Here is a 57,671-nt window from a genome sequence, read left to right on the forward strand (position 1 = left end):
AGGTGGGTCGGCGGGAGGCGGCGGTGCCGGTCTCCGAAGAAGCCGTCCGCTACTACGAAGAACTCGCCGACGGCAACCGGGACGCCTACCTTCCCACCCTCGCGATGTCGTTGCACAACTACGCAGGCCTCCTGTCGGAGGTGGGTCGGCGGGAGGCGGCGGTGCCGGTCTCCGAAGAAGCCGTCCGCCTGCGCCGCGAACTCGCCGACGGCAACCGGGACGCCTACCTTCCCACCCTCGCGATGTCGTTGAACAACCACGCAGCCCTCCTGGCGTCGGTGGGTCGGCGGGAGGCGGCGGTGCCGGTCTCCGAAGAAGCCGTCCGCTACTACGAAGAACTCGCCGACGGCAACCGGGACGCCTACCTTCCCACCCTCGCGACGTCGTTGAACAACCACGCACTCCGGTTGGCGGAGGTGGGTCGGCGGGAGGCGGCGGTGCCGGTCTCCGAAGAAGCCGTCCGCCTGCGCCGCGAACTCGCCGACGGCAACCGGGACGCCTACCTTCCCACCCTCGCGATGTCGTTGAACAACCACGCAGCCCTCCTGGCGTCGGTGGGTCGGCGGGAGGCGGCGGTGCCGGTCTCCGAAGAAGCCGTCCGCTACTACCAAGAACTCGCCGACGGCAACCGGGACGCCTACCTTCCCACCCTCGCGACGTCGTTGAACAACCACGCAGCCCTCCTGGCGTCGGTGGGTCGCCGGGAGGCGGCGATGCCGGTCTCCGAAGAAGCCGTCCGCCTCCGCCGCGAACTCGCCGACGGCAACCGGGACGCCTACCTTCCCGACCTTGCGATGTCGTTGAACAACCACGCGGTCCGGTTGGCGGAGGTGGGTCGGCGGGAGGCGGCGATGCCGGTCTCCGAAGAAGCCGTCCGCCTGCGCCGCGAACTCGCCGACGGCAACCGGGACGCCTACCTTCCCGACCTCGCAGGGGCGCTAAACAACTACGCAGGCCTCCTGTCGGAGGTGGGTCGGCGGGAGGCGGCGATGCCGGTCTCCGAAGAAGCCGTCCGCTACTACCAAGAACTCGCCGACGGCAACCGGGACGCCTACCTACCCGACCTTGCGATGTCGTTGAACAACCACGCAGCCCTCCTGGCGGAGGTGGGTCGGCGGGAGGCGGCGATGGCGGTCTCCGAAGAAGCCGTCCGCTACTACCAAGAACTCGCCGAAGACAACCGCGATGCCCACCTCCCCAACCTCGTTCGCAGCCTTACTACCTGCGGCCAGGTACAGCTTGCGCGGTCTGGATTCCGTGAGAGTGTCGCGCCGCTAGTCGAGGCGTTGGTGCTAATTCGTGACCTCCCTGTGTACGTACAGGAGATCGGCGAAACGATCATTCTTTACTTGCGCGTCGCCTATGCCGGGGATCCTTCGGGTGTAGCCAAGGAGTTGCGGGCTGTCACGGGGCACGATGTACCGCCGTGGATGCGGGAAGCTCCGCCGGAGCCCGGTGGATCATGAGTCCAGGCCCATCTGTGACCTGCCGTCCAGGCGCGGCGTTGGTGGCTGTAGTAGGGCAGATGACACGCTGCCTGCCACGGTGTTCATCATGAGCTGGAGCTGGGAACTGCACGGATGGTCTTGCGTAGTGCGATCCGGAGCGATTCGACGGTCTGTTGTGTCTCTGCAAGGTTGCGGGAGAGCTCCGCGGCCCGGCTGTTCGACTCGGCGAGATCCGCGGTCAGCGTTGCGTTCTGTTGCTCCAGGCCTTGGATCCGCGTGAGCAGCTCGGCCTGGGGCACGTTGTCGATCTGGGTGCCGAGGGCCAGCTGGATGCGGTGTTTGAGTGTGTTGCGTTCCTGCTTCAGGTCGTTGATCTCTTCACGGGCGAGGGCCAGGTCGGTGCGCAGGCTGGCGGGGGTGGCGCGTTCGCTGTGGGGCACTGCCGCGGCGGTGGTGCCGTGCTCTGCCTGGGTGTTCATGGCGTTCTGGATTGCAGCCTTGACCGTGGGGCTGTTGTAGACGAACCACGTCGAGACGTTCGCTTCCCGGGCGATGCGGGCGAAGGTGATGCGCTGTCCTGCGGTGAGGAGGTCACGGGCGGCTGCGGTGGCGCGGGCCGTCTTGGCTGCGCTGTCCAGCTGGCGGGCCCGGCGCAGCTGCGCCACGCGCGCGTCGCGGGATGCCGTGGTGCCGTTCATGGCCGCCTCCGTCGGCCTAGGGTGTCCAGGGGAATGAAGGCGGCGGAACGGGCCTTGCGCAGTTCCCGGGAGGCCTCTTCCACGGCGGCCTGCTGCGTCGGGTCCATGGCGTCCAGGGTGCGGCGCATCTGGTCGAGCGATGTGGTGTAGCCGTGGAGTTGGTCGTCGAAGTTGCGGATGATCCAGTCGGCGGCCCCCATGACCAGTGCTGCTTCCTTGTCGGCTCGCAGTTCGGCGACCTGCTGCTCCATGGCCGGCAGGTAGGAGGGATCGGGACGGTAGAAGTCGCAGCCGGCGCACTGGAAGCGGATGCGGCAGTGTTGTCCGCCGGCTTTGACGTTGCTCGGTTCGCTGCAGCCGCCGTAGGGGACGGCGACGGTCTGGCCCTCGTAGGCCAGGGCGGTGTTGAGGCCGCGGGGCTGGCCGTGGCGGTCGACGGTCAGCCGGGCGACCGTCTCGACGGCCTTGCGTTTGCGCTCCAGAGATACCGTGTAGTAGCCCATGGTGGTATCGAGGTCCATCAGCTCGCGCAGGTAGTCGACGGCGACTCCGGCATCGGCGTGGCGCTGGGCGTAGGCGTGCCGAAGTCCGTACACGGTGATGTCTGCGCGGTCGTGCGGAAGGGGGTTGCCGTCGTTGTCGAGGCGTTCGCTGACCAGGTCGGGGATGCGGTCGACCCAGGTCCGGAAGATGTTGGAAGAGTAGTGGTGGGCCGCCATGTGCCCGCGCCGGGTGCGGTTCTGCCCCGGAGCGGGGAAGAGCCATTCTCGGCCGAGCGCGCGCACGGGCAGGTCGGACAGTTTGCTTTCCCAGGCTTCGATGTCGCGTGCGGTGTCTTGGGTGATGGGTAGGCGGCGGCCGTAGCGGCGGCGTTTGAGGTTGTCGTAGACGAGGGTGGGGGTGCCGTCGATCCACTCAACGCATCCGCGCTTCAGGCGTGCGGCTTCTTCCGGGCGGCGGCCAGTGTCGCGCACGAGGCGGTAGTACGCGGCGTACATCTGTGCGTAGTCCGCGGTGGTCCAGCCTCCGCGTTCGTAGCCGGTGCCGATCAACTGCAGATGGTGGTCGAGCTGGGCGATGATGTGTTCGGGGACGGCGCGGCCGAGGTTGTCTTCGGCGTCTTCCTCGGCGGCCTTCATCTGGTGGAAGGCGGCGGAGAGGGCGAAGGTGCCGGGCACGTGGTCCATGAGGCCGAGGAGGCGGGACTGGTCGAGGAACCGGCGCCAGTGTCCGAGCAGTCCCTTGCGGTGGTCGTTGCTGTAGGGCTTGCCCGTCTTCGGATGGTGCAGGGTGCGAAAGGCATCGACAACGGCGCTCATGTCCGCCAGCTGCAGACGCTCAGGGCTCTCGCGGTGGGGTCGCGCGGCGAGTGCAATGGAGGCGATGGCCGCCGACTGCACGATGGCCCGCAGTTCGAGCACCGTGGGGCGTGCCTGCCGGCCGTACTCCTTGGCGATCTCCCGTAGCCACGTCTGGCGGATCTGCGTGAAGTCGATGTTGCCGGTCGTGGCGCGGTACTCGCGGCGTTGACCGGCGATCAGGCCGACCAGATGGCAGTCCCACACGTCATCCGCTGTCGGGTCGGCGCCCTCGTATTGGGTGCGGGCCCGGGCCAGCTGGTCCAGCAGACCGCGCAGGGTGGCCTGGCGGAGCTTGTCCAGGGACTGCTCGAAGCCGCGGTCGAGGTCCAGCAGCGTGCCCAGATCAGCCGGGAAGTGGGGGATGAGGCAACGGATTCGGCCGGGCACCAGGATGACGTCCAGCTGGTCCCGCTGCTGCAGCGCGTAGAGGATCTCTGTCCGCACGCCCGCCGAGACCGACTCGAGGGTGAACTGGGTCTTGCCGATCCCGTGATTGACCCCGCTGTGCTGGTTGCCCCGGCGGGCGCCGGGCACATGGGTGTCCGCGAAGTCCGCCGGGTATTCCTTCGCGCGGCGGTCATGAGTGCAACCGGAACAGAAGCTGTTGAACGACTCCACCACCGCCGGGCACCGGACCACCCGGCAGGGGTGGGCCGCCGTCAGGGGGTTGTCCACCGACCCTGTGAAGATGTTCCCTTCCGGATCCCACTCGTTGCAGCGCCAGTTGGGATCGATCCGGGCCAGCAGCCAGCTAGCCCAGTCCACACTGGCGGCATGCGGCGGATGAGGCGGTGGGTGGGCCGCCGCGAGCGACGCGTTCACGGCGCCGCTGCGAATCCAGGCGGTCGCGGCGGTGTGGCGCATCATGTGCGGACGTGCCCGGAACCCGCAGCGGGCGCCGATGCGCTCGATGATCTGCTTGGCGTTGGAGTAAGTCATCGGTCGCCCCGCATACGGACCGGCCAGGTTCACGAACACATAGTCCGATCCGGTCGCTTGGGAAACCCCGTCGCGCTCGGCGAGATGGTCGCGGTAACGGTAGACCGCCACCTGTGTCAGCGGGACGACGCGGGAGCGGCCGCTTTTCGCCCGGGCCCCGTTGCTGTTGTCTTGCCGGGGCTGCACATGCAGGTGGGCACCACGGTGCACGCAGCCCAGGTAACCGGAGTCAGGCAGCAGGTGCATGTCCTCCCGGCGCAGCCCCAGGGCCTCCCCGATCCGTAGTCCGCCACCGAGGAGAACGGCGATCAGGAAGCGGTCACGTGCCGTGCGGGCGGCGGTGGTGATCCGCTGCGACTGCTCTGCGGTGAATGTGGCGGGAGGCCTTTCGATCTCCGGGGACTTCAGGTTCCGGGCTTTCACCCTTTCGTGCTCACCGTTTTCGCCGCGCTGGTAGCCGGCTGGGGCGTAGCGCAGGAATCTCGGCTCGCTCAGCCGTGTTGCGATCTTCGGAGCGATCCGTCCCTCGGCTGCGCAGAAGCGCAGGAACTCGCTGACCGCGGTCAGGTGGGCGTTGACCGTCTTACCCGTGAGTGGGCGCCCGGTCCGCAGGTTCGGGGTCTGCTCAAGGTGGAACTTGTACCGGGCCAGCTCCCCCAGTGGCACCGACTTCCAGTCGGTACCCCGTCCGGCGCACCAGTTCAGGAACCGGCCGATGCGCGGCAGGTAGTTCCGCTGCGTGTGGGGCGACCGCCCCCGGCCTTGCAGATGCAGCGAGTAGTCGCGGGCCTCCTCCTGAATGGCGAAGGTCTGGTCGTCGACCAGCAACACGGTTGCCGTCCCCGTACTCGGGGAGATAGCTCTTTCTACGTGCAGCATCAGCGCTACCACTCCTTCGTTGCTCTTGTGCCTCATCCAATGGCTGATATCTGTGAGGCACGGCAGGGTACGCAACAGATGACACACGTGGCTCAGACCGTTAAAGGCAGTGCAGATAACACGGGCCGAAGTCCTCAAAGCCGAGGCGCTCACCGCCCCCGACCAGGGCCCCAAGTGCAAGCTGACCGGCGGCCGCTGGTACTCCGCCTACGACGACCAGTACATCGAAGGACCCTCCGGTCTCGACATCGACCACCGCATCCCCCTCGCGGAGGCCTGGGACAGCGGCGCCAAGGGTTGGAGCGCGACCGAGCGCCAGGCCTACGCCAACGACCTCGGCGACGAGCGAGCATTGATGGCTGTCACAGCGAAGTCCAACCGCAGCAAGTCCGATCAGGACCCCTCCACCTGGATGCCCCCGGCCGAGGGCAACCGATGCGACTACGTGAGCCAGTGGGTCGCCATCAAAACCCGCTGGAAGCTCACCATCGACCCCAGCGAAGAGGCCGCCCTCGCCGAGAACACCACCCGTTGCCCCAACACCCCGATCAAGGTCCAACTCGCGCGATAGCAGATCCTCGCCTCACCTGACGAGCCCTGGTTGAGCCCCTGAGGCCTAACCGGCCCAACCAGGCGACTCCTCTTCAGCACAGGATGTGCCGCCGGGCCCTCGCCAGCAGCGAGTCCAGCGGGCGGTGGCACACCTCGCACCGCAGGCCGCCCGCCGGCAACCGGCGGCAGACCCACGGGAGCTGGTGCCCGGGCCACCCGTTCGCGGGACTCACGCACGGCACGGGCATAGCGGGCCTCGCTGCCCTTGCGCCGCTTCGCCTTCCTCCCCCGCCTCCCGCTGGGATTCGAGCAACCGCTTCTGCGGGTCCTCCGGCAGCACCGCGCCGCCCGCCCCCAGGGCCAGGGAGCCGAGCGGCAGCGTCACCCGCTCCAACTCATCCAGCGCGCACGGCGGATGGTGCAGCCCGAACACCGACAGATCCGGCACCATGCCGCCGGAGCCCTCCGCGCGGGCGAAGGTGACGGCGCCCCGGTGAATTGTGCGTGGTCGAAGTCGAAGTCGACTGTCTCGCCGGTGAAAGGGAGTGGGCACGGGGGGCTGCAGGTAGTTCAACGGCCATCTGCCATCAACTGCCGTGTTCAGGCGACCCGTTGAGACTGTTCAAGGCCGAACGTGTTCACTTTGTGACCGGTTACGCCAAGGGGGGCGGGAGAGAACCGCAATCGTCCCATTAACGGTCTGTAGTGATGGAGTCTCGGCTGCGTGAGCGGGTACGTTCGGCGGGCACGAGGCGACCCCGGCCCTGACTCCTACATCTGAACCGGGGCTGCCTCGCATCCGATTGAGACCCAGCCACCAGGAGGGCGCATGCCTCCCGATCGCTTGTCCGCCCAGCCGCTCTGCGACTCGCCGACACGGCCCGAAGCTAGCATCCCTCGCCAGCCGTGGGCTAAACCACAGCGATGGCGTGACATCGCCGTCAACATGCAGCTCGGGCCGTTCGTGGTCGTGCTTTTTGAGGGCGTCATGCTCATCTTCGCTCCGGGCGAGGCTGAACTGGCCCTGTTCCTTGTTCCTTTGCTGCTGCCCGCGCTGAGGCGTTCGTTCCTGCGTTACCGGCACATTCGTATCGTCTAGGGCCCACTGCGGGACGGGCCGGCCGTAGTCCGGCCCGTCCCGCGGCCGCCGTGTCGGTTCCCGTACTCGCCCCGCTGGCGCTCGAGACACTGACCCGCTGCGGAAGTCGGTTTGCGGAACCCCCCAATTCCACCCCGCTTGCGGGGGATGCCTCCCCGAAAGGGACCAAGCAACATGACCGCATCGGACCAAAGGCCCGTTGCATGCGCCAATCCTGACTGTTCCAACACTGTCGAGCAAGCGGCCCAGCGCCCCGGAAGGCGGCGCAGGTACTGCTCTGACCGCTGTGGACGTTCGTTCCGCAAGCGCCAGCTCGCCGCGCCGGACCTGATCAGCTCCAAGGAGTACGCGACGCAGGTGGCCGAGGACTGCACCCAGGCCTTGGAGAACGTGTATCTCCTGGCGGCGAACGGCCAGCCGCTGGCCGCGCTCCGCGCGCTCACCGGTTACCAGCAAGTCGACCTCAAGGACCTCTTTTCCGCTCTAGTGCAGCAGGCACGCAGCGACAAGAAGAAGTCCGCGGAGATCGCGGGCGCGATGAACACCACGGCCGACAAGGTCAGCCGGCAGTGGAAAGCCGAGGAAAACGCGCGCCGTCGCCAGGCCCGCCTGGCACGGCTGCAAGCACCGCGCGCCCCATTACCGACCCGCTCTACGGCCCTCCCCCGGCAACGCACGGCGCACGCCGCGCCGCCGCCTACAGCCCAGGAGAGCGGCGGGGGCGATACGGTCGCCGACCCTGCAACCGCCCTGGGCCGCGCGCTGTCTCACCTGCAGCGGACCAAAAAGAAGTCAATGCGCATGCTGGGCGAGGAAGCCGGGGTGTCGGCCTCCTATATCTCGCGCATCCTCAGCGGTGAACGACTGCCGAGCTGGCGGATCACCTGTCGCCTGGCGACGGCGCTGAGCGCCGCGCCTGACGAGCTGCGGCCCCTGTGGGACGAAGCTCACGGCCGCCGGCCACCCAACCCCGAGTCGCTGGCAGCCACGCTACGCGGACTCGTGCTGGCCAACGCCCGCCCCAGCATCGGGCAGTTGAGCGCCCGCACCAACTACAGCCTCTCCCCCACTGAGATCTCCGCCGTCCTCAAGGGCGAACAGGTTCCCGAATGGGAGAAGGTCACCGACCTCGTGACCGCTCTGCACGGCCACCCCGAGACCGTTCGACCGCTGTGGAGCGCAGCCACGGCCCTTCCCGACCAAACGCCACACTCCAGGACCATGCCGTCGAGTCTTTCCGCCGGAGCTTTTGGATGACCCCAGCCCTGCTGCCCCTGGCCGGCCAGGCAGCCGCCGTGCCCCGTGAGCACCGACCCGCCCACGCCCCGGGCAGCAGGGGGCAGGTGCCGCTGGCGGCGGACGGCCACGAGGCACCGATAGCGCCTGCCCTGCCGACCGCGTTCGAGGGATTCCGCACCCTGTACGAGCCCTGTTATCTCGGCTACGCCCAGCTCCACCTGCCCGCGCAGGATGCCTGCGCTGCCGTCGCCCACACCTGGGGCCACCTTCTGACCCACTGGCCCCGGGTGGTCAGCAGCCCCAGCCCGACGGCCTACGCGTGGCAGCAACTGGCCAGCTTCACCGCCAGCCGGATCTCCCCGCTGTCCCTGGCCGCAGACTCGCCCGACCAGTACGACGCGGTCCTGCTGCACCATGCGCTCGGCTATCCCCTCAAGATTGTGGCCGCCGCCACTGGCCTGCATCCGGCCACCGTCGCCTACCTCACCGCCAGCTGGCAGCCGGACAGACCCTTGTAGGCCGCCGCGGGCGCAGTGGCCGCACGGACACCGCCTGGGGCACGTCACAGGCGCCCCAGCGACGCCCCCAAAGAAGTCATGGAGGACGTCAGTCTGGTCTTGCCCGCGGCCGCCGCGGCCGGGCATCGTCATGTACAAACGGTGGGAAAAGATCAGCCCCCGGCCACCCGGCGAAGACTATGAGGTCGAGGGCCCGCAGTAGCGTGCTTCGGCTTCCGGCCATCCATCAGTCGCAACTGCGCACTGCTCAGGCCGTAGCGGCCGCGTCGGTGCAAGGACAGCGCCGTCACACAACGGGAGGTCGAAGGGCCTGGTGCTCCGGAGGCGGGCCGGAGGGCGCATGTCCGTTGGCGGCCGACAGTTTGGTGGCGATGGTCCGCAGCTGCCCGGCCAGATTCGGCTGGTCGTAGCGGGTGACGATCTGCGCGAGAGCCTCGACGAGGTTCACACGCTGGGCTTCGTTCAGCTGTTCCACGAAGGTCTGGAGCAAGTGGGCGACATTGACCCAGGCGTTGTCCGGCGCATAGGAGGCGATCTTGCGAACCAGTTGCTCGAGGGCGTTGATGGTGTCGCGGTCGCTTGATTCGGGGTGGTGGGTGAGCCAGTAGGCCAGCGCCAGGGTCGGCGTGGCGGAGAGCGCTTGGTGAAGTTCTTCGACTCGCTGTTGCTGTTGGCGGTGTGCTTGGTCGTTCATCGCCTGGTCGTGCATGCGTCGTTGGAGTGCAGCGGCAGCGGCGTGGTCCTGGTCGGTAACGGTCAGCTGCACCTTGGCCCAGAGGAGGCGGACCGCAGCATCCTGGAGGTCGGCTCCCACGCCCAGGCGGGTGTTGATGTGGGCTTGGGCGGCCTGGGATTCGGTCAGCGGGTACAGGCGTGCCACGGTGCGTGCCGCCGTGAGGGCGTGGTGTGTGGCCGCCGCTCGGGGATCATGGTGCGGGCGGGCGCTGGGGGTCTCTTCCCAGCGCCCGGTGAGTTCTGCGCTAAAGCTGTAGCCGGTGGCGCTGCTGGGTAGCAGGCATCCGGTCTCGGTGAGCTGGCCGGTGCGGGGTGAGGGCCAGCCGGGGCGGTCACGGTTGCGGCGCATCGGTGGCGGGGGGTGCGGCGGGGTCGGCTGCTCTGAGTCCGGTCAGCAGATGGTCGCGCAAGTGCACGGCGTCGCCGGGCTGTTGTGAGGGCGGGGCGGGGGCCCAGGAGAAGAGCAGGCTCTGCATGGCTACCAGGCGGCTGGCGCTGTAGTGCGGGTCGGTGTCGCGGTGGACGGCGTTGCGGAAGATCTGCTCGATGGTCGCTTGCAGTTCGGGGTGATCCAGGGCGCACTGCATCCAATAGGCGAAGGTGTGGGCCACCGTGGTCGACCAGCCGGTGGTGGGCAGGGCGTTGCGCCACATGTCGGTGAGCCAGTCGGTGTCGCTTTGCGGGGTGGTGAGGAGGGCGGGCCCGTTGGGGGTGCGGCGTGCGGCGAGGTGGGCGAACGTGCTCTGGGCTGCTGCCTGGTGCGGCCGGTGGGCGTCGCGGGTCCACTGGGTGAGTTGCCGGTGGATTGCCGATCGTTGGTCGTTTTGGTCCCACAGGGCGTTCAGGGCCTGGCTGATGGCTGTGGCGACGTCCTCGCCGTGGGCGCCGTGGTGGGTGGGTGCGGCGAGTTCGGCGAGCCGGCTGAGCATGCTGGTGGGGTAGACCTCGGCGAGTCGCTGGCAGGCGCGGATGAGGACGATGGTGAAGTCGGCGGTGAGGGTGCCGGCTTCTTGGCGGGTCCACCTGCGGTAGGCGCTGCGTGCCAGGTCTCCGGCGCGCTCGTTGACGGCGGCCAGGACGAGCAGCTCGCATGCGGCTTCGGCGTGGTCGGCAGACCATTGTTCGGCCAGGGAGCGCAGCAGCCGGGTCCTGCGGTGGCGTGCGGTGTAGTGCACGACCCAGTGGCTCACGCGCTGGGCCAACGGTGTGGCCAGCTCTTCCTCGAGGCCGGTGACCTGTTTGGCGGTCCAGGCGGTGAACTTTTTGAGGAGGTGGGGGCGGTCGTCGAGGAAGTAGTCGACGACCGCTTCGGCGTAGTTGTGGTAGCGGAAGCGAATGGTTCCGTCGGGCTGGAGGTCGGCGTTGGCCGTGTGCGTCAGGGCGACGACACCCAGTCCTTGCTGCCCGGGCCGTTCCTGGGGAGTCTCCTCGAGTGCCTTGGCCAGGGTGGTGGAGGCCGCGTAGATCTTCTCCGAGCTCGCGCCTTCCAGCACGGCGGCAGCAAGGAGGTAGTTGCGGTAGGCGCTGTCGCTGTGCCTGGTGTGCCAGTCGAGGAGGTCGCTGCGCCAGTCTTCGGCCGCGTTGACGACGCTGCGGACCAGGCCGGCGAAGTAGGCGTCATCCTTCAGGAGGGCGGGCGTCAGGCGCCCCTCGGCCCGTTCGACCTCCTCGGTGGTGACGATGGCATCCGCCCATGCTGCGACCTGGGCCGGGAGCAAGGCGGCGACGGCCTGCTGGATGGGATCTGCCGCTGCCCATCTGTCGCTGCCGATGGTGAGGGACGCCTGGGCGAGCTGTTTCTTGAGGATGTCCGTGCGGGGAGGTCCTGTCAGGGCATGGCCGAGGTGTTCTGCTCCGGTGCGGCAGGTGGCCCATTCGGCAGGGCCCATCAGGACGACGAGGCATGATCCCTGGGGCAACTGGGTCGCGTCCTCGGCCAGTTCGCGTCCGAATCCGCCCGGGGCACTCTCGGCTCGCAGGTCCAAGATCCATCCGGTGTCGGTTTCGTGCAGGCCCGCCGTGTCGAAAGGGGTATCCGGTTCCCTGCGGACTTGGCGGATGGTGTCGCCCACCTGGCGCCGTAAGACATCCAGCGCGGTGCTGAAGCGGCCGCTGCCGTCTGCTCCGGTCAGGACTACGACCGGCCATTGGTCCAGGATCTTGCTGATGGCCAGGTCATCGTCCTCGTGACGGACGTAGGTTCGCAGATAAGCGGTGACGTCGTCGTGGGGCAGCGTGGTACCCCGCAGCCGCCGGATGTTCTGCTCGATGAGCATGCCGATGACGACACCGTGGTTGGTGCCGAAGCGCTGGTTGATACGTCCATTCCAGTACCTGTCAGCGCCTGCTCCCTCTGTGTCCTGCTCCTGGGGCGGCAAGACATCGTCGGCGAGGGCGCGGGCTGATGCGGCGGGGGCCGGTGATGGGGCGCCCTGGCCGGACTCCGGCGCGGGGAAGCGCGTCTGGGGCTCAGGCTGGGGCGCGGGGTGAGAGCCCAGAGCCGGAGGGGGCGGATCGTCGGGTGGCTGGGGAGGCGGAGCACTGGAGGTCACAGGACGAAAGCCCTTCTCGAGGCCGGTCGGGGGCAGGTGAGAGAGCGTTGGCTACCGCGAGGGGCCAGGGGGGCCTTTCAGGTCACGGGCGCGTATGCCGGTGACCTTGCCGCCTTTCTCGATGGTGGTGATGTCCTGGTCCGACTCCACCTGGCCGCTGATGGTCTCGGCGTCGATAGCGGTGGCCTCACCGTGCACCGTGCCGATCTTCTGCCGTGCGTAGGGCCCCGACGGCTGACGGTCCTCCTCCCCCACGAACGTCAGGCGCTGTCCGTAGATTTCCTCGAGTGTGCCGCGCAGCCGTCCCAGCATCCGCAGCAGCGCCAGGTCCCCGGCGTCGATGCGCGCGGGGTCGTGCTGGTAGGAGTCCAGCCCGTCGCGCAGCATCTCCAGGTCCGCCTGGCGGGCAGCGAGTTCCTGTTCGCCGGCGGTGAGCGGAAGGGCGAGGTCGCCGCGCAAGGGCGTCGACGTCGCCAGCTCCTTCTCGGGTGCGCCGCGCCGGTCCAGCAGGTTCTCCACGCGCTGGTAGAGGAACGTGAACGTGGCGGGCAGCCCCGCGCCGAGGACGGCGGATAACGCGCTGAGGTCAGACATGAACTCCCCCTGGACTGGTTCGTCTTGAAGTAACTCGAAGGATTTTCACTCGCCCACCAGAGTGAAAATCGCGTGTTTAAAAACATGACCGAAAGAGCCCATTTCTCTTTCGTCACACAGGTTTCACGCGTACCTGTCTTCACATTGTTCGCTCGCCTGTTTTCCCGAACTCGAGAGTCATACGCCCGAATCCGTGTTCGGCTTTCCTGTGGCTGGACCTGCGTCTCGTTCCCGCTCAAGACCGGGAGGCGGAAGGTGGCCGTGCTGGCGGTAGACCAGCTCATCGGGGTGCCTGGCCAGGCGTTCGCGTCGCCAGGCGGCATCAAAAGAGAGCTGCCCCGCGCTGCGGGCCACTGCCCGCGAGGCCCGCCAACTCGTCAGCGGTGACAGCAGGGCTCGGGTGAGAGTCAGACGCATACCACCCAGCGTGATTGCTGAGATTCCAGCCGAGGGCGCTTCTTTGTTGCCGGTGAAGAAGATCCCCCTCCTGCACCATGAACAAGACATTCGCACAGTGGCTCGCAAACGCCTTTTCTGCTGCGCGCTGCTGCTTCCCGCTGCGCCGGGATGACAAGGCGCACTGCGGGAAGACACGGCTACGCCAAGAGTGCGGACAGATTGTTCGTGCAGACGCAAGCACTCGTTTCAGTCTGGTGAGGCAGCCTTTCCCCTTTCCCAGCAAGCTTCCTGAGAGTTCCTGTCTCCCATCCCGGCTGAGCGCCAGGCCAAGCTGCCACCGTGCGCCCTCCGGTCAGGGCGACGTCGCGCGAGGCTTGCGGGCAGTGACTGTGTCGGCTTCAGCACGACGGGGTCAGTGGCCGTGTGACAACAAGGGGTACGTCAACGGTCACATCGGCACCAGCGACGTGACCCACCGGTCGAGCCGTTCGATGGCCAAGAGCCATCAGGAATCGAGCACTGCGCAAGCCGGCAGGCCAGCAGAATGATTGTTGATCCAGGCCAGTCCTCCGATGTCGAGTCGGGTACGCGTGCGGGTTACAGCGACATAGGCGAGGCGCGCTTCGGCTTCGTCGACCGGACCGGGCACAGGCTGGCCTGCCGCGTCTAGCTCGTCGCGGTCTTTGGGCGGGGTGAAGTCATCGGCGATCCTCACCCGTGGCCACTCGCATCCCTTGGCCTTGTGGGCGGTAGAGACGGTCACCTCGGCCGCCGTTTCGGGGGCTAGTTGGGCCACAGCGGTCAGGATGGTGTCGGTGCCGTGGGTGTCGACCAGGTCGACCAGGGGCTGTAGGTCGCGTCCTGCGGGGTCGTGGGCGGCATAGTCCTGCAGGTCTCCCCAAGTGGGGAAGAGTACGAGTTCGGGGTGGCGGGTACGTCGGCCTTCCTTGAGGTCGCCAGCGGCCTGTGCCAGGGCGCGCAGGCTGGCTCCTCCCCCGGCCAGAGCGACTTTGAGTCCGGTGGCCAGCAGGTGCATGACCTGGGTCATGGCGCCGACGTTGGTGCGGCACAGGACTGCGTCGGGCCGTTCCACGGGGCCGAGTTCAGTGGACACCTGCGGGGTGCCGCTCAGGCGGAGGGGGGCATCGGCCAGGGCCAGCCACCGGTTGGCCTCTGCGGCAAGGTGCGGGCCGAAGCGGAAGGACTGGGACAGGGCGAGCTGGGTGCCGTCGAAGGTGGTCATGACGTCTTTGGCGCCGCGCCATTGGTAGATGGCCTGGGCAGAGTCGCCCACCATCACCAGCTGGGCGTGGTCACGCTGGCTGTTGAAGACGTGCTCCACGACGGGGTTGGTGTCCTGGGCCTCGTCCAGGAGCAGGAAGTCGGCGTGGATTTTCGGGGAGGTCAGGGACCAGATCTTGAGGTAGTGGTCGTGGTCGAAGCGGACGGCGCCGTCGTCGGGGTGCTGCAGGTCAGCCCAGGCCTTTCGGGCGAACGGGAGGATGTGCGCCGCGAGTTCGCGGTGATAGCCGGCGTCTTCCAGGCCGCGCAGGCGGGGCACGTGATGTCGGGTGAGAGTGGGGTCGGCGGAGTGGCAGAAGTGGGTGACGGCGCGCAGGGTGGCGTAGGAGAGGGCGGTGGGGGTCAGGTCGCGTTGGCCGATGCGGACGGTTTTGGTGATGCCCAGGGCTTGTCCGGTCTGCCAGCCGGGGCGGCGGGGTGCGTTCAGGCGGTGGTGGTAGCGGTGGCCGATGGCGGCGTAGGCCAGCGAGTGAGCGGTCTTGCAGGTGACGGTGGCCGGGAAGCGGGTGGCGGCGTCCTGGGCGATGGCGCGGTTGTAGGCGAGGTAGCGGCCGCGGCGCGGGGTGGACTTGGCGAGCAGGGCCAGGGTGGTGGTTTTGCCGGTGCCGGCGCCGGCCTGGAGGACGAGATGGTTGCCGGCGTGGAAGGCGTCGGCTGCGGCGGCCTGTTCGTCAGTGGGGTTCAGCACGACGGTCCTCCGGCGGTGGTGAGGGCGCGCCCGAGGGCCGCCAGGAGCTGTGGCGCGGACGTGCGGGCCAGCAGGGCGTGCAGCGCGAGGTCGAGGTAGTCGGCTTCGTGGCGGGTCTGGCGGGCCATGGCCTGGCTCAGCGTCTGCTCGACGAAGACAGGCGGGGATTGCCCATGGGCCGTGGCCGCCCGGCGGATGGTGTCGAGCGCTGCGGGCGGGAGGGTGATGTTGAGCAGGATGTGGTTCTCGGCATCGGGGTAATGGGTGCTGATCACGTCGATGGGCAGCAGGGGGTCGAGTCGTCGGCGCAGGCGGCGCAAAGCCCGGTGCGGGCTCTTGGCGGGGACGAGGGTCATCAGGTGGGTGGCGTCGTGGTTGGCGGCCAGCGGGGTTGTACGGGCGGCCTGGTGGTGTTCGGCCGGGGTCAGGGGCCGGGTCAGGGTGATTTCCAGCGCGTGGTGCATCACGGCTTGGCCCCGCGGCAGCTGTTGGGGTCGGTGTGGGGCAGGTGGGGGCGGATGTGGGAGTGGTGGATCAGGGGGTCGAAGACCTGCCACTGGGTCAGGGCGAGATCGGCGGCGCCGGGGGCGCCGGCGTGGGCGGTGCAGCGCTGGGCGCGCCAGCGCAACTGCTCGGCGTAGGGCAGGTGGGCGAGGTCGTAGACGGCCATGAGCCCAGCGGGAAGGGCCTGTTGTCCGGTTCTGGAGCTGGCGGGCAGGAGCGTCCAGGTGCCGGTTGGGGCGGCGGTGTCCAGGACGGGGCGTGGGCAGCGGTGGCGGGCGCGGGTCTGGGCCACGCACTGGATCGCTCTGAGGGGGTGCGCGGCGAGGTAGCGGGTGTAGAGGAACTGCACGACGGGCCGGATGGTGGGACACGCTGTGGACGCCTCAGGTCGCGTCCGCGGGGGCGTCGGCGCGGGCGGCGTGAAGAGACCGGTGTCGATCAGGGTGCGGGTGCGCACGGCGAGTTGGCGGCGAGCCTCGGCCATGCAGGGGGTGAGGCGGGCGGTGAGGGTGCGGCGAGGGCACAGGACGGCGTGCGGGATGCGGCACCAGGCGCTGCCGTCGCCGTGTCGGTGGGCGATGCCGCAGCTCAGGTGCCAGCGGCAGGAGGCGGGCACGTCGGTGGCGGCGAACTCGGTCGGGTGCAGGCTGATGGGGCGGTGATTGTCGCGCTGGTACCACTCGATGCGGTTGCCGCACATGCGGCAGCCGTTGGTCTGTCCGGTGCGCAGCAGGCGGCTGGGGCTGGTGGCTGATACGCGCAGGGAACGGTGGCGGCGCTGATCGAGTGGGCTGCCGTCCCAGCGTCGGGCTGTGGGTGGCGGGTGGGGGCACATGGGAGGCAACGTGTCAGGTGGCATGCCGCGGACGCGGTGCTGGTGGCGGGCGTGTCCCGCCAATGGCCCAGCGGATGGGGGCATCTGTACGAAGCGGGGAGTGTTCGTTCTATTTTGGCGACCCGTTCGGGTGGTGCGCTCGCGCCGTCAGCGGGGTGGCCGCCACGGGCCGGAAGTCTCAAGCCTCAGGCGGGTTGTGGCCCTGGCAGAGGGTGCCCAACAGCTGATCGACGGGGACAGCGAAGGCATGGGCGAGGGCGTGCCAGGTCTTCAGGCTGCCGATGGTGCGCCCCTGTTCGACCTCGATGAGGGTGCGCCGGGCCAGGCCGCTGCGGTCCGCCAGTTCGTCATACGTCCATCCCCGCTCGGCCCTCAGGCGCGCCAGCTCCAGGCGCAGCGCGGTGAGGTTCGGGTCGGGCGGGAAGATCGTCACCCCACCATCCGATGGTGCAGCACCCTGCCCTGTCAGTGCAGACCTCTGCCCTATTTCTGCAGGTCGCCGACTCCACTACAGGGCAGGAGTCTGCACTAGCGTGTGCGGTCGTCATCCGACGTCGGCACGGATCAGGCGGGAGGAACGCACCCGATGAGGCTCTGCACAACGCACGTGGGGGTGCGGCGGATCTGGACCGTGGAGCTACGGCCCCAGCAGGGCGGCCCGGTACTGGTGTGCCCGCACTGCCTTCCCCCTCCGCACCCCCTGACCGCGGGCTCGGCGCGTTCGGCGGTTCTGGCCCATCTGGCGCAGCACGCCCGGCGCGACGCCCTGCCATCGCATCTGCGGACCTGCCAGTGCCACGAACGGGGCTGCCGGTGGCATCCGCGCCATCGCGGCTGCTCCGGCTCCGTACTCCTGGTGCTCACGCGCGCTCAAGGCGGCCGCCTGTGGCGTCTGGCCGATGCCTGCACAGCCTGTGCGGCCGTCACCGCGCAGGCAGCCGTGGTGCCCGACGCTCTGCTTCCCGCCGCGGTCTCACCGCGTAAGACACCCCGTCAGCCGCACAGCCCGACGGGCAGCCGGCGGCCGGGGGGCGATGAGCGGGTGCGCGTGAAAGAGATGCTCACCTACCTGGCCGCGGCACTGCCCCGCTTCTGTTCCCCCAGCGCCCGTCTGCTGGCTTTGCAGTGCGCACTGCGCGCCGACGTCCAGGGGCACATCCGCCTGCCCTACGGATTCCTGCGGGGCATGCGCCTGGCCTCACACGCAGCCCCCTGGAACGAGCTCAAACACGCCGGATGGCTGCACTGCACCGGCCGCCAACACGGCTGCATGCAAGCACAGCTGCTGGACGCCGCGGTCCTGACCCAGGCGCCCGGCCGCGAGCAGCGGGCGCGCGCAGCCCACTGGGCCCTGCACCCCATCCCGCTGACGACCCCACGCGAGACTCTCCCCTCCGTGCAGTTGGCCGCCCTGGCCGTCGCTGTCCACACCGAGGCCGACAGCGGCCGCGTCGGCGTCGAAGACCTCGCGCGTCTCTGCGCAACCGCACCCCCACCCTTGGAGGACCTCCTCGACCAGCTCACCCTCACCCGGACACTGGCCTTTTGGCGACAGGACCTTGAGGCGGGCGAAATCCGCTGGCAACTCCCCGAACATCCCTGACCCAGCGTCACGTGCACCCTTGAGCCCGCCATCATGGGGTGGCAGACCCCACGGTGAAGCTGATGATCAGACACCACTCAGTGACCCCTGGGGCCTGGGTTCGCCAGGTACGCGCCGGAGGCACCGCCTGCCGATATACCAAGAAGCAGCTGACCGGTGAACCGGAGGGTGGACCTTCTCCGGTGGGCACCCACCAACAGCTCCGAGTGGGGCTGGTTGAGCCGGACAGCGCTGGCCAAGGCAGCCGTCGACGGTATCCAAAAACGCGACCGGGCGGTGACACCCTCTGCGTTCATGCGTGCGGGCCGCGCTCGTGGCACCGGCATACGTGCCACCCCCTGTCAGCTCCCCAACCGGCACGCTCGATCGACTTCCACCGGTCGTCAGTCTCTGCGTGCACCGACTCCTCACTCCCGAGAGCCACGGGAAACCGCCGATGAACCCCCAGACCTCCGTGGCCATCGACGGCTACGTCGACACCATTCACGGCCCGTCCCCGGCGGTACCGTCGTATTCGACCTGCTCCGCTCCCCAGTCACCGCCGCCCAGGCCACCGCCAGCAACAGGCCCTCGGGAATCATCACTGAGAGCGGACAACCTCCGGCCGGATGATCAACCGCACTCGGGTGTGGACGTCCGGTGGCAGCTGTCCGCCGAGCTCACGGCCGTACCGGGCGGCCAGTCGCTGGAAGAAGACCCCCTCGGCATCCGGCACGATCCGGTGCACTCGGCCTCGGATCTCCAGGAATCGGTAGGGCTGTTCCGGATCGTTGATCGACACGGAAACCCGGCCGTCTCGTTGAACATTGGAGTATTTGACCCGGGTGGTCGACGTGGTGAATGACAGCTCACCGTGCTCCCACAGCATCCACATGGGGTTGACCTGCGGAGAGCCGTCCGCCCGTAGGGTGCCGAGGTGACAGAAGAGCGGTCGTGCCAGTAGATCTGCGTGGCTGCTGGGCACCACCTCCCGCGACATCAGGCACCACTGCCAACAAGAGCCGGTACGCGGTCCAGGTCCTCAGCCGCGCGCAGTGCGAGCGTTCGCGCCTCAGGACGGGCCCGCTGTGCCAGCTTCGTCAAAGGGCCTGCGGGTGCCAGTTCTATGTGCAGTGCCTCTGCTGAGGAGTGCTGGACAATCGACTCTGCACACAGGTCCCATCGGACTGCCGAGATGAGCTGGGTGACCAGGCGTTGCCTGAGGTCGCCCGGTCCAGCCACGAGTGCGCCGTCCCTATTGCCCAGCATCGCCGAGTCGGGTGTCTGAAACGGCGCCTCGGCCACAGCACGAGCAAATGACTCCCGAGCCGGGGCCATAGCACTGCTGTGAAAGGCTCCTGCCACCTCCAATCGGACCACCCTCATCCCCGGAGGCGGGTCCGCGGTGAAAGCCTCGACAGCGGCCAGCGGCCCGGCAGCCACAAACTGGTGGCTGCCGTTCCAGTTGGCCACGCTCAGTCCTCCGGCATGGATAGCGTCGGTGATGGACTCATCCGGTGCGCCGTTCCGCTTGGACGGCATGAACGCCGCCATGCCTGTGGGGGCCATCGCGCAGGCATCAGACATGGCTTCCCCTCGTGCCCTGGCCAGGGCAATCGCGGTCGCCGGGGTGAGATAGCCGGCGCCTGCGGCTGCAGCCAGCTCACCGACGGAGTGACCGGCGTACAACACTCGGCTGTGGGGAGGGTCCAGCCGTGTGCGCAACCGCTCCAGCGACAGCAATGCCGCTGCAGTGATCAAGGGTTGAGCAACGGCGGTGTCGCTCAACGCGACCGTGTCCCGGCTGGCGGCTAGCAGGTCGAATTCGGTGATCTCGGACCAGTCGTCAAGCAGTTCCTGGGCACTTGGTGCTTCCGTCAACCAGGAATCGAGCATCCCGGGCCGGTGCGCCCCCTGGCCAGGCACTGTGATCACGTAGTCGTACATGGTCTCGCTTTCGTCGAAAGGCAGGTCAGTCACCGCTGCCTGCCGCGGTAAGAGAGCCCGAGGGCCGGCTCAGTGTGATCGCGCGCTCCACGGTGAGCACCGTCCGACCGTCGCCAGTTCGGGAAACGCCGGAGAACACCGTGGTGTCCTCGTGCGTGTCGAGCAGTTCCACCGAGTGCACAAGGAGTTCGCCTGCCCGCACTGAGCCCTCGAAGTGCAGGTTGCGTGCCGACCCGAACACGAGTAGCTGGTTGTGCGGATTGGTCCCGGCATCGAGGGCGATCAGCAGCCCGCACGCCTGGAGGAAGGACTCCAGCACGAGTGTTGAGGGGAAACGGGCGGGGCGCCTCGACCCGAGGTGACCGCCGAGCTCGTGCTGGGAAACAGCCTTCACGGCGGTCAGCGCGCCGGGCAGGTGGGCCAGGATCCGGTCGACCTGGAGCGCCGGGTGGCCGTAGGGCAGCAGATCGGCCGGGTCCGGGTACCCGGTCATGACGTGCACCTCCAGGTCGCGGCGATCCGGGCGCATCGCTGGCCGTTGACGGTGCAGGTTGTCGAGGTCGACACCAGTGGGCGCGCCCCGGTGACCCGCGTGTCGAACACCACCTCGTGCTTGGCCAGTACCGGCAGGCTGAAGCGAGCCGACTCGACGGAGACCAGTTCGATTCCGCCGAGCGCACCATCGAGATGGAGTTCGAGCATCTGCTGCACCCCCTCGATCATGAATACCCCGGGGTAGACCGTCAGCGACGGGAAGTGACCGCTCAGGTAGGGGTCGTCGGCGCGCACTTCTTTACGCCCGATGAACCCGCTGTCCGTCGCCTGCACTGTGTCCACCGCGGTCAGGGGCAACTGCCTGCCGGCGGTCACCGTTTGCTGTCCTGGCGACGGAGCAGCACCAGCACGGAGACCACCGATACTGCGGCTAGGACCACCGAGATCCACATCACCTGGTGGAACGCCGCTGCGTGAGCCCGCGCCAGGGCGGGGACCTGGTCCGGGAACTGCGCGGAGAGCTGCTTGACGTCGCCCGCAGCCAACTCGTCCGCAGCGGTGGCCGCGTTCAGGTCCGAGGGCAAAGACGCGTCTGCGAGCCGCGTGTGGACGAACGATGCAACCAGCGCGACGACGACCACTGAGGCGAGGGACTCCGCGGCGAGCCGGATGGTGTTGAACATCCCTGCAGCCATCCCCGCTGAGGCCTTCGGCACGGAGGTGACCGCGGCGCCGTCCATCACACCGTTGAGCACTCCGACACCGGCCCCGGTTCCGATCAGCGGGATCGCCAGCACCCACAGGGCGCTGTCGGCCTCGACGAAGGTCAGGCCGAACGCGCCGACGCCGATGAGCGTCAGGACGCCTGCCAAGATCAGCCGCAGCGGCACACCTGCGGCACTCAACCGGCCGGACACCATCGGCACTAGGGGGTGTTTCGAAAGTGCTGGTCACAGCCATTCGTTGATGGCTGCGACCAGGACGGTCGCCTCGTAGCGGACGGCGAGTTTGTCGTATCTCGTGGCGACCGCGCGGTGGCGCTTGAGGCGATTGATGCCGCACTCCACCGCGTGGCGCTCTTTGTAGTCGGCCTTGTCGAACTTCGGCGGCCGGCCACCGTGGGAGCCACGCTTCTTGCGGTTGGCGATCTGGTCGCGCTTCTCCGGGATCGTGCAGCGGATACCGCGCTTGCGCAGGGTAGGCGCGGTTCGCCCCGGAGCCGTACGCCTTGGCCGCGCGTACCTTGTCGGGCCGGGTGCGCGGGCGTCCCGGACCGATCCGGGGCACACGGATGCGGCCGAGGACGACCTGGAACTGCGGGGAGTCACCGCGCTGCCCGGCCGTGATCACCAGCGACAACGGCTTCTGGGCCTGCTGGACCGCCCGGTGGAGCTTGGTGGTCAGCCCGCCGCGGGAACGTCCGAGGCCGTGGTCGGCGGGCCCGGTGAAGACGCCGCCGGGCGGTTCGACCTGCAGTTCCCCTTTTTGCGGGCACCGGCCGCGTGCTGGTGGGCGCGAGCAATCGTCGAGTCCACGGAGACATCCCAGGTGATCAGGCCCTTCGTATCGGCCTGGGCCTGGAGTTGCTCGAAGATGCGGTGCCAGGTGCCGTCCCGCTGCCAGCGGCGGAACAGTCCCTACACCGTCTCCCAAGAGCCGTAGCGCTCGGGCAGGTCCCGCCACGGTATGCCGGTCCGCGTCCGAAACCGTATGCCGTTGATCAGCTGCCGCTTCGCGTGCACCGGAGGGCGGCCGGACTTGATGCCCCGCGGCATCAACGGCTCCAGCACCGCCCACTGAGTATCTGTCAGATCTCCCCGAGCCATGAAACGTGATCATCGCACAGCCTTGATCCACTTCTGAAACACGCCCTAGGGCACCGCGCGCAACGGATTGCACAGCAAACGCCCCGGGCCCGCATATGATCCTGGGCCCGGGGCGCAAAAGAACGAGGTAGGCGGTGCTGCCTCTCCGATCCTCTTGTTCTATTCAGGGTCGGCAAGCCCAGTGGCCACTAGCACGCCCAAGAGAATCATGAAGCATCCAATGATCAGCGGGCCCGATCGGGCCACCCCTTCTCCAGCGGCAGCATTCGCACGCCCGAAGAAATTTCGCTGATTGACCGCTTTCTGTCCGAACTTATTTCTCGTTGCTATCAGCGTAATTCCTACGATGAAAGCAAAGGCTGCAAGGAACACCCGCACGAGGTCTCCTCTCGATATGGATCGGTCTGCACACGGCTTCGGGATTAGAACTGCACTTGGAGCCCGCCACTACAGGTCGGCGTTGAGGCGTACGTGCCAAGTCCACCGCTACCGGCAACCGAAGGCTTGCCTCTATCGCCACGACCGATCTGTCCGCCAGCCGATGCATATCCAGCCGCGCAGTTGCCGCAAGCCGATGGGCCAGCGTCGGTGCCTCCCGTCGATCCCTCAACACCGCCGCCTACGCCTGGTAGACCTACACCGACCTTGACGAACCCTCCGCTGTTGCCCAAGTCATCCTTTGAGTATCCGCCTCCGAGGCAAGACACCTACCTCACCTCCGATACTCCAGCTGGCCAGGCCGGTGGGGTCGATGCGGTTGACGGGGTCGCCTTCGGCGTAGAGGTAGGGGTTCTTCTCTTGGCCGGAGGGGTCGGGTTGGGTGAAGCGGCCGATGTTGGGGTCGTAGTAGCGGGCCGCGCAGTGGTACATGCCGGTCGGGTCCTGATAGCCCCCGGCGAACCGGTAGGGCTGAGGGGACTGTTCGCTGCTCGCGGCGCGGGGTGCCAGAGAGGGAACCAAGACTCTATTTTCTTGAAGTTTGACGATTTACCAACATGACACCGAGCCACAGACTGAACCCTATGGCTGCTACACCTGCCGCCAGCAGCCAATAGTTGCCATCACTGGCACCCAGAAAACAGCAGAGAATCCCAAACAGGACTCCCAGAATGGTAAATACCGTGAGTTTCAATTCTGGACGCACGAGAGCCCCTCTACTCATGCCCTCAGGGGTGCCCGCTCACCCCGTGAGCGGCCACCCCGTCAAGGCTGCGAACAGCCCTGACGGGTCGATGCGGTTGACGGGGTCGCCTTCGGCGTAGAGGTAGGGGTTCTGTTCCTGGCCGGAGGGGTCAGGGCTGTTGAAGCGGCCGATGTTGGGGTCGTAGTAGCGGGCGGCATAGTGGTACATGCCGGTCGGGTCCTGATAGCCGCCAGCGAACCGATGCGGCTGGCTGACCTTCTCGCTGCTCGCGGAGCGGGTGACGCCGCGAGGGCTGTAGAAATACGAGTTGGCCTTTGTTACGAACCACGGAATCGCACCCCGCTGTAGAGCCCTCGCTTATCCCATCGCGCCTCGGAGATAAGCGAGGGCTCGGATCAGCTACTCGCATCCGGCCCCTTCGATGCAGCGCAGCCGGCTGGCGGCGCGCCTGGTTGAAGGGTGGGCCGGGTTGGAACTCACTTCTTCGGTAGGTACCGTCGCAGCAGGTGCTCGATGCCGAGTGCTAGGAGACCGCAAGCCAGGCCCCAGGCAATGATGAGCGCTAATCCCGACAGGCTGTCGAAAGTCACTGTCTCTGGGGCGAACGGGAGAGTCACCACAAGAACCACAACTGCGATCAGTACGGGTCGCATTGATACACCTTCTCTGCTTACAGGGATGACTCTCACCCGCGTGCTTCCCTGTAGACGCCCACGCCCAAGCCCCCCAAAGCTCCGCCGGCTCCGCCGACAACTCCGCCGGCCAGGCATCCCTCCGCTGCGGTGGTGACACAGCCGGCGATACCACCGCCTATGGCGTAGTCGATAGAGGTCTCCGCAATGCGCTTGATCGGGTCAAGCCATCCGAGTCCGCTGGGGTCGATGCGGTTGACCGGGTCTCCTGCGGCGTAGAGGTAGGGGTTTTGTTCCTGGCCGGAGGGGTCAGGGCTGTTGAAGCGGCCGATGTTGGGGTCGTAGTAGCGGGCGGCATAGTGGTACATGCCGGTCGGGTCCTGATAGCCGCCAGCGAACCGATGCGGCTGGCTGACCTTCTCGCTGCTCGCGGAGCGGGTGACGCCGCGGGGGCTGTAGGAGTAGGAGTTGACCTTCGCGCCGGTTTCGTCGGCGGTCGCCACTACGGAGCCGAGGGCGTCGGTGAGGTAGTAGTACGCCTTTCCGTCACGGGTCATGGAGTTGAGTGTGCCCCCGGGTTCACGACTGAAGCCGGTGTCCACCCCGGAAGTTGACGTCGCCGACAAGCCGATCGGCCCGTTGTGGAAATAGGTGTCGCCGAGCTTGATGCGCTCGCTCTGGTCGGTGGAGCCGTACTGGCCCTCATAGGTCTTGCCGCCGACGGTCAGCGAGGTGAGCTGACTGTGATCCGACCACTTCTCGCCCGTCCGGGTTCCTTCAGGCGTCGGGGCCGCGGCGGTCTCGTGGCCTTCCTTGTCGTACGACCAGTTCGTCGAGGAGCCGTTCTTCGCGGTGATCTGCTGGGCGTCGTTGATCGTGTAGGTGGTGCCGCGCGGGCAGCCCTTCTCGGTCCCCTGGCTGGTGAGGTTGCCGGCCAGGTCATAGCAGTACTGCCAGGACTCATTCAGCGTCGAGCCCTTGTTCTCCGCCGCGTAGGAGAAGCGGCCGGCACCGTCGTAGCTGTAGGCGGTCTTGGTGCCTGCCAGATTGTCGGTGCTGGTGCGGATCTTGTCGCCGTCGGTCTTGGCGTCGGTGCCATACCCGTAGGTGTAGGCGAGGTCGACCAGGGTGCCCTTGCTGCTGGTCGTCTTCACTGCCTGGGGGCGCATGGAGTTGTCCAGCGTGAACGTCTGGACGATGGTGCCCGGGTACGTGGTGGTAGTGCGGGCGTCGTTGTTGTTGTACTTGTACGTCGTCACCCGGCCCTGCGGGTCTTTCAGTTCCTTGAGCTTGTTGACCTCGTTCCAGGTGTAGTCGACCTTCCCGGCCGGGTCCTGGTAGAAGTCGACGTTGCCGGCCGGGGTGTAGGCGAGCAGGGTCTGGGAGCCGTCCTGCAGGGTACGTATCGTTTCGCGCTGCAGCGGGTCGAACTGGTACTTGATGGTGCCGGTGTTGTCGTCGCGCTGGGTGAGGTTGCCGTCGTCGTCGTAGAAGTAGCGGACCGTGTCGTTGGTGGTCGAGACGGTCTTGATCCGGTCGAGGTGGTCGTAGGCGAAGACCTTCTTGATGCCGCGGCCGTCGGTGAGGGTTTCGGTGCGGCCCAGACTGTCGTAGGTGTAGGTGCTCTCCCCCAGCGGGGCGGGCGGAGTGGCCTTGGTCAGGTTGCCCTTGGCGTCGTAGGTGAAGGACGTCTTGACCGTCTTGGACGTCGACATTTTCGTCTCTGCCGCACACCGCTGGCCCTCAAAGCCACCGCAGTTGGGGGTGGCCGGGTTGTAGGTGTAGGAGACGCTGCCGCCGCCGGTGCCCTCCTGGGCCACCGATTTGGTGTTGCCTGCGGTGTCGTAGCCGTAGGTGGTCTTCTCACCGTCGGCGTTGGTGGAGTCCTTGGGCACGTCCCCGCCGGCGATCGTCTGCCAGCTCGTCACCGACTTCCCGCCCGTCGGCGATTTGATGCTCTCCAGGTTGTTGCGGGTGTTGAACCCGTAGTCGGACACGTTGCCGGGTGTGCTTCCCGAGCCCATCGCGTCGGTGGCGGTGTCGAGGTTGTGGTTCGCGTCGTATTTCGTGGAGCGGCTGTGCTGGAGGGCGTCGGTCACATCGGTGACCTGGCCGTCGCCATCGTGCTTGTAGCTGGTGGCGTACGTCTCGGGGTTAGTGACCTTGGTGGTTCCGGCCGCGGTCGGTGACGTGGCGTCGTAGTCGTAGGTCCAGGTGGGGCCGGTGTGGCCGGAGCCGTTGAATTCGGTGGCCCGCAGCATCGAGGTGACGCGGTTGGCCGCGTCGTAGGTGAAGACGGTGACCCGGCCCTCCGCTGTGGTGATCTTCGTCAGGCGGCGGGAGGAGTCGTAGTCGAAGGTGGTGGTCTTGCCCTCGGCGTTCGTGGTTTTGTGCAGGTTGCCCGACGGGTCGAGGTCGAAGACGGCGGTGCGGCCGGAGTTGTTCTTGGCCTGCCACTGCGAGGCATCGGTCTTGACCAGGTCGATCCACCGGTCCGAGCGGGTCTCGGTCAGCTTGAAGCCCTTGTTCTCCCCGCCCTCGTCATGCTGGGCGACGGTGATGGTGCCCTTGTTCTTGTCGGTGACCTTGGTCAGCGTGCCGTCGGCGTTGTAGGTGTCCTTGGACGAGGACTTCCAGTTCATGACCGTGTAGGTGCCGTCCGCGTTCTTCTTCAACTCCTTCGAGTAGCCTTTGGGCGTGGTGAACGTACCGTCCGCGTTCTTGGTGAACCGCAGGCTCTCCCCGCTGCTGTCGTAGAGGACCACTTCGCCATCGGTGACCTGGAGGTAGCGCTCGTACTGCTGCCACCACCTTTGGGAGACCTTGCCCCACGGTGCGTCGAGGGAGTTGTAGGTGCGCGCCAGGCTCAGGTTCTGGCCCACCCCGGCGATCTCGAAATCGGTCGCTGTCAGCATCAGGTTGCCGGTCGAGTAGTCGACCCGGGCCGTCAGAGCGTCTGTGATCGCGAAGTTGCTGATCTTGTGCCAGGGCACATCTCCCTGCCCCTCAGGCACATACTCCAGCGGCGCCGCCACGTTGCGGGCCGTGGCCGACGTGCTGCCCTGGGCGCGCTTCTTCTGATACGCCCGCCAGGCCGCCACCTCATCCGAGGGTGTTCGCTCCGCCCGCGGTGTGGCCGGCTTGTTCGCCCCGACCTTCACCGGCGGCATCGTGAACGAGGGAGCGTCCTTGCCCCACGCCGATCCCGGCTCCTCCGCGGCGGCCGCGACACTCGCAGCTGGCAGCATGGACAAGGTCAGAGCACCGGAGGCAAGAACTGCCGCCGAGGCCAGACTGGATCTCTTGCGGGCACGCGAAAGACGCGCACCCCAGGTGCGATGCATCAAGGCTTCCCCCCACAGGAAGACACATCCCGCAGACCCCAGCGGTCACGAGAGGCCCAACAACCTGTCACACAATCCCCACAGCCCACCCGCCACTTTCCCGAACACCCGTGCCACACAGGCCGGAACCAGCCCTTCCCTTCAACGGGAACAATCACATACAGACCACCCTGTAACGCCCCTGTATCGCACCCCCGTTGCACCCCGCGAAACCGATGCCGAACGGAAAGTGACCGGAAACATTCAGGTCTCCCTCAACAGCGCGCGGGCTTGCCGAAGTCCGCCCTGCGCTCGGTCCGCGCCACCAAGTCGGGCAACTCGCCCGAGTCAGGTACGCAAGGGGGAGAGCCAGGCATAGGCCGGTCGAAAGTGGTAGGCGCTACCACCGCAGGTCAGAGGCCGAGCCGACGGGCGATTACCCAAAGTGGGTAAATGCCCCCATAGTTACCCAGAGCCGGTGCGGAAACGTGACAGCCAGCCGCCCTCAGCCCTCGGGTCGGGCACGGTCCTGGTCCTGGTGCTCCGACGCGTCCTGCCAGGCTCGGCGTTCGTCGGTGATGGCCCTCTGCGCGCAGTCGTCGCACAGGTGCGCGTGGCTGTCCCCGAGAGCACCCCACCCGGCTGTCTCGGTCTCCTCCCACCGGTCGTCGGTGAACTTCGTGCCGCAGTCGGCGCACACCGGGCGGCGCGCTTCCCGCTCGGCCTTCTGCTGTTCGTCCGCGCGGCGCAGCTGCTCCTGGTGCTCGCGGGCCGCGTACTCGGCCCGCCTGCGTGTGTCGGCCGCTTCGCGGCGGGGGTTGCCGATCGCTTCCCGCCGGGGCTGCCAGTGGTCGCGACCGAAGCGTTGGAACACCTCTCCGGCCGGGCCGTGTTCGCGCAGGTTGCGCAGGCCGGTCGCGATGATGGGGATCTTGCCGTCGTAGAGGTGGTATCCCTCGTACCGCTCCCCCTGCCACAGAGGGCGAGTGAGTTCGGCCAGGCGCGGGATGGTGCGGTTGGGGTCGCGGGCGCCGATGTGGTTGAACACCAGCAGCACCGGCGGGTGCGGCGCATCGGTAGGTGTGGCCCTCGGGGGCTGTCCAGCGGGTGCGCCACATCGGGCGCTGGGTGCCGTCGGTGTCCTTCACCTTCCGCCGAAAGAAGCGGGCGTACTTCTGCAGCTTGTCCGCGATCTCTTCAGCGGTCTCGTGGCAGTTGTCGACCTCGATGAACAGCAGCGGCACCCCGTCCTGCGGAGCGGTGAGGACGATGTCGGCCTGGGCGCCGCCCTTGCCGGGCGCGTTCCAGGTGCCGGTGGCGGGCAGCGGGACCTCCGTCCAGTACGAGGCGATCGTGCCGATCCCATCGGGTGCATCGACGGCGGCCTGGGCGGCGGCCTGTACGTCGGGCGGATTCTTCGTCAGCTTGGCGAGGTCCGGCTTCGGGCGCAGCATCGCGATGACGGTCTCGTTGACGGCCATGGGATGCGAGGCGCCGCTGGAGCCCGCGCCGCGGGCGGTGGAGCCCATCTCCGTCAGCGGGCGGCGGTACCTACGCTGGCACTCACGCCGGAACCCACGCTGGTACCGGCAGCTTCAGCCCAACACCCGTCCCCACCATGAGGGGTGAGGTCGGGGAGTTGGTGGGGCCTGATGGTCGACTCCCACCACCACACCGGGACCGAGCGCGGTAGCCCCGACCACTACAGGTCAGAGACACCGCGCTTCCCAAAGACACAGGAGCACCGCTGCGTACGTCCCCTCTCCGTGGCCGGTGCGCAGCGCGTGCGCACGGCCGGGAGTGGTGTGCAGTGAGCCTCCGCCAACCTGAAGCGGCAGGTCAAAGGGCTGGTGTGACCGGTGCTCTGGGTACTCGAGCTGGTCGTGGGCGACAGTCTGCGGAGAAGATCATTAGTCAGCGGTTGACTTCGAGGTTTGTCAGGACGAGCAGGGCGCGCAGGAGCTGGTGACAGCGGGGGCGGTGCGGAGTTGAACTGGACCGTCAGCTCTTGTCCGGTGTGGCTGGAAGCTTCATCCGTCGGCGGTCGTGATCAGTGAGACGAAAGGTAGTGACGGTGGCCGTGGGAAAGTCCAGGTGTGCGGCCAGCCGAGTCCAGGCTGATGGCCACCGGAATTCCAGGTGGATGGCCGTCTGACCAGTGGTGTTCCTGATCGCTTCCTTATGTGGAGGAGACCCCTCCGCCCGTTTGCTGGTGTTTGCATGCATCAGCTATCGGGCGGAGAGGTCCTGTGACGAAGTCTGACACGGAGATCATGGAAATCCTTGAGGCGTATGACCTGACCGGGACGGTCTGGTCGGCGGCGACCTTGACGGGGCACGACCCGAAGACGGTCAAGAGGTATGTCGAGGCCCGCGCCAGCGGGCGAAATCCTTATGAGCGAGAGCCGCGGCCGAAGATGATCGACGCGTTCCTGGAGAAGGTCGAGGAGTGGGTCGAGCAGTCGAAGGCGACGATCCGCGCCGATGTGGTCCACGAGAAACTGCTGAAAATGGGCTACCGGGGCAGCGAACGCTCGACGAGACGGGCGGTGAATGCGGCGAAGGCGGCGTGGAAGGCGGGCAAACGTCGAACGTATCGGCCGTGGGTCCCCGAGCCGGGCCGGTGGTTGCAATTCGACTGGGGCGAGGGCCCGCGCATCGGCGGGCGTCGAACGTGGTTGTTCTGCGCGTGGCTGTCCTGGTCGCGGTTCCGGGTGGTGATCCCGGTCTGGGACTGCACGTTGGGCACGCTGGTGGCCTGCTTGGACACCACGCTCAGGCGGATCGGCGGGGCACCGACCTACGTGCTGACCGACAACGCGAAGACGGTGACCGTCGAGCACATTGCCGGGATCCCGGTCAGGCATCCGCAGATGGTCGCCGCGGGCCGGCACTACGGCTGCCAGGTGGTCAGTTGCGTGCCTTACGACCCTGAATCGAAGGGTGGCGCGGAAGCAACAGTCAAGATCGCAAAGGCCGACCTGGTACCCACCAGCGCGAATCTGCTGCCCGCCTACGACTCCTTCGCCGAGCTCGCGGATGCCTGCCTGACCTGGTGCGATGCGGTGAACTTCCGCCGTCACCGGGCGACTGGGCAGATACCCGCGAACCGTCTGGACGTCGAACGGACCACCCTGCACGTTCTGCCGGTCGAGCCCCTCGCGCTCGCACTCGGCGAGGAACGCCTCGTCGGATCGGACCGCACTATCAGTTTCAACTCGGTGCGTTACTCGACCCCGCCGGGCTATACCGGCGCGAGGGTGTGGTGCCGGGTGGTCGGCGAGGAACTGTCCGTCACTGCCCGCACCAACTCCGGTGACCTGATGGAGATTTGGCGCCACCAGCTGTCCACCCCGGGCCTTCCGCAGATCATCGACGCGCACTACCCCGACCATCCCGACGGCCGCAGCATCCACCAGCCCCGCCTGCAGCCGCGTTCGGAAGCGGAGATCGCGTTCGTCGGCATTGGTCCGGGAGCCGGGCGCTGGCTGAAGGAAGCCGGTCCCGCCGGCGCGGTCCGCATCCGCGCCAAAATGGCCCGCGCGGTCGAGCTGGCCACTGTCCTGGGCAGCAACGACAGGGTCGACCAGGCTCTCGGCCTGGCGGCCACGGCCGGGCGCTTCGCCGACGAGGACCTGCTCTCGATTCTGGGGCACATTGCGGACAGCAAGCCCGTCGGCGAGGTCGTTCGCGCGGACGAGGCTCATTCCGTCCAGAACGGAACTATCGGCTGGCAGGCCCTGGGCCAGTAGGCAACGGCCCCAGGCCAGTTGCAGTCCAGCTGAGCAGGTTCAGTCGCCGAGGAACCACAGATACAGGTGCGTCCCGCGTTCGACGACCTGGCACAACTCGCGGGCCTGAGCGACCCATTCACCACCGCAGGCGGCGGGAAGTTTGCCGAGTTCGGCCAGCAGCATCGGTATCTGTCGCTGGTTGAACACCGCGTCCCCATACGGAGCCAGGGCGAAAAGCATCGGGAATTCCGAGGGGGGCAGTGCCGCGAAGGCATTTGTCCACTTCACCCCGGCCTCGGCATGAGCCACGACGTCCCCGAGATCACCACGCACCACCAGATCAATCACCCACCGAGCCTATCGGCGCACACTCTGACCAGCGAAGGAATATACGACCGTGACGTTTCCCCAGGCCCCGGCCCTGCCCGAGGAGTTGGACAGGCTGATGCGACGGATGCGCCTGCCCTATATGCGCAAGGCCGCACCTGATGTGCTGGCCACCGCCCGCGCTCAACGCTGGGATCCCGCCGAGGTCTTGCGACTGCTGATAGCCGAGGAAGTCACCGGCCGCGACGCGGCCACCCGGCGCCTGCGAAGGCACTCGGCGAACTTCCCCACCGGCAAGACGCTGGGCTCCTGGCGGGCCGAGGACTCCACCATCCCCGAGCCCACCCAGAACTCCCTGACCACCCTGGAGTGGATCGGCCGGGCCGAGAACTTGGTGATCGCCGGCCCGTCAGGGACGGGCAAGAGCCACTTCACCGAGGGACTCGCTCAGGCAGCGATCGAGAAGGACATGCGGGTGTCCTGGTTCACCCTGGAGACGCTGGCCGCCGCGATCGGCAAGTCGAAGGTCGACGGGTCCACCGCACGGACCGTCGCCCGGATCTGCCGGGCCGATTTGATCGTCATTGATGACATTGGCCTGCTGCCCGTCGGAGAGGACGCAGCCGAGGCGTTCTACCGGATCATCGACGCCGCCTACGAGCGACGGTCCATCGCGGTGACCAGCAACATCCACCCTTCAGGCTTCGACACGATCATGCCCAAAACGCTCGCGGGCGCGAGCACCGATCGCCTCATGCACCACGCTCACCTCGTGACCACCTCCGGCGACTCGCACCGCCTCGCCGAGGCCCTCGCTGGCAAGGGAGTGGTCCCTTTGAACTGACCCCTACCTCGGGAATGCCGCTGGCCACACGCCTGGGTTTCTGATGGCCACCAGCCTGGATGACCAACGGCCACCCACCTGGGCATCTCAATGGCCGTTGACAGGTAGGTCTGCACGACCGACGCCGAGGTTGCGCAGACCTACCTTTCGTATTCCGTGGCTATGCCCCGGCGTTCACCGCGTCCAGCACGAGAATCCCTGGCTTGTCTCGCCGAGGGCTGAGCGGTTCTCCGCGAAGGTCGACAGAGCAGCATTCGGCTCAGCGAAGTTTGATCAGCCCTGGTCGAGGGCGTCCCACCATGCTACGGCCGTGGGGCGGCATGGCCCGGCGCCCGAGGTTCTGCTACTGGGCCGCCGAGCTGGCGAACTCCCTGCGCGGGTCGTGGCTGGCTCATCAATCGGCTTGGCACATCGCGTAGACGGTCCCCGTGATGTTCTCTCCGAAATTTCCGTCCCTGTACTTGGAGACGTTGCCGTGCCAGCCCTTGCCGTCAGAAGTTGGGCGGGAGGCGACAACGTAGGCGTGGTCGTTCCCGGAGTCGACGCCTCCGGAGATCGCGTGGCTTCCGTCGGGACACTTCGCCTCTCCGTGGGCATTGCCGGTACCCGAGAACGTCGCCTTCACCACCTGCGGAGCATCCGCAGCTGCGGAGCCCGAGAGGCCCAGAACACACGCCACCGCGATGGACACGGCAGCTACAGGAAAACGCACAGACACAACCATCAGTCCTTTTACTCCTTTTAGGACGGATGCCACAAGTGCGGTACGGCGGTCCACACTCGCCAGCTCCGAGTCGGATCAGCATGATCCACTCCAGGAACAGTCAACGAGCAGCACGGCGTCAGGAAACGATCCTGACGGAGGGCAGCCTTCCACGATGGAGAGGCGACGGAGGGGGTTGAGGAGACGGGCCGACCGTGGCCCGAGCGTAGTGAGCGTGCCTGGCGCGTGCTCGTGGAAGAGAACGCTGCGGCGGGGATGACGACGAAGCGCCTGGCGATCTGCCGGCCCCGGGTGTCGGCGAACAGCCCTGGCTCTCGATACCGAGGCCCGCCTCGGCGAACGTGGCCGGCAGCCGTGCCGTCAGCGGTTGACTTCGAGGTTCGTCAGGACGAGCAGGGCGCGCAGGAGGCGGGTGGCGCGGGCAGGATCGGTGCGGAGTTTGGTGAGGGTCCGCCAGTTCTTGAGGTGGGCGAAGCCGTGCTCGACCGCTGCGCGTCCGACAGCGAGGACGCGGTTGGCTTCCTTCTGGCCGGGTGTGAGCTTGTGGCTGCGGGTGGCGTGGAAGCCCGTGATGATCACGGGGTCGCGTATGTCGTTGTCCAGGCCGCGGAAGCCGAGGTCCGCGAGGGCGCCGAGGCCAGCAGCGCGTAGGTAGGCCAGGATGTGGTCGTGGCGGGCGGCGGTGTTGTCGTGGGTGCGGCCGGGCCGGGCAGCGGATATCCAGACCAGGCGGCCCTTCTCGTCGGTCAGGGCGAGGAAGTGCAGGCCGTGACAGCGGTGTTTGCCGGAGTAGTTCCGCCGGTCGGCCCGTCCGGTGCGGCGCTGGGTGGGGATGAGGGTGCCGTCGATCAGAACGACCTCCCCGCCCTGTTTGGCAATCTTGTTCAGGGCGCGGTCCAGCCGCGGGGCCTGTGCGGCGAGCAGTTCGATCAGCTCATCCCGCCAGCGGCGGACAGTGGACTCCGACACGTCGTTGCCGCCGGCCATGTCGGCCAGGCGCTGGTCGTGGCGCAGCACGGCCAGGACGATCACCGCGATCCGTCCGGGCGGAAGGGCCCCGCCATCGGGACCGTATCGCCTTCAGGCGGCGCCGGAGCAGGCCGGCGAGATGGTTGACGGTGTGCGTGGACAGCGGCAGACGGCACTGGTAGACAGGCGCGCAGGTGTCCTCAGCGTGCTCTTTGATATTCGTCACACAATTCCAACTGCTGCCGGGGGCACCCCGGTTACGCCAGCTCTGCGTGCCAGGTCACAGGCGGGTGGTGAACCGACCGTCGGGCTGCTTGCGCAGCCAGCCGCGGTCGGTCAGTCTGAGCAGCTTCCCGCGCAGCGGTTCCAGCTTGCTCTTCGCGCTGATGTCCACTCCCAGCATCTCGCCAACCTGCCGGGCCATGACTGGCCCGGCAGCCTGCCGCACGGCAGCGAGGATGCGCTGATAGTCCGGCGGAAGCACGGTGTCCTCCACGCCCGGCTCGCGGTGCGGGATCAGCATCACCGCTCGTCCGCCCACCTGCCCAGGCGCCGGTGTGGCCGCGGCTCGTTCCTCGGCGAGTTGTTCGCTCATCCGCTCGAGGACCTTCTCGGCAACGGCGAGTTCGCCCCGCTCGGCTCGCACCTCGGCCAACTGCTTGGCCAGCTGTTCTTCGAGTTCGTCCAGTTCCGCGCGCCGCGCGGTGATCCGTTCCAGCAGCTCGGGATCCAGCATGCATCGGATCGTAGAGGGCTGCAGGACCACAGCGGGCACGAACCGGACAGTCAGCTGCCAGCTTCTGCTGCCGACCGAGAAGGAGGCTGCATACCCGTCAGCGCGGCTGCACCGTGTTTCCCTTCGAGCGACCGCGCTGACGGACGATCTTCTCCGCAGACTGCCGCCCACTACCATCCTGAACACCCCGACAGACCGCCACACCGGCCCCTTTGACCTGCGGTTTCAAGTTGACGGAAGCTCCGTGTCGTGCACTCTGCGGAGCGTGCACGACATCGTCGGTGCGCACCGGATGCATCGAGTGCACCGCACCAGGTGCGCTCAGCGGCCGGCCCGGTGCAGAGGCGGCAGCCGGGCTCGTAGCCGCACAGTGTCTTCGGCTCGCTGATGTCCAGGCAGTGCGCTGAGATGGCGACGTCCAAGATTCTTTCGTCCAGGCCCGGATCGCGACGGTGGCCGAGAAGGCGTTGGCTCAACGTGCCGCCCATCTGCACGTCCATGCGCATTGCTACCAGGAGGAGGGGGGCGAGATGCGGGTGATCACCGCAGGCAGGCGACCGTTCTCGACGGTCTGCTGCGGCAGGGACAGATGGAAGTGCTCGCCGATGACCGCCAGCACCCGGCGTTGCTGTTCGTGTGTCGACAGTTCCTCGTCCATGCCCAGAATGTCATCGAGGGAGTCTTCTGGAGGGATAACTCCGGCCGCTTCGAGGGCTGGGCGCAGCAGATCGGGCCGGGCTCCCGCGGGGTCGTAGCCAGCCCCCAGCTCGAAGTGCAGTTGTACCTCGCCTTCGGCGAGATAGCTGAAGAAGGCAGGCGGGTCGTCCGGCCGTGGATCGAAGATCAGTACCTCGGCGCCGAGGGAGACGGCTGGGTTAAGGGCCCAGCCTTCGCTGCCTCCACTCTCCACGATGAACGCCCAGTCGCCGGCGTGGCCGATGCGCCCCGCGCAGTAGACCTGAGCCAAGTCGACCATGGTGGATGCTTCCTGGAGGGTGGCTGCGGGTTTGATCTCCACCGGCTTATGGTCGGCCATGCGCTCGGCCAAACGCTGCGGGCTGAGGCCGCGTGCGCAGGTGATGTACAGGTCACTGGCGTTCAGATCTGCGGCGCGCCACGCATCGGCGATCCACGCAAGACTGTCAGGCATTGCCACCTTCTCTCGTCGGAGGGATGCGTGGCTGGTGGGGGCACAACGGCTGGGAGCGGTTGTGCCCCCACCAGCGTTCAGCAACCTACGGCTTGGGGACCGTGCAGGCCACGGTCACCTTGGATGCGTCGCAGTGCGCGAACTGAGGGAAGTCCACCCAGTACGGGTCCTGGTCGAGCAGCCGGTACTTGCCTGAGAAGCCTGCGCTGAACGCCCCGCCCATCGAGGTGGAGTTGATCCAGCCGGACATGGCCGAGCGGCCGCACTTCTCCTTCCAGGTCGGAGCAGCCGTGCGGGTGTCGTCGTACAGATGCCATTCGCCCTGCTTGACCCGGGTGGCGTAGGTCTGCACGCAGTCGTTGCCGGTGTCGACCTCGTTCATGCCGCCCATGCCGGCGGGCATGCCGCCGGAGTTGTAGGTGGAGGCATAGGCGAACTCATCACAGGACAGCTTGTCGGTGGAGCTGATCTCGGTGACTTTGGTGGCGTCCGGGTTGCCGTAGGTGCCCGCCCAGCCGTCAGGGCAGATCACCTTACGGTTGTCGTCCGGGTCGCGCTTGTGCTGGTTCTTTTCCTTTGAGGGCAGGTAGAACAGCGGCTTGTTGGCGGCCTTGCTGCCGGGGTGAGTGGGCAGCTTGGACTGGATCAGCCAGGCATGCGCGACGGCCGGTGGGGTCTTGTCGAAGTTCATCACCCATGTCGGGATGTACTTGTGGAACGTGCAGCCCGGAGTGGTGGAGGAAATCTTGTCGCAGCGGATCTGCGCGCCATCGGCCTGCCACCGTGTCGCTGCCGGGTTCGCCACCGGCGAATAGGCGCTGATCTTCGTCGACAGGTCCAGCGTCTCCGCGTTGCTCGACGCATTCCAGGTGTGGTCGATCTTCCCGATCGCCGTGTGCGAGGACGGATCGAGCCCCGTCCACTCCAGCGCCCCGTCCCACGACTGCGGGCCGTTCGAGCACTTGTCGGGCATCATGCAGTCGAAGCGGACGTCGAGCGTCACCGAACCGAACTTCTCATCGACCTCCACGGGTACGAGGGTGAGCTGCTGGGTGAACGTCGCAGAGTTCGCCGCCAGTTTCACCTCCTGCCCCACGACCCATGAGGCGTTCAGGATCTCGCCGGTGGGCTTGCCGTCCTTGACGACGATGCCCTCGTACTCGTACGTGAAGGTCGATATGCAGGCCTCATACCGTTTGATGTGCGAGTTGGTATAGGTCTTGCACCAGTCGACCAGGTGCGGCAGGTCCGCGTTCGCCCCCTTGGTGAGGGCGTCGCGTGTGCGCTTGCTGGCGTCCGGGACCAGCCGTGAGCACGGTTGGATGTCCGTCTTCGTGTTGATCTTGCCGCAGTTCCAGCCGTCTGCGGCACTGCGCCCGATGGGCGGTATGGCCGGGTCGACAGCCACCATGTCGGGCTGGGGGATCTGCTGCGGCTTTTGGTAGTCGTCCTGGTTCAGCGTCGGAGCGTCCTTGTTCGGCTCGGGCAGCGTGATGCTCACCGCCCGGCCGCGGGTGTGGAACTTCGTCCATGAGGACCAGTCGGTCTCGTACAGGGTCCCGTCGAATGCGCTGGTGCGGAAGGCATAGGTGGTGTTCGTCTTCAGGTCGCCGTACCGAAGCGTCACCTCCGCCTTACCGCCGGATGTCACGTATTCGGACACCACCACGCCGTAGGCGGCGGGCTTGCCGGTATCGGGGTCGGTGAGCTGGACCTGGGTCTTCGGGTTGCCGCTGGCATCGGTCGTGTAGACCTGGAACGTCAAGTTCGCTGTGTCGTCATCGGCGTCGGTGACGGTGTTGCTCAGCGTGACGTTGGTGCGGTTCACCTGCCAGACTCCGGCGGAGTCTTTGGTGGACGGTGGCCCGGCCTTCTGGTTCTTCCCTGAGACAGGCCGGTTACTGTTGGCCGCCGTGACCAGCTTTTCCGCTCCAGCTGCAGGCCGTGAGGACGGCGCATAGTCCCAGTCGGGAGTGGTGTCACGGCTGTCAGCTGCGGCCACGTTCCCGGCTCCTAGAAGCAGGATTGAGCAGGCACCAACCGCGAGTCTCGACAGAATGCGACTTCTTGCGGATCTTCCAGACAAGAGAAAATTCCCCTCTGGCCCCGCCCGCATGTCTCCCTTTGGGCAGGGCTGATCGGATGTGTTTTGTCGCGCTGGAACGTTCTATGGGAACTCGATCTGGGGCAGCAAGGTCATCAACCGGCCACACGTCTTGAACCACCTGAAACAGACGTGACGTCAGACACGGTTGTACACAGGGGAATCACGATCCCGTGAGGCTTCCGTGAAGGAGCCTGTGCATCGCGCGGCCAACGAACTGGACTACTCGGCAACGCCGGTGACGAAACGTCCGCCATGAGAAGCAACACGTGCTGGCGGATAGGAGACGACCTCCGAAGCCCCCGGAACGGACCGCAATCCCATACGGGCCGACGACCTTGGCTAAAAGGCTCTAACAGAGGCGTTTTACGTGGGTGTTCAGGCAGATGGCGATTCCGAGGAATGCTTCGTGGATGTCGTCGCGTCGTTCCCAGGGGATGCGGAGGCGTCGGAAGCCGTGGAGCCAGGCGATGGTGTGCTCGACGACGTAGCGGAAGATGCCCAGTCCGGTGCCGTGCGGCTCGCCTCGTTTCGCGATCACGGGGCGGATTGCGAGCTGCCAGAGCAGGCGCCGGTACTTGTCGTGGGCGTAGCCGCGGTCGGCCAGCAGCGCGTCGGGCCGTCGGCGAGGTTTGCCGACCAGGCCTGCCACTGCAGGGATCTTGTCGAGCAGGGGGCTGGAGTTGGGTGACATCGTTGCGGTTGCCGCCGGTCAGCGTGACCGCGAGTGGGATGCCCTGGCCGTCGACGATGAGGTGGTGTTTGCTGCCCGGCCGTGCCCGGTCGACCGGGCGGGGCCCGCTTTTGGGCCCCGCCGGGAAGCCCGCACGTGGGAGGAGTCGATCACTGCCCGCGACTAGTCCAACTGGTTCTTCGACCGGAGCTTCTCCAGCAGGAGGAGGTGGAGTTGGCCCCAGACTCCGGCGTCGTTCCAGGCGGCCAGGCGCCGCCAGCAGGTCATTCCCGAGCCGAAGCCCAACTCCTGGTGCAGGTACTCCCATTGGATGCCGGTGTGCAGCACGAACAAGATCCCGCACAGTGCTTGGCGGTCAGGCACCCGAGGTCTTCCCTGCACCAGCTTCGGTCCAGGCTAGCCCTGGTCGTCTGCGCCGGAGCGGTTCCCAACGGTGACGGCCTCCCGGCGGATGCCTCGTTCGTTCTGGAGGAGATCCTCGCCGCTCAATAGCGGCTGGTCCGAGTTGTTCAGAGGTCCTCTACCGGGAACTCGGAGCTGGCCATTTCTGTCCCGGTGATCTGATCCCGAACGCGCCATGTGCCGAATGATCGAGGAAGCCAGCGGCCTCAGACCGGCTTTACGCTTCGAACCGATCACCGCCTGCCCGGCTCGATCACGGGGTCCTTCTCGTGTCAGTCCCGCTTCGCCGGCCCGGGCTTTCCGTCCCTGAGCAGTGGCTGCTCGATCCCGGATCCGCTGGTGCGTGCTGGTCGTCCCCCGCCGCGGCCGCGGTCGGGGCCTCGGCGGCGAGGGCTGGTGCAGTCAGCTGCGTTGCGGAGTGTGGCGGGTAGTGGGGTCGATGCGGCTGAGTACCCAGCGGATGAGGTCTTTGTCAAGGGTGAGGTCAGCGTTCTCCTCGAGCGCGTCGTTAAGGAGGACGGTGACTCTTGCCCAGTTCCGGAATGATCCGTGGCCTGCCATGTCGTCGGCGTACAGGATCAGTTCGGGCTGTGCGCCGGTCCAGATCTGCTGGTAGGCGGGGACAATGGCCTGGACTTCGGTCGGCGTGAGGGGGCTGAACTGGTACCAGTCGAGGATCCTGGAGTGCAGGGCCTGGTTGTTGAGGATCTTCTGCCGGGTGTTGCCGCTGCCGACGAAGATGATGGCGGCTCGGCGAGCGTCGTCACCCCAGAGGGTGCGGAAGTACTCCAGTGGCTTGGTTCCCAGGCCTTGCACTTCGTCGATGAGCAGGACGTGGGGTTCTGCTTCGAGTGCTTCTTGGATTTGTTGGTCGCAGGGGCCGGCGGCTTGGGGCGGTTCTCCCGGCAGGCCGAGGCGGCGCCAGAGCTGGGTTCGGATTTCGTTCATGTTAGCGCCGGTGTTGTAGCGCAGCCGGACGGTGGTTTGGGGGGCGCGGCGGCGTAGGACGGTGTGGACGGCGAAGGTTTTCCCGAGGCCGACGTGTCCGTGGATGCAGACCATGGCGTTGTGTTTGATGGCTTTGAGAACGCGTGCTTCGGTCTCGGCTACGGCTCTGGTGGCCATGGCGTTGGCTCCGGTGAGGCCCAGGTAGTGGTCCTGGCTGGGGGGTGGGAGCTGGCTGGGACGGGGCTGGGTGGTGGGGGTGCTCATGGCTGGTCCTCGGGGTGTGTCCGCGGCTGGGGAGGTGACGTATTGGGGTTGAGGGGCAGGGTCCAGTCGGCGTCGGGTTCGGGCAGCTGGATGAGGTCGGGCAGCGCTTCTGCGGCCGGGTCGAAGCCGTCGAGGGCCCGCAGGTGCTCAAGGGCTTCCTCCTCGGGCATCACGTCCAGGGGCACGGGCAGGGCGGGCCGGGTCGCGGCCGCGTAGCGGGTGTTGCGGTCTTTCTCGGCTTTCCGCAGTCGGGCGCGCAGGCGGTCGGCTTCGCGTCGCCGGGCTCGTTTGAGGCTGAGGCCCTGTTCCCGGGTGGCTTGTCCGGCCATGGTGGCGGCGCCGAGGTGGCGGCCGGTCTGGGGGTCGTAGAGCTCGATGCGGTGATCGTGGTGTGGGAGATAGCGCAGGGTGACGTTTTCGCCGACGCGGCCGTGCATCCAGTCGGCGATGTAGTTGCGGTTGCGCCAGCGGACGCCGCCGTTGCTGATGATGAGGGGTTTTCCGTGGCGTTCGAGGGTGTAGGTGTGGAGGTCTTCGGCGGTGACAGTGTCGATGAGCGCGGGGTCGGCGTCCCAGGCCTGGCGGGGAGTCTGGCCTTGCAGGCTCTTGGGGGTGTTCTCGTGGTTCCAGCGGTGGACCCATTCGAGGACGAGGCGGACGAACTCTTCGAAGGGGAGCAGGGGTTGGTCGGGGTCGACGGGTTTGTTGCCGCGGAGGGTGGGGGCGTGGGTGTAGCCGGGCATGCCGGCGAACAGGGTTTTCTTGATGGCTCCGTTGACTGCCTCGACGTTGCCTTTGCCCTCGGGGGTGAAGGGGGGCAGGGCGATGATTTGGGTTCCCAGGGCGCCGAGGGCTTCTTTGACGGTGGCGCACAGGAATTCTTTGCCGCCGTCGACGCGCACGTAGGTGGGGATGCCGCCGAATGGCCCGTGGTGTTTGTCGATGAGGATGGCGTCGCGGATGGCGACGAGGACGGCCTCTCGGCTGGGGCGTTGCGGGCTGATGGCGAGGCCGCAGATGGCTGAGGCGGCGCAGTCGACGAAGAAGGTGATCCAGGGTTTGCGGATGTGGCCTTCGACGCGGACTTTGACGCTGGCTTCGACGTGGTCGGTTTCCCAGGCGTAGTTGCGGTGGTGGCGGTCGCGTTCGCCTGCCACGTCGAAGCGTCGGCGTGCTTTCTCGCCGCCGCGCAGGCCGGCGCGCATCCCGGGGGTGAGGGCTTTGCTGGTGGCGCGGTGGAAGGTGGGCAGGGACGGGACGGGGTGGCCGTCGGCGCGCAGTTCCCTCCACGCGGCGGTGGCGTTGCCGCGCCAGCGGGCCACCGCGTCGAGCATGTGCGGGGTGAGGGTGAAGGAGGGTCGGTCTTGGGGTTGGTAGGTGCCGTTGTTGGCGCGGGCGTTGGCGAGCCACTTCTCGACGGTGCGGGGATGGACGCCGAAGGCGTCGGCGACGCCGATGATGCGGGTGCGGGTGAGCTGTTCTGACTGTTCGAGGGTGTAGAGGCGGTGGATGGCGGCCGCGCGCAGGGCGCTCTGGTCAGGAATGGGTGACATGAAGGATGTGGTTTCTGGGTTGGGGTCAGGCGGGGGCAAGGGAGAGAAGTCCGGCTCCGTAGCTTTTTGCCCTGCCGATGCCGTGCCTCAGTGCATCGGTGAGGAGACTGGGGTCGGTGATGCGGGCGAAACCGTCGAACTGGGTCAGCGTGAAGTAGGGGGCCGAGGCTCCGAGTTGAGTCCGGGGGAAGGGCCGAGGGAGGCCGGAGACCGTGACGGGTTCGAGTCCGGCGCCTGCGGCGCGGCGCTGCCACCAGGAGATGGCGTCGTCGCCGGTGAGGTGGGTGATCTTGCCGCGGCGTTTCCCGGTGACGGGGTGGCGGGTGGGGTTGCCCGCGGAGCGTGCGGCGGTGGGGGCGGCGGTGATGCGGTAGCGCATGGTGTGCCCAGGGGTGAGGGAGTTGAGCAGGGGGGTGAGGTCGAGGGTGCGGGCTGTGCCGTAGTTGGTGGGCAGGGCGGTGAGGCGGGGTGGGTGGGCCGTTTGCACGAGGAGGGTGGGGTCGGGTCCGGGTTCGGTGCGGAACAGCAGGCCGGCTGTGGCCCGGGGGGTGGGGCCGGTGTGGTCGGGGACCAGGCGCATGAGGGTCTTGTGGAGGCTGTCGACGTCGGCGAGGTCGGCTCTGACTGCTGCGTTGCGGGGGTCCAGGGTGATGCGGGTGAGGCTGGTCACGCGGGTTCTCCGTGCAGGTACGTGGTGAGGGCGTCGATCGGTCGGGGCCCTGCGTAGAGGTGGGCGGGCAGGTATTCGGTGGTGATCCACAAGGGGCGTGGCAGGTGGCGTCGGGCGTGACGGGTGAGGTTGGTGGGTTCGCTGGTGGTTTCCCGGTCGGGTGGGGTGGCGGGGTCAGTGCCGGGGGGTGGGTGTTCCCAGACGAATGTGGTGGGCAGGCGCGTGTCGGGGCGGGGGGCCTGGGTGCGGGTGAGGGGGGCGCGGGTGAGGAGTTCGTGGATGGGGTCGGGGCTGTCCGGGTGGAGGACGAGGGGTTCGTCGGGCAGGCATGCGCGGCGGCCGAGGAACAGTGCGAAGCGAGGGCGTTCGAGGGTTTCGGCGATGTGGCTGATGAGGAGCGGGGGTCCTTGGACGGCGAGGGTGAAGACGGCTCCGGTGAGGTAGTCGCGGTGGGAGACGAGGGTGGAGGCGGCGGGTTTTCGCCGGGTGCCGTTGCCGGTGAGGAGGCTTTGGTCGCGGGGGTGGCCGCCGCCGACGGTGTGGAAGTCGCGGTACAGGGTGCCGGGTTGGTCGATGCGGATGGTGAAGGTCAGGTCGCGGTGGCTGGGGACGGTGGTGTCGCCCGGTGCCTGCAGGTGGGGGTAGGGGGCGAGGGCGTGTTCGCGGGTGCGGCCCTGGGCGGCAGCGAACATGCCGATGAGTGAGGAGCGAGTGGGGAAGGCGCAGGTGTCGCGGTAGTGGAAGACGCCGCGTTCACCGAAGGACTGCAGCAGGCCTGCCAGGCGCAGGACGAGACCGGTCACGGCCGGCCCGCGGGGGTGAGCGGGGCGGTGGCGGCAGCCGCGCAGGCGGCGGCGAGGTCGTCGAAGGACGGGTGGTGGGCGCCGAGGGCTTTGATGGGGTTGGCGGTGGTGGTGTGTCCGTGGGCGACGAGGTGGCGGGGGCCGAGCAGGCGGCTGATGGTAATGGCGTAGTCGGTGAGCGCCTGGCGGGCGGGGGCGGTGTAGCCGCCTTGGGGGGCGGCCTTGACGGGCTGTTCGAAAGCGGCGCCGTAGGAGACGGAGCGGCGGTCGCGGACGGCGTAGTGGACGAGGTCGGGGACGGTGTGCGGGGCGGTGGATGTCTTCTTGCCGCCCGGCATGCTCAGGATGAAGTGCCGGACGAAGAGCTCGATGAGAGCGTTGACCGCCTCGGCCGAGGTCGTGGATCCGAGGTTGTGGCGGAGGTCGGTGATGTTGATGGTCGCGAAACGGTAGAGGACGCTGGTGGTCAGGAACGCGGTCTGGAGATGGGCGCTGCCGGAGCCCCCGTCCTGGGGCAGGTCCTCCACCGCGGTGAAGAAGTCGGGCTGCGGGTCGCTTTGGTGCACGGAGAAGGCGGGGGCCATCTGTACGGCTGCTTCGACATGGCCGGCGGGGAGTTCGGCGAGCATCCGCCCGAACAGGTTGATGCTCGCGGTGCGGCGGGTCAGCTGTGCGGCAAGGTCTTTGGCGGGCAGGACCGGGTCGATCTTCTTTTTGGGGGTGTGGGCGGCGAGTGCTTCTTCGAGGGCGGTGCGGTGCTTTTCGCACAGGGCGACGAGGTCGTCGATGACGTCGGTGGGGAGGTAGAGCATGGCCTGGGTGCGGTAGCCCTCCTTGTCGTTGTGCTGCAGGCCGCCGTTCTTGGCCGAGTGGACGATCTGTGCCGAGGCGAATGCAGCGAGGTCTTCGGGCCACTTGGCTTCCTGCAGTTTCCGGGCGACGAGGGGCGGCACCATGCGGGTGCGGGCGGCGTGTTCGCCCAGATCCTGTTCGACGTTGAGGCGGATGGGGCGCTTCCATGCCTGGGGCGAGACGAGGGCCCGGATCGCGTTCCCGAAGGAGATGGTCTTGGGGTCGTTGTCCGCGTCGCGGTTGAGGTTCGCCGCGGTCACGGGCTGGAGGATGTGCAGGTCGAGGAAGCGTGCCGGGGTGTGCATGGGTGTGCTTCTTTCACTGGGGGCAGCGGGCATCGCGCTGATACGGCTGGCCGGTACGGGTGCCAGGGCAGCGGGAAAGGGGCGGGATCGGTCTGTGTCGCCGCAGCTCCGGGCAGGCGGGCGGCCGGGCAGGCCGGGTGGCTTGGGAACGTGAACTGCGGGCGGCCTGCTCCTGGGGAGGTGTCCTGGTGGGGAGCATCGGCCGGGCGGGCGGTGCCGGCCGGGACTGTCAGGAGCGCCGGGGTTCGGGGGTGGCGAGGTAGAAGGCGTCGCGCCAGCGCAGTCCGACCTGGTCACGGTGGCGGGGGCGTTGCACCAGGTCATGGAGGAGGACGCCCCAGTCGGGGGTGATGTTGTCCTTCAGGAGCCGTGTGACGGCGGTGGGCAGGCGACGGTGCAGCTGGTCGTCGCTGAGGCGGGTCAGGACGCTCAGGAGATCCTCGGTGCGCTCCGCTGCGTGGCCGGCTTTGCATACAGCGGCGGCGAGGGTGGCGCCGAGGTTCGGCCGGGCGAACCAGGCCGCCGGATCCGGCGGCGAGGGTGCGGGTGCCGGTGTGGCGGGGGCGACAAGGATGCCCAGATCGTCTGCTGCGGTCGTGAGGCCGGTGTCGTCGTCCGGTTCGGTGCGCACGCCCGGGGTGTGTGCCTGGGGTCCGGCCATGGCGATGAGGCTGGCGACGGTGTAGTAGGCGCGGCGCCCGCTGCGGTGTGCGGTGCGCCGGGACAGGTAGCGGTCCAGGGGGGCGCATTCTTCGACGGGCCGGCCCCTCCCCCGGCTGAGGCGGGCGCGGATGCCCGGCTCGGCGCACAGGAGATGGATGTGGGAGACGAACGCGTCGCAGGAGGTGCGGTGTTCGGCTGTGGTGGGCATCAGGCGGCCTTCCGGGGTGCTGCGGGCCGGCGGTAGAGGTCTCTGACCGCGTGGGCGACGGCGCGGGCCGCGGAGGTGTGCCGGATCCGGGCGGCTTCGGTGACCTCGCGCAGGGCGGCTGCGGCCACGCCCGCGAACGCGGTGGGTGCACTGGTGTCGGGTTCGTCCAGGAGCCGCCAGAACACCGTTTCGGCCTTCGGCCAGTACCGGGTCAGGGCCTTGCCGGTCCAGGGAGGCTGCTGCCCCTTGGTGGGGCTGCTGTTGGTGGCGGCTTTCCAGGCCGCTTTGGCGACGATCGCCAGCTGGCTGGCTGCGTGTTCGGCCTCGCGGCAGCACTCGGCGATGCGCTGGGCCTTGACCGGATCGTGCTCCTGGGTCCAGTTCAGCAGCGGCGGGGTGAGGGCGGTGTACCACTGCCGGTCGATGACCTTGCCGTCCTGGTCGAATCCGTGGACGCGGATGCGCAGGCTGCGCCGGACGGGTTCGGGGAGGTCGTTGAGGGTGTCGAAGATGGCGGGCCGGCGGTGTGTGCGGTGTTCGTCCGGGGCCAGGAGCAGTGTCTCCAGGTCGCGCCACCAGGCGCGGGACGCATCAGCGCGGTGGAGGGTGCGGCGCCGGGCGACGTTGTTGCGTTCGGGGTCGAAGCGGTAGGCGAGGTAGGGGTCGGTGGTGATCGGCTTGGGTTGCTGGGTGGCCCAGGTGATGTAGGCGTCGGTGACGGTGGTGCCGCCCGGGCCGGGCACGAGGAGGATCGCGTGGCGGCTCAGTCCGGTCAGTTGTCTGCCGGGCCAGGTCAGTGGGCGGGGCGGGGCCTGGGGGTCGGGCGGTGCGGGTTCTTCCCAGGGGCAGGCGTCCTCGCCCGGTTGCTGTTCGTCGCCGGTGAAGGCGGGCACACCGGCAAGGAGCGTTTCGTGCAGAGTGCGGCCCAGGGGGTGGAAGGAGACGCTGGAGCGCAGGGGCCCGCTGGTCTGCTTCGTGCTGGTGACACCGTCGATGGTGCGGGGGGTGCTGCCGCCGGAGCGCCCGTAGTGGTGGTGGATGAGCAGGATCTGCAGGGCCTCGGCGGTGGGCACGGGTTCGGTGGTGTGGTGGCTGTGCGGGCTGAACCAGGCCAGGTTGTTGCCGGCGGGGCGCCCGGGCACGAAGGCGTTGATGCCGGTGCTGTGGTCGCACTGGGTGCGCAGTGAGGGGTCTTGCAGCCAGGGCCGGGCCTCATCGAATACGTCCCAGCCGTGCTGGTCGAAGTAGGTGTGGACGGCGTCCGGGTCGAAGCGGCCCTGGGTCAGGCAGCGGCGGCGCAGGGCGTTCCACTGGGAGGCTGTGAGTTCGGGGTCGTCCAGGCCGGTGATCCGGGCGGTGATGGAGACCGCGATTCTCAGCAGTGCTGAGGCTGCCGGGGGGTGCGGCAGGGCGAGGTCGTCGATGTGGTGGGCATCCAGGAACAGGGCTCGCAGGCCCAGTTGGTCGTAGTGGTGACCGGTGCGGACGTCGATCCAGGGGTGGTCGGCTGCGCTGAACGTGGCGGGCGGCGATAACGGGGGCAAGGGAGGTGTCTCTCGGAGTCAGGAAGGGTCGTACGCAAAGGGGTGCCCGCGGGTGCTCGGAAGCCGTGCCGGGGCGGTGTTGTCCGGGGGTTCGCTGCTGCTGTGCGGCAGGGCGGCGGCCCGGGGGTGGCCGAGGCTGGCCAGACGCCGTGCAGGGAGCATCGCCGCGCCTTTGTGGGGCGCGATGGTGTGCGATGTGCGGCCGGGCATTCGGTTGCGTGCGGCACAGCGAATCATGCCGCCGCAGACCCTGATGGCCAGTGAGACAATCTGACGATCGAGGGGTGACGTGATGCTTTCGGCTCTGAGCTTCACGTTCGGTGATCAGTCGTGGTCTTTGCGGTGCAGGAGGCCGAGTACTTCGTCCATGCGGAGCCAGTGATGGCCAAAACGCTGTTCACTCTTACGGGTCACGGAATCAGTGGGCAGCAGCACGGTGTCGGCGAGAAGAGGGTGCTGCTGCCAGCTGGCGGGCGGCTGATGCCGGGCGGAAGGGCGGGCGACCCAGGCGGCCGGGACGGGCAGCGTGTGGTCCAGGATGCTGCGCAGGTGGCGTGTGCTCAGATATTCCTGGTCCGGGAGCGGAAGAAGGCCGGCGGGGTCGAGGGTCAAGGTGCCGTCGGGGCTGCGGTAGCAGGGCAGCAGGCGGCGGGGCAGGACACCGGGCCGGGTGGCAGCCTGGGCGGTGGTGAGGTGCTGGCGGTGCAGGTCGGCCAGGGAAGAGACCCGTTTCGCCGGGGGCACCAGGTGGATCGCACTGAGCTGCTGCTGACGGCCGGTGCGCATATGGTGCGTGGCAGCCATCTGTTGCAGGCGCGCCGTCTCCCCTGCGAATGGGGAGGTGACGCCGTGAACCTGTTCGACGAGGGCCTGGACATCATCGGGTACCACCAGGGGTTCCTTTTCAAGTGCCGCCAGGAGCCGGGCGGTTGCGTGGAGGGTGACGGCGGGCTCGATCGTCCCCCAGCCGGGCGGCAGGGCCGTCGCACCGCGGGAGTTGACCGGGTGGAGCACCGTCAGCGTCGGAGTATCGTCCCCGTCCCACCAGGCGGGGCGGCAGCTCTGCCCGGCCCACAGGCGGGTGAAACGGCCCAGACGCCCCAGGCGCTGCAGCAGACGTGCCAGCGAAGCGAGATCACTGACCATCAGGTCGACATCGATGTCCAGGCTCATGTCGAGGAGACTGGTGGTGATGACGACGAGGCGGGCCGGGCGCGGGCCGGCAGGGCCCAGCCGGCGGCGGAGGTCCCGCAGCGTGCTCCGCCGTCGCTGGCCCCCGAGCCGGGCGTGGACGAGGACCAGGTCGTGCGGCGGGCCGGTCCACGTGCGGCGCAGGTACTGGTAGGTGTCCTGTGCGTCGGCGACGGTGGCGCACACCACGGCCGCACATCCGCCGTAGCGGATCACCGGCTGGAGCGTGTCGGCGATCACGGCCAGGCGCTCGGACGCCTCAACCGTGCGGCCGGCCTCCTCGAGGCGCCGGTAGGTGACCGGGCGGACGCGGATGCGAGCGGTCCTGCGCTGGGCAGCCTGCTGCTGCTCCCGGGCCGGCCCGGATATGCGGTGGGCGGTGGCGGTTGCCGCGTCCGCGAACAGCCATCCGGGGTAATCGGGGGCGAACGAGACACCGTGCAGAGCGGTGCGGCCGGCCCCTGACAGATAGGCCCGTACCAGCTCGGTGGCGGTGGACGCGGGCATCGTCGCCGACAGCAGGACGACCGGGCAGTTCAACGCTCCCAGCCAGTGCAGCAGGCGCAGCAACTGGAGCTGGCTGAACGGATCCAGCGCGTGGGCCTCGTCGACCACGACGGTCTTGCCCGACAGGGCCAGCATGCGCAACGCGCTGAAGCGGACGGGAAGCACGGCCATCTGCGCCTGGTCGATGGTGGAAACGGTGTACTGGGCCAGAAGCGCGTTGTCCCGGCCACGCAGCCACCGGTCAGGGCCGGCGGCACCCGGGCCGGGCTCCGTCTCGTCGCCGGTGAAGGAGTCGTCCGGGTCGTCGGTGAACGGATCATCGGGCGGCCCGTCCAGGACGGACATGTCCGCCGGGGACAGGCGCCGACCGGTGTAGTCCTCGTTGAGGTCGCTGTGATGGTGCACCAGCGTCACCGGGGCGTACTCGGGCCGGTGGGCCCGCACATAGCGGTCCAGGACGTTGTAGGCCTGGTCGGCGGCGGCCGTGGCCGGCAGCAGCCACGTCACCCCCTGGGTTCCGCAGTGCTCGTTGAAGATCCGCGCGATCTCCAGTGCAGCCACGCTCTTGCCCGCCCCCATGGCATCGGTGACCACCGCGATGCCACTCCCCCGCTCGGCAACCAGCCGCGGCAACTCGCCCATCACGGAGGCTTGAAGAGCGTTGGGTTCCTGAAGTCCCGTGTGAGCGGCGGCAAACGGGGTCCGGTCCAGTGCGAAGCGGGCGAGACCGAGCCGCTCGACCTCCTCCTCGGCCTGCCGGCGGGCGCGGGTGTGATGCTCGGCGGCGCCGAAGGACGCAGTGTGCGCGTTGGGCACCCAGTACCGGCGCTGACTCGCGACCCGGTCCGCGACCATCGTCACCCCTGTCATCAGCACCGCCGCCTCGACCGACACCCGATCCGGAGCCTTCTCAACACCGAACAGGTGCCACAGCAGCCGGGTGTAGCGGCGGCGCAGGTCCTGCCACACAGGACCGCCCAGAGTGGCCTGCACCCGGTGGACGGATGCCGCCCCGTCCACGTCAAGTTGCAGGAACCGGCCATGGTGCCCGCCCAGACACTGCGCAGCACGCACGGCGGGACTATCGTTACCACCCACGGCGAACCCCAGCTCACCCAGCAGATGCAGCCCCGCATGCATCGACGCGCGCGCGTGCGGCACATGCACCACCGCCCCCGCATCCGACAAAAGGTCCTCCCCCAGCCGCAGGTGCGCCGCAGGCTCAAGGGACTGGAAGTAGGGGATCAGCTTCCCGATGTCATGCATGGCCGCCAGGAAGGACACCAGCGAACACGCCTGCTCCTGCGGGACGTTGAGCCCGACGCTGATGATCCTGCGTTGACTCGATGTCAAAAACCTGTCCCACAGCACTCCGGCCACCGCACCCACATCGATCATGTGGAACAGCAGCGAATACACCATCAGCGTCGTACGATCGAACTTCCCCCACGGACGAAGGTCAACACCGCCATACCGGGCGTCCTCAACAGCTCCCATCCCCGCACACTGTCACCCTCGGAAACCCCCGACGGCATGATCACCCGAAACAAGAACAACCAGCTGCACACCCACTAAAATCCACGTCCTGTCCGCCCGTCTCCTCCGGGCTCCACCGCTGATGTGGCATCATCTCCCTGGCCAACACGAGCAAATGACGGGCAAAGTACCTCAGAACACCCAGGTCGCAAAGAGTAGAGCCCGCGCGAGCGGGAGTGACTCGTCGGCGGGGATACGGGCGTTGTCGTGGATCGGTTAGGAGGAGCTCGCGCGAGCGGGGGTGGCCCTCGCAGGGCCCGCCCCACGATCTGCAGCAGCTCGTAGTGCCCGCGCCAGCGGGGGTGCCCCGGAGTCGGTGTCGTGGTGCCCCGGTACCAGCTGTGTAGCCCGCGCCAGCGGGAGTGATCCGGCGATGTACTGCAAGTTCATCTCGACGACGGGGTAGAGCCTGCGCGAGCAGGAGTGAGCCGCCGGTGAGCCAGACCTCGGAGCCGGGGTGCAGGTAGAACCGCACGCACAGAAATGGCTCGGCCAGCAGCTCACGGTCCCGGGGCGCGGCAACGCCCGCGCGAGCGGGAGTGACTCGATCCGTGACGCCAGCATCGGCTCACGCGTGAGGTAAAGCTCGCGCGAGCGGGAATGACCCGTGCCCGAGCTTCGGGACGTGAGAGTGGAAGAGCCTACGTCGAACGGGAGTGACCCGTGGCTCCAGACGATGCCCAGCTTCTCCAGTTGGTAGCGCCCGCGCAAGCGGGAGTAACCCGGCCCATCTGCGGTCCGTGCCCAAGAGTGAGGAGCAGAGCCCGCGCGAGCGGGAGTGACGCGCCCGCATAAGCGGGAGTGCCCCCGACTTCCTGTCCAGGACGGTGACCGTCGCGTAGCAGAGCCCGCTGAGCGGGAGTGTCCCGATGATGGCCGTCTGGATCGGGTTGGGGCCCCGGTAAAGCCCCAGCCCGCGCGAGCGGGGGTGACTCGTGCTGACAGCCCTGCCAAGTGGTCACTGGCCAGCAGTCCGCGTGAGCGGGAGTGACCCTTTGATGGTCAGCTTCCCGCCGATGATCACAAGGTGGAGTCCGCGCGAGCGGGATGACTCGTCCTTGGCGACCATCAGACGGCCAGCCAAGAGCAAAGCACGCTCGACTGGGAGTGACTCGCCCATCACCTCGACCAGGGCGAGAGATTGAGCCCGCGCGAGCGGGAGGGACCCGCTGGCCCCGACACACCGGCATTGCTGATCACATCGTCGAACTCGTGCGAGAGGAAGTGATCCGCTCTGCTCGGTGCGCAGAGAAGCTTTTGACTTCAAAAAGAGTAAAGCCCGCGCGAGCGGGAGTGACGCGCCTGCATATGCGGGAGGGCCTCAGACTCCCTGTCCAAGACGGTGACCTCCGCGTAACAGAGCTCGCGCGAGCGGGAATGGCCCGGCCTTCGCGCCGTGTGCGAGGCGGACCATGTTGTAGAGCCCGCGCGAGCAGGAGTGACCCTATCCACGCCGTCGAGGCGAGGACGGAGGTGTAGCAGAGCCCGCGTGAGCGGGAGTGACTCAACCGCCCTGGCCGAACGGCCCCGCCCTTTCCTGCCGAGCCCGCGCAAGCGGGAATGACCCGCTGGTCGCGGCACCCGTCCATGAGAGCCGACAGTAGAGCCCGCGCGAGCGGGAGTGTCCCGGGAACTTGAGGTCCAAGAAGCCAGCTGCGCTCGTAGAGCCCGCGCCGACGGGAGTGACAGAGCGATGTACTCCAAGTCGTCTCAATGATGGGGTAGAGCGTGCGCGAGCATGAGTGACCCGGCCTGGGCTTCAATCGTGTGGTGGTAGAAGGTGCAAAGCCCGCGAGAGCGGGAATGCCCCGACTCTGGGCGGTGTGACGCCCCAGTTCGTGGTGAAGCCCGCGCGAGCGGGGGTGACACGTGCTCGCTCAGATACGGGCTTCCCTGGTCGATGTAGAGCCCGCGCGAGCGGGAGTGACGCGCCATCCGGGCGTACGACCCGCCCAACATTCCGGTAGCGCCTTCGGCGAGCGGGAGTGACCCACCGGTGAGCCAGACCTCGGAGTCGGGGTGCAGGTAGAGCCCGCGCGAGCGGGAATGATACGGCTTCGGCCTCCTTCACCATGTGGTGGAATACGTAGCGCCTTTGCGAGCGGAAGTGACGATGTTCGGAGAGCCCGCGTGGCAGGAGCGATCGCGGGAGAACCGGCACAGCGGCCGGTTTGGTCGGTAGAGCCCGCACGAGCGGGAGTGACGCAGTGTCGGCGACTTCCGCCCACAGTGCGCTCGCGTGGAGCCCGCGCGAGCGGGAGTACCGGCGGGAGCAAGTCCCGCTGACCCGACGGGACGTTGGAGCCTGCGCGAGCGGGAGTGACTCGACTTGGCGGACGTCGTGGGGGTTGCGGTGGTCGTAAAGCCCGCGTGAGCGGAAATGACGCGGTCGCGTTGGACTCTGACGGACTGCGACCGTCTCTCGCGCAAGCGGGAGCGGTCGGCACAGAGCTAGCTTGACGTGGCCCGAGCCGTAGTAGAGCCTGCGTGAGCGGGTGTGACTCGGCACCGGATCCAGCAAGCGGCAGGCGCGTGCCGTGAAGCCCGCGCGAGCGGGAGTGACTCGTTGTCGATCTCTGCGCCGGCCACGCTCACGCCGTGAAGCCCGCGCGAGCGGGAGTGACCCGCCGGTGAAGCCAGACCTCGGAGTCAAGGCACAGGTAGAGCACGCAATGAGCGCGTTCAAAAGCTGTTCCGCACCCAACAGACGGGTGCAGAGCCCGCGCAAGCGGGAGTGACCCGTGCTGTTGCCCATCGTGGCTGGAGCACAGGTAACGTCCGTGCGAGCGGCGTAACGGCGCTCCCTCGCGGGCCCATGAATCACCGCCACCCCGCCGAGGCCACCTCACTGATCACCTGCCCCGTGAAGTAGCAGGTCGCACCCGTCTTCGTATTGGGATTCTCAGTGGAATGAACAGGTGATTCTCATGAGCTTGCATCCGTGATTCTCATGTAATGCCGGAAGCAACCTCGCGTCTCCCCCGCTTCCTGCAGGCTAGGGAGCCACCTCGAACGGCATCGTAATGAGAATCGTCTACGGCGGAGATACGAGAGTCAGCACGTGTACAGCCGATCGCTGGCCACCGTTCTCATGCTGCCGAAGCGGTACGCCACCGCCGGACAGATGACGCAGCGCATCTTCGAAGCCGTACTCGCGGGGTGCCTTCCCCTCGCCCCAGCGAACATCCGCTTCGTCGAGCGCTTCGTCCCGGACGAGCTGATCGTGCGCTCCGGCCGCGAGGTGATCGAGCGGCTCTCCCTCCTTCGCTCGATGGCTGGCACCCAGCGGCACGTGGACCTGATCGCCGCGTGCCTGGACCGTCTGCGTCTGTTCGGCCTGAGCGGGCAGGTCGACGCCTTGGAATCCGTCCTGCACCAGCTCGTCCGGCCCACCGCTACCAAGCGGGGTGCCGCCTGATGCAGACCATCCGACAGACCAAGACACCTGGATCATCCGAACGTGTTCCGGGGGCAAGCCCCGCCGGACACCCGAACCTCTCTACGCTGGAGCACCATGAAGAAGGTCGCCATCGTCGGCTGCGGAGGCAGCGGCAAATCCCACGTGGCCCGCGAACTGGGCAGCATCCTCGACGCCCCGGTGACCCACCTGGATGCCGCGTTCTACGACGACGAGTGGAACGCGCTGCCCATGGACAAATTCACCGCCCTACAGCACGAGCTGGTCTCGCAGCCGCAGTGGGTGATCGACGGCAACTACAACTCGACACTGCAGGTTCGGCTGGAAGCCTGCGACACCGTGGTCCTGATGGACGTGTCGACGGTGGCCGCGCTCTACGGGGTCATCTCCCGCCAGCTCCGGCACGGGACCGGGCACAAGGGCAACGGAGTACACAACCGCATCCACTGGGGTGTGATCAAGTACGTCGCGACGTACCGCCGCAAGATGCGCCCCCGTGTGATGGCCAAGATCGAGGAGTTCGCCGCCGGCCGGGCCGACGTGGTCCTGCTGGCCAACCGGCGCCAGACGCGCGACTGGCTACGGAAGGTCGCCTCCGAGCAGTTCTGACCGCCCCGCGCTCCCGGAAGGGGGGCGCCCTGTGAGCGAGGCCAACCCGTTCTTGGATCCCGCCAGGCGCGAGGAGCTGTACCGGCATGCGTCCCGGCTGGCCGGCCGGACCGGCGCCTTGATGCGGGCGAAGGCGTCGGGGTGGCCCGTGCCGGAAGCGGTTGTCGACCTGCTGCGCGCCTATCACGAGCATTTCGACCGGCTGGGCATCGTGCTCGACATCGGGTGTGGCCGCGGTACGAGCACGCTGGTGTTCGGGAAGTGTCTGAGTGCGCGACACATCATCGGACTGGATGCTGCCGCCTCCTTGCTCGCACAGGCGCGTAAGCGGAACCAGAATCCTGCCGGCGCCCGAGTGGATTTTATCGAAGGTGACTTCCACGACCTCCCCCTGGGCGCCGGTACGTGCGACGCGACGGTCGCAGCGTTCTGCCTCTACCACTCCCCGCGCCCACAGGACGTTTCCGCACAGATCGCTCGAGTCCTGACGCCGAGCGGCCTGGCCGTGCTCGTGACGAAGGGGATCGACAGCTACCGAGAGATGGACCAGCTGGTCGCCGACGCCGGGTTGGACATCCGCGCGCCCCAGCACGAAAGCCTCTACGCCACCGCTCACAGCGGCAACCTCCCTGACCTGGCCGCCACATCGCTCGACGTGATCGCCGTCCAGGAGGAGGAGCACACCTTCACCTTCGACGGTCACGATCACGTGGCGCAGTACCTGGCGACGAACCCCAAATACGAGTTCGGGCCTGGCCTGTACGGCGACCCAGAGACCATCGCCAAAACCCTGCACGAGTCTTTGCCCGACTGTCCGCTGTCCACACGCTCGCTCATCACCTTCGTCGTCGCGCGGCAGAAGGGGAGGAGAAGGTGATCGGCCAGTTCACCAAGCACTATGCCGAGCCGGAGCGCACCTCAGCTGCCCTCCGCCACTACCGGTGGCTGGCCCAGCACGCCAAGCCGCTGCGGCAGCCAGGACTCGGTGTCAGCGGCCCTCTGAGCCTCACCTTCGAGCGGATCACCGGTAGGCCCGTCCGCCCGGACGACCTTCCGCGCGTGGCCGCAATGATGGGGGACGCCCACGGCGCCGCCTGGAGCACGGACCTGGCCACCGCGACTCTGCACACCCCGCACCGCTTTCAGGACGGCACCGTCTTCGCCGACTATCTCGGCCCTCGCCGGAAAGCGCTCCAACGCCGTTTGGGTCAGGGTCATTTGCCCAACAGAACCGCCCTGCACACCATGCTGGATCTACTGGAAAAGACCGCCTCGGGCCCCTGCGCCTTCTACAAGGACAGCAACCCGCGAAACTTCATCGTCACCGCGGCCGGTGACATCTTCACGGTCGATACCGACGACCTCAGCCTCGCACCCATGGGCTACGACCTCGGGAAGCTGATCGCCACGCTTCTGCTTACCTACGGCCTCCTCACGAGCGAAGCGATCGACGACGCATGCGATGCCTACAACCAGGCGCTCCGCCGGCACGACCCACGGCTGGGCACCACCGACCGAGAACGTCTGGACGACTTCCTGGTGCTGCACGCCCTGCTCACCGCGCCCTACCTCGGCCGCAACGGCTACAACCACAGCTGGCCCGCCCACATCCGTCGCCGCGTTCAAGGAGCCTCGTGATCACCACCGAACTCGTCTTCGTGCGGCACGGCCCAGCCCAGTGCAATACCGACGGCCCCCTCGGAGGCCCTCGTACCTGCACCGGACTGACCAATCCCGGATACGCCCAGGCCGAACAGACAGCACGCCACCTGGCCGCCGGGCATCTGAAGAAGCCCTTCGATGTGATCTACGCCAGCCCGCGCATCCGCCTCGCCCAGACCGGCGAGATCATCGCCCAGAGGCTCCAGATGCCGCTGCACGTCGACGAGCGACTCGACGGCCCTGTCCACGGCGACGCTGACGGGCAAGCCCTGGGATGCGGTGAAGACCGCCAACGGCGGCCCGCACGCGCGCCCCGACACTCCCTGGGCCCCCGGCTCCGACACCTGGAACGGCTACCTCAAACGCGCCAGCCAGAACCTGAGTCAGCCCATCGAGGAGAACGAGGGGAAGCACGTCGTCTTCGCCGCCCACGGAGAGACCGTGATCACGGCGCACACCCTGCCCCTGGACACCCCCATCGGCTCACCTGCCAGATTCATGCACAACCGCGCCTCCAGCACCACCGCAATCGCCAGCACCAGATCCGCTGGATGCTCGGTCGACACAACGAGACTGCGCGCCTCAGCCTCCTCACGCCGAAGCCGACCCCGTGATCGCCACCTCAGACGACCCGCGGATCCAGTTGGCCCGCCACGCTCTCGGCACAGACCAGACCGTGCCCGACACACAACTCTCACCGCGGTCCGAAAACGGGACGCTCGACTGGCACGCCGACATCCTGGACCCCAGCCGCATGGACAGCACGGTCTGCCACCTCGACTACCAGACGCGCAACTGGCTGGTCGGCGACGTGTTCGGCGCCTGCGGCTTCGAGCGCATGCGCCGGGACAGCCGCGTCCGCGACTTCGCCCGGCTCGAGTTCCGACGCTGACAGGCGGCTCCGAGGTTACGGACCGCCTCCTTCGCCGGATACGGGCAGAGCCTCAACGAAACTGAACAGCGCCTCATGGACTCCTGCGCCGCGATCGAGGCCGCCACAGCCCTGGTCAAGGGCCACAACGAGAACGACCCCGCACTCCTCACGCGCCGTCGGACCGTCCTGGCCCGGCTCACCTGAGCGCCCTCTCATCCTCTGGAGAATCACGTGTCCCAGCACACGGCTGAACACCCCGCCTTCGCCCTGCGCAGGGTCGTCGTCACGGGATCCGCCGGCTTTATCGGATCCCATCTCTCCCACGCACTCGTTCGGGGCGGCGCCAGGGTCGTCGGCGTCGACCGGCGCGACCCCGGCACCGAAGCCGTAGCCAGCGCCAACCTCGCTGAACTGCGTGACCGGCCCGAATACGTGCACGTCACCGCCGACCTGCTCGACTGCCCGATCGAGCCCATGCTGATCGACGCAGACGTGCTCTTCCATCTCGCCGGAGTCCCAGGGGTGCGCTCCTCCTGGGGGCCGCGATTCGGGGACTACCTCGCCTCCAACGTCCTGGCTACGCACCGGGTCCTGGAAGCCTGCGCCCGTATTGGTCTCCCGCGAGTGGTCGTGGCTTCGTCCTCCAGCGTGTACGGGTCCACCGACGGCGCTGCCAGCGTCGAGACCGATCGCCCGCAGCCCGCATCGCCTTATGCAGTGACCAAACTGGCCGAGGAACAGCTGTGCCTCGCGCATGCCGGGAAGCGTGGAGGGCCCAGCGTCGTCGCGCTGCGATACTTCACCGTCTACGGTCCGCGGCAGCGATCCGACATGTTCATCCATCGCGCACTTCAGGCCGCGCTGACCGGGCAGCGGCTGCGGCTGTACGGGGACGGCCACCAGCGCCGGGACTTCACCTACATCGAAGACGCGGTCACCGCCACCATCGCAGCCGGGGTCATCCCCACAGCCCACGGCCCGGTCAATGTGGGCGGCGGCGCCACTGCCTCACTGCTGGAGGTCATCAACATCGCCAGCAGCCTGGTCGGCCGCGACATCCAACTCGACCGCGACCTCGCACGCAGCGGA

Annotated in this window: 47 protein-coding genes and 5 pseudogenes (1 of these 52 running past the window's edge); 15 read left to right on the forward strand and 37 right to left on the reverse strand. The window is 67.7% G+C overall.

From position 1 onward, the window contains the following. A partial coding sequence (locus ACGFX9_RS26140) for a tetratricopeptide repeat protein (protein ID WP_393476685.1) occupies nucleotides 1–1,466 on the forward strand: 1,466 nt, incomplete at its 5' end. An 86-nt stretch (nucleotides 1,467–1,552) separates the two neighbouring features. Here ACGFX9_RS26140 and ACGFX9_RS26145 read toward each other — a convergent pair. Both ACGFX9_RS26145 and ACGFX9_RS26150 read right to left on the reverse strand, forming a co-directional pair. Continuing rightward, nucleotides 1,553–2,146 (reverse strand): DUF6262 family protein, encoded by a 594-nt coding sequence (locus tag ACGFX9_RS26145; RefSeq protein ID WP_393476689.1) that lies wholly within the window; start codon nucleotides 2,144–2,146, stop codon nucleotides 1,553–1,555. Next, nucleotides 2,143–5,463 (reverse strand): tyrosine-type recombinase/integrase, encoded by a 3,321-nt coding sequence (locus ACGFX9_RS26150; protein ID WP_393476692.1) that lies wholly within the window; start codon nucleotides 5,461–5,463, stop codon nucleotides 2,143–2,145. Before ACGFX9_RS26150 ends, ACGFX9_RS26145 begins: the two co-directional genes overlap by 4 nt. Here ACGFX9_RS26150 and ACGFX9_RS26155 point away from each other — a divergent pair. Continuing rightward, complete coding sequence (locus tag ACGFX9_RS26155; RefSeq protein WP_393476695.1) at nucleotides 5,435–5,896, forward strand: HNH endonuclease family protein; 462 nt, start codon at nucleotides 5,435–5,437, stop codon at nucleotides 5,894–5,896. The genes ACGFX9_RS26150 and ACGFX9_RS26155 overlap by 29 nt on opposite strands. Before the next feature lie 210 nt (nucleotides 5,897–6,106). On the opposite strand, the gene ACGFX9_RS26160 is transcribed toward ACGFX9_RS26155, so the two are convergent. After that, nucleotides 6,107–6,328: a hypothetical protein gene (locus ACGFX9_RS26160; protein ID WP_393476697.1), complete on the reverse strand. Its 222-nt coding sequence runs from the start codon at nucleotides 6,326–6,328 to the stop codon at nucleotides 6,107–6,109. Nucleotides 6,329–6,706: 378 nt separating this feature from the next. Here ACGFX9_RS26160 and ACGFX9_RS26165 point away from each other — a divergent pair, with 378 nt between their 5' ends. The 3 genes from ACGFX9_RS26165 to ACGFX9_RS26175 all read left to right on the forward strand — a co-directional run bounded on the left by ACGFX9_RS26165 (nucleotide 6,707) and on the right by ACGFX9_RS26175 (nucleotide 8,733). Then, the gene (locus ACGFX9_RS26165; protein WP_393476700.1) at nucleotides 6,707–6,976 is read left to right on the forward strand and encodes a hypothetical protein; all 270 of its coding nucleotides are present in this window, start codon (nucleotides 6,707–6,709) and stop codon (nucleotides 6,974–6,976) included. A gap of 174 nt (nucleotides 6,977–7,150) precedes the next feature. Beyond that, entirely contained in the window at nucleotides 7,151–8,233 is a 1,083-nt protein-coding gene (locus ACGFX9_RS26170; RefSeq protein WP_393476702.1) for a helix-turn-helix domain-containing protein, read from the forward strand. Beyond that, nucleotides 8,230–8,733 carry a hypothetical protein gene (locus tag ACGFX9_RS26175; protein WP_393476705.1) on the forward strand — a complete coding sequence of 168 codons (504 nt, stop codon included), beginning with the start codon at nucleotides 8,230–8,232 and terminating at the stop codon, nucleotides 8,731–8,733. Before ACGFX9_RS26170 ends, ACGFX9_RS26175 begins: the two co-directional genes overlap by 4 nt. Nucleotides 8,734–9,019: 286 nt before the next feature. Here the strand turns inward: ACGFX9_RS26175 and ACGFX9_RS26180 are convergent, their stop codons facing one another. From ACGFX9_RS26180 to ACGFX9_RS26210, 7 genes are all read right to left on the reverse strand, one after another. Then, entirely contained in the window at nucleotides 9,020–9,817 is a 798-nt protein-coding gene (locus ACGFX9_RS26180; protein ID WP_393476707.1) for a hypothetical protein, read from the reverse strand. Next, the gene (locus ACGFX9_RS26185; protein WP_393476710.1) at nucleotides 9,801–11,744 is read right to left on the reverse strand and encodes a hypothetical protein; all 1,944 of its coding nucleotides are present in this window, start codon (nucleotides 11,742–11,744) and stop codon (nucleotides 9,801–9,803) included. The genes ACGFX9_RS26180 and ACGFX9_RS26185 overlap by 17 nt, the downstream gene beginning before the upstream one ends. 327 nt (nucleotides 11,745–12,071) lie before the next feature. Further along, nucleotides 12,072–12,614, reverse strand: coding sequence for a hypothetical protein (locus ACGFX9_RS26190; protein WP_393476712.1), 543 nt, complete (start codon nucleotides 12,612–12,614; stop codon nucleotides 12,072–12,074). A 904-nt stretch (nucleotides 12,615–13,518) separates the two neighbouring features. Further along, nucleotides 13,519–15,000 (reverse strand): UvrD-helicase domain-containing protein, encoded by a 1,482-nt coding sequence (locus tag ACGFX9_RS26195; protein ID WP_393477519.1) that lies wholly within the window; start codon nucleotides 14,998–15,000, stop codon nucleotides 13,519–13,521. Then, nucleotides 14,997–15,467, reverse strand: a complete 471-nt coding sequence (locus ACGFX9_RS26200) for a hypothetical protein (RefSeq protein WP_393477524.1) — start codon at nucleotides 15,465–15,467, stop codon at nucleotides 14,997–14,999. The genes ACGFX9_RS26195 and ACGFX9_RS26200 overlap by 4 nt, the downstream gene beginning before the upstream one ends. Next, entirely contained in the window at nucleotides 15,467–16,342 is an 876-nt protein-coding gene (locus ACGFX9_RS26205; protein WP_393476715.1) for a DUF6083 domain-containing protein, read from the reverse strand. The genes ACGFX9_RS26200 and ACGFX9_RS26205 overlap by 1 nt, the downstream gene beginning before the upstream one ends. A gap of 178 nt (nucleotides 16,343–16,520) precedes the next feature. After that, nucleotides 16,521–16,775 (reverse strand): helix-turn-helix transcriptional regulator, encoded by a 255-nt coding sequence (locus ACGFX9_RS26210; protein WP_393476718.1) that lies wholly within the window; start codon nucleotides 16,773–16,775, stop codon nucleotides 16,521–16,523. Between the two features lie 153 nt (nucleotides 16,776–16,928). On the opposite strand from ACGFX9_RS26210, the gene ACGFX9_RS26215 reads away from it, so the two are divergent. Then, on the forward strand, nucleotides 16,929–17,945 hold the full coding sequence (locus ACGFX9_RS26215) for a hypothetical protein (RefSeq protein WP_393476721.1): 1,017 nt from the start codon (nucleotides 16,929–16,931) through the stop codon (nucleotides 17,943–17,945). Between the two features lie 580 nt (nucleotides 17,946–18,525). Here ACGFX9_RS26215 and ACGFX9_RS26220 read toward each other — a convergent pair. From ACGFX9_RS26220 to ACGFX9_RS26275, 12 genes and pseudogenes are all read right to left on the reverse strand, one after another. Then, nucleotides 18,526–18,924: a PPOX class F420-dependent oxidoreductase gene (locus ACGFX9_RS26220; protein ID WP_393476724.1), complete on the reverse strand. Its 399-nt coding sequence runs from the start codon at nucleotides 18,922–18,924 to the stop codon at nucleotides 18,526–18,528. Beyond that, a complete protein-coding gene (locus ACGFX9_RS26225; protein WP_393476727.1) occupies nucleotides 18,924–19,904 on the reverse strand; it encodes an ACP S-malonyltransferase in 981 nt (326 codons plus the stop codon). Before ACGFX9_RS26225 ends, ACGFX9_RS26220 begins: the two co-directional genes overlap by 1 nt. Further along, the gene (locus ACGFX9_RS26230) at nucleotides 19,897–20,364 is read right to left on the reverse strand and encodes a 3-hydroxyacyl-ACP dehydratase FabZ family protein (RefSeq protein WP_393476730.1); all 468 of its coding nucleotides are present in this window, start codon (nucleotides 20,362–20,364) and stop codon (nucleotides 19,897–19,899) included. The genes ACGFX9_RS26225 and ACGFX9_RS26230 overlap by 8 nt, the downstream gene beginning before the upstream one ends. Continuing rightward, on the reverse strand, nucleotides 20,361–20,741 hold the full coding sequence (locus tag ACGFX9_RS26235) for a hypothetical protein (protein WP_393476733.1): 381 nt from the start codon (nucleotides 20,739–20,741) through the stop codon (nucleotides 20,361–20,363). The genes ACGFX9_RS26230 and ACGFX9_RS26235 overlap by 4 nt, the downstream gene beginning before the upstream one ends. Further along, nucleotides 20,738–21,271, reverse strand: coding sequence for a hypothetical protein (locus ACGFX9_RS26240; protein WP_393476736.1), 534 nt, complete (start codon nucleotides 21,269–21,271; stop codon nucleotides 20,738–20,740). The genes ACGFX9_RS26235 and ACGFX9_RS26240 overlap by 4 nt, the downstream gene beginning before the upstream one ends. 45 nt (nucleotides 21,272–21,316) lie before the next feature. Continuing rightward, nucleotides 21,317–22,192, reverse strand: a pseudogene (locus tag ACGFX9_RS26245) (IS5 family transposase). Between the two features lie 159 nt (nucleotides 22,193–22,351). Further along, the gene (locus ACGFX9_RS26250; RefSeq protein WP_393476738.1) at nucleotides 22,352–22,570 is read right to left on the reverse strand and encodes a hypothetical protein; all 219 of its coding nucleotides are present in this window, start codon (nucleotides 22,568–22,570) and stop codon (nucleotides 22,352–22,354) included. A 44-nt stretch (nucleotides 22,571–22,614) separates the two neighbouring features. Then, nucleotides 22,615–23,146 (reverse strand): annotated as a pseudogene (locus ACGFX9_RS26255) (RHS repeat-associated core domain-containing protein); the annotation flags it as partial. A gap of 226 nt (nucleotides 23,147–23,372) precedes the next feature. Further along, a pseudogene (locus tag ACGFX9_RS26260) lies at nucleotides 23,373–23,654 on the reverse strand (RHS repeat-associated core domain-containing protein); the annotation flags it as partial. 367 nt (nucleotides 23,655–24,021) lie between these two features. Continuing rightward, on the reverse strand, nucleotides 24,022–27,216 hold the full coding sequence (locus ACGFX9_RS26265; RefSeq protein ID WP_393476741.1) for an RHS repeat-associated core domain-containing protein: 3,195 nt from the start codon (nucleotides 27,214–27,216) through the stop codon (nucleotides 24,022–24,024). 580 nt (nucleotides 27,217–27,796) lie between these two features. Continuing rightward, entirely contained in the window at nucleotides 27,797–28,339 is a 543-nt protein-coding gene (locus ACGFX9_RS26270; protein WP_393477585.1) for a hypothetical protein, read from the reverse strand. A 154-nt stretch (nucleotides 28,340–28,493) separates the two neighbouring features. Continuing rightward, a pseudogene (locus ACGFX9_RS26275) lies at nucleotides 28,494–28,820 on the reverse strand (hypothetical protein); the annotation flags it as partial. Nucleotides 28,821–29,564: 744 nt separating this feature from the next. Here ACGFX9_RS26275 and istA point away from each other — a divergent pair. Beyond that, complete coding sequence (istA, locus tag ACGFX9_RS26280; protein ID WP_393476744.1) at nucleotides 29,565–31,043, forward strand: IS21 family transposase; 1,479 nt, start codon at nucleotides 29,565–29,567, stop codon at nucleotides 31,041–31,043. Between the two features lie 39 nt (nucleotides 31,044–31,082). On the opposite strand, the gene ACGFX9_RS26285 is transcribed toward istA, so the two are convergent. Continuing rightward, a complete protein-coding gene (locus tag ACGFX9_RS26285; RefSeq protein WP_393476747.1) occupies nucleotides 31,083–31,373 on the reverse strand; it encodes a hypothetical protein in 291 nt (96 codons plus the stop codon). Between the two features lie 97 nt (nucleotides 31,374–31,470). Here ACGFX9_RS26285 and istB point away from each other — a divergent pair, with 97 nt between their 5' ends. Then, complete coding sequence (gene istB, locus ACGFX9_RS26290) at nucleotides 31,471–32,196, forward strand: IS21-like element helper ATPase IstB (RefSeq protein WP_393477528.1); 726 nt, start codon at nucleotides 31,471–31,473, stop codon at nucleotides 32,194–32,196. Nucleotides 32,197–32,590: 394 nt separating this feature from the next. Here istB and ACGFX9_RS26295 read toward each other — a convergent pair whose 3' ends face one another. From ACGFX9_RS26295 to cas3, 14 genes and pseudogenes are all read right to left on the reverse strand, one after another. Beyond that, on the reverse strand, nucleotides 32,591–32,824 hold the full coding sequence (locus ACGFX9_RS26295) for a hypothetical protein (protein ID WP_393476750.1): 234 nt from the start codon (nucleotides 32,822–32,824) through the stop codon (nucleotides 32,591–32,593). Between the two features lie 456 nt (nucleotides 32,825–33,280). Beyond that, nucleotides 33,281–33,952, reverse strand: coding sequence for a transposase family protein (locus tag ACGFX9_RS26300; RefSeq protein WP_393476753.1), 672 nt, complete (start codon nucleotides 33,950–33,952; stop codon nucleotides 33,281–33,283). A 217-nt stretch (nucleotides 33,953–34,169) separates the two neighbouring features. After that, nucleotides 34,170–34,625 carry a hypothetical protein gene (locus ACGFX9_RS26305; protein ID WP_393476755.1) on the reverse strand — a complete coding sequence of 152 codons (456 nt, stop codon included), beginning with the start codon at nucleotides 34,623–34,625 and terminating at the stop codon, nucleotides 34,170–34,172. 508 nt (nucleotides 34,626–35,133) lie between these two features. Continuing rightward, on the reverse strand, nucleotides 35,134–35,775 hold the full coding sequence (locus ACGFX9_RS26310; protein ID WP_393476757.1) for a DUF6461 domain-containing protein: 642 nt from the start codon (nucleotides 35,773–35,775) through the stop codon (nucleotides 35,134–35,136). A gap of 85 nt (nucleotides 35,776–35,860) precedes the next feature. Continuing rightward, on the reverse strand, nucleotides 35,861–37,603 hold the full coding sequence (locus ACGFX9_RS26315; protein WP_393476759.1) for a hypothetical protein: 1,743 nt from the start codon (nucleotides 37,601–37,603) through the stop codon (nucleotides 35,861–35,863). Between the two features lie 628 nt (nucleotides 37,604–38,231). Continuing rightward, nucleotides 38,232–38,948: pseudogene (locus ACGFX9_RS26320) on the reverse strand (IS5 family transposase); the annotation flags it as partial. A gap of 429 nt (nucleotides 38,949–39,377) precedes the next feature. Beyond that, a complete protein-coding gene (locus ACGFX9_RS26325) occupies nucleotides 39,378–40,187 on the reverse strand; it encodes an AAA family ATPase (protein ID WP_393476761.1) in 810 nt (269 codons plus the stop codon). Then, nucleotides 40,184–41,740 (reverse strand): Mu transposase C-terminal domain-containing protein, encoded by a 1,557-nt coding sequence (locus tag ACGFX9_RS26330; protein ID WP_393476763.1) that lies wholly within the window; start codon nucleotides 41,738–41,740, stop codon nucleotides 40,184–40,186. The genes ACGFX9_RS26325 and ACGFX9_RS26330 overlap by 4 nt, the downstream gene beginning before the upstream one ends. Before the next feature lie 25 nt (nucleotides 41,741–41,765). Then, nucleotides 41,766–42,410 carry a type I-E CRISPR-associated protein Cas6/Cse3/CasE gene (gene cas6e / locus ACGFX9_RS26335; protein WP_393476766.1) on the reverse strand — a complete coding sequence of 215 codons (645 nt, stop codon included), beginning with the start codon at nucleotides 42,408–42,410 and terminating at the stop codon, nucleotides 41,766–41,768. Beyond that, entirely contained in the window at nucleotides 42,407–43,213 is an 807-nt protein-coding gene (gene cas5e, locus ACGFX9_RS26340) for a type I-E CRISPR-associated protein Cas5/CasD (RefSeq protein WP_393476769.1), read from the reverse strand. The genes cas6e and cas5e overlap by 4 nt, the downstream gene beginning before the upstream one ends. Continuing rightward, nucleotides 43,210–44,370 carry a type I-E CRISPR-associated protein Cas7/Cse4/CasC gene (cas7e, locus tag ACGFX9_RS26345; RefSeq protein WP_393476772.1) on the reverse strand — a complete coding sequence of 387 codons (1,161 nt, stop codon included), beginning with the start codon at nucleotides 44,368–44,370 and terminating at the stop codon, nucleotides 43,210–43,212. The genes cas5e and cas7e overlap by 4 nt, the downstream gene beginning before the upstream one ends. A 229-nt stretch (nucleotides 44,371–44,599) precedes the next feature. Next, nucleotides 44,600–45,241 carry a type I-E CRISPR-associated protein Cse2/CasB gene (casB, locus tag ACGFX9_RS26350; RefSeq protein WP_393476774.1) on the reverse strand — a complete coding sequence of 214 codons (642 nt, stop codon included), beginning with the start codon at nucleotides 45,239–45,241 and terminating at the stop codon, nucleotides 44,600–44,602. Further along, nucleotides 45,241–46,785 (reverse strand): type I-E CRISPR-associated protein Cse1/CasA, encoded by a 1,545-nt coding sequence (casA, locus tag ACGFX9_RS26355; RefSeq protein ID WP_393476777.1) that lies wholly within the window; start codon nucleotides 46,783–46,785, stop codon nucleotides 45,241–45,243. The genes casB and casA overlap by 1 nt, the downstream gene beginning before the upstream one ends. A gap of 324 nt (nucleotides 46,786–47,109) precedes the next feature. Beyond that, nucleotides 47,110–49,980, reverse strand: a complete 2,871-nt coding sequence (gene cas3 / locus ACGFX9_RS26360; protein ID WP_393476780.1) for a CRISPR-associated helicase Cas3' — start codon at nucleotides 49,978–49,980, stop codon at nucleotides 47,110–47,112. A 3,100-nt stretch (nucleotides 49,981–53,080) separates the two neighbouring features. Between cas3 and ACGFX9_RS26365 the strand changes: the two genes are divergently transcribed. From ACGFX9_RS26365 to ACGFX9_RS26395, 7 genes are all read left to right on the forward strand, one after another. Next, the gene (locus tag ACGFX9_RS26365) at nucleotides 53,081–53,437 is read left to right on the forward strand and encodes a hypothetical protein (protein ID WP_393476783.1); all 357 of its coding nucleotides are present in this window, start codon (nucleotides 53,081–53,083) and stop codon (nucleotides 53,435–53,437) included. A 96-nt stretch (nucleotides 53,438–53,533) separates the two neighbouring features. Beyond that, the gene (locus ACGFX9_RS26370; protein ID WP_393476786.1) at nucleotides 53,534–54,046 is read left to right on the forward strand and encodes a topology modulation protein; all 513 of its coding nucleotides are present in this window, start codon (nucleotides 53,534–53,536) and stop codon (nucleotides 54,044–54,046) included. Nucleotides 54,047–54,077: 31 nt separating this feature from the next. Further along, nucleotides 54,078–54,923 carry a class I SAM-dependent methyltransferase gene (locus ACGFX9_RS26375; protein WP_393476788.1) on the forward strand — a complete coding sequence of 282 codons (846 nt, stop codon included), beginning with the start codon at nucleotides 54,078–54,080 and terminating at the stop codon, nucleotides 54,921–54,923. Beyond that, the gene (locus tag ACGFX9_RS26380) at nucleotides 54,920–55,684 is read left to right on the forward strand and encodes a phosphotransferase (RefSeq protein ID WP_393476791.1); all 765 of its coding nucleotides are present in this window, start codon (nucleotides 54,920–54,922) and stop codon (nucleotides 55,682–55,684) included. Before ACGFX9_RS26375 ends, ACGFX9_RS26380 begins: the two co-directional genes overlap by 4 nt. A gap of 20 nt (nucleotides 55,685–55,704) precedes the next feature. Further along, complete coding sequence (locus ACGFX9_RS26385; RefSeq protein WP_393477533.1) at nucleotides 55,705–56,322, forward strand: histidine phosphatase family protein; 618 nt, start codon at nucleotides 55,705–55,707, stop codon at nucleotides 56,320–56,322. Then, nucleotides 56,319–56,600, forward strand: coding sequence for a hypothetical protein (locus ACGFX9_RS26390; protein ID WP_393476794.1), 282 nt, complete (start codon nucleotides 56,319–56,321; stop codon nucleotides 56,598–56,600). Before ACGFX9_RS26385 ends, ACGFX9_RS26390 begins: the two co-directional genes overlap by 4 nt. A gap of 213 nt (nucleotides 56,601–56,813) precedes the next feature. Continuing rightward, a protein-coding gene (locus ACGFX9_RS26395) for an NAD-dependent epimerase/dehydratase family protein (protein WP_393476797.1) crosses the window boundary here: on the forward strand, nucleotides 56,814–57,671 show its 5' portion. It continues 141 nt past the right edge of the window; only the first 858 of its 999 coding nucleotides appear in the window; it begins with the start codon at nucleotides 56,814–56,816; the stop codon falls past the right edge of the window.

The organism is Streptomyces sp. NPDC048436 (genome assembly GCF_043200355.1).
In the GTDB taxonomy this organism is placed as follows: domain Bacteria; phylum Actinomycetota; class Actinomycetes; order Streptomycetales; family Streptomycetaceae; genus Streptomyces.

Bases quoted from the DNA above. Each gene is read 5' to 3' on its own strand.
- istB (WP_393477528.1), top strand. From the start codon at position 31,471: ATGCGACGGATGCGCCTGCCCTATATGCGCAAGGCCGCACCTGATGTG.
- istA (WP_393476744.1), top strand. From the start codon at position 29,565: ATGGAAATCCTTGAGGCGTATGACCTGACCGGGACGGTCTGGTCGGCG.
- ACGFX9_RS26325 (WP_393476761.1), bottom strand. From the start codon at position 40,187: ATGAGCACCCCCACCACCCAGCCCCGTCCCAGCCAGCTCCCACCCCCC.
- ACGFX9_RS26165 (WP_393476700.1), top strand. From the start codon at position 6,707: ATGCCTCCCGATCGCTTGTCCGCCCAGCCGCTCTGCGACTCGCCGACA.
- ACGFX9_RS26145 (WP_393476689.1), bottom strand. From the start codon at position 2,146: ATGAACGGCACCACGGCATCCCGCGACGCGCGCGTGGCGCAGCTGCGC.
- ACGFX9_RS26230 (WP_393476730.1), bottom strand. From the start codon at position 20,364: ATGACCGGGTACCCGGACCCGGCCGATCTGCTGCCCTACGGCCACCCG.
- ACGFX9_RS26220 (WP_393476724.1), bottom strand. From the start codon at position 18,924: ATGTCGCGGGAGGTGGTGCCCAGCAGCCACGCAGATCTACTGGCACGA.
- ACGFX9_RS26310 (WP_393476757.1), bottom strand. From the start codon at position 35,775: ATGCCTGACAGTCTTGCGTGGATCGCCGATGCGTGGCGCGCCGCAGAT.
- ACGFX9_RS26330 (WP_393476763.1), bottom strand. From the start codon at position 41,740: ATGTCACCCATTCCTGACCAGAGCGCCCTGCGCGCGGCCGCCATCCAC.
- ACGFX9_RS26185 (WP_393476710.1), bottom strand. From the start codon at position 11,744: ATGCTCATCGAGCAGAACATCCGGCGGCTGCGGGGTACCACGCTGCCC.
- ACGFX9_RS26215 (WP_393476721.1), top strand. From the start codon at position 16,929: ATGAGGCTCTGCACAACGCACGTGGGGGTGCGGCGGATCTGGACCGTG.
- ACGFX9_RS26170 (WP_393476702.1), top strand. From the start codon at position 7,151: ATGACCGCATCGGACCAAAGGCCCGTTGCATGCGCCAATCCTGACTGT.
- ACGFX9_RS26180 (WP_393476707.1), bottom strand. From the start codon at position 9,817: ATGCGCCGCAACCGTGACCGCCCCGGCTGGCCCTCACCCCGCACCGGC.
- ACGFX9_RS26305 (WP_393476755.1), bottom strand. From the start codon at position 34,625: ATGCTGGATCCCGAGCTGCTGGAACGGATCACCGCGCGGCGCGCGGAA.
- ACGFX9_RS26370 (WP_393476786.1), top strand. From the start codon at position 53,534: ATGAAGAAGGTCGCCATCGTCGGCTGCGGAGGCAGCGGCAAATCCCAC.
- ACGFX9_RS26205 (WP_393476715.1), bottom strand. From the start codon at position 16,342: ATGTGCCCCCACCCGCCACCCACAGCCCGACGCTGGGACGGCAGCCCA.
- cas7e (WP_393476772.1), bottom strand. From the start codon at position 44,370: ATGCACACCCCGGCACGCTTCCTCGACCTGCACATCCTCCAGCCCGTG.
- ACGFX9_RS26190 (WP_393476712.1), bottom strand. From the start codon at position 12,614: ATGTCTGACCTCAGCGCGTTATCCGCCGTCCTCGGCGCGGGGCTGCCC.
- ACGFX9_RS26175 (WP_393476705.1), top strand. From the start codon at position 8,230: ATGACCCCAGCCCTGCTGCCCCTGGCCGGCCAGGCAGCCGCCGTGCCC.
- ACGFX9_RS26160 (WP_393476697.1), bottom strand. From the start codon at position 6,328: ATGGTGCCGGATCTGTCGGTGTTCGGGCTGCACCATCCGCCGTGCGCG.
- cas3 (WP_393476780.1), bottom strand. From the start codon at position 49,980: ATGGGAGCTGTTGAGGACGCCCGGTATGGCGGTGTTGACCTTCGTCCG.
- ACGFX9_RS26200 (WP_393477524.1), bottom strand. From the start codon at position 15,467: ATGCACCACGCGCTGGAAATCACCCTGACCCGGCCCCTGACCCCGGCC.
- casB (WP_393476774.1), bottom strand. From the start codon at position 45,241: ATGCCCACCACAGCCGAACACCGCACCTCCTGCGACGCGTTCGTCTCC.
- ACGFX9_RS26265 (WP_393476741.1), bottom strand. From the start codon at position 27,216: ATGCTGCCAGCTGCGAGTGTCGCGGCCGCCGCGGAGGAGCCGGGATCG.